Origin of the sequence: Anaerococcus faecalis, assembly GCF_013371425.1 — a bacterium.
In the GTDB taxonomy this organism is placed as follows: domain Bacteria; phylum Bacillota; class Clostridia; order Tissierellales; family Peptoniphilaceae; genus Anaerococcus; species Anaerococcus porci.
In genome coordinates this window covers 1-57,671 of sequence record NZ_JABVBA010000008.1, presented here as the reverse complement: position 1 = coordinate 57,671, position 57,671 = coordinate 1, and the positions used below count along the sequence as shown (strand labels likewise).

Here is a 57,671-nt window from a genome sequence, read left to right as displayed (position 1 = left end):
CTCATGAAGATAGTGATCATTATGGAGCTTTAGGTAAATTAAATAATGAATTTAATATAGAAAAAATCTATGTAAATAAGTATAATGTGAATTCATTTAAAAATTACAACATAGAAATATTACATGACTATGATAGACTTACTAAAAAAGATATAATAATAGATGTCCTTGAAAATTATGATGGGGAAGAAAATGAGGACTCAATGCCACTTTTACTTACAATAAAAGGAGTAAGAATACTTACTATGGGTGATTTACCTAGCAACAGGGAAGAAGTAGTTAAAAGAAAAGCCGATATTTTAAAAGTATCACACCATGGCTCTAAATCTTCTACATCAAAAGATTTTATTAATTATGTAAGGCCCGAAGTTGCTTTAATATCTGCAGGACGAAATAATGTATATAAACATCCTAGTAAGGAAGTATTAGAGAATTTAAAAGATATCAAAACTTATAATACTCAAACAGATGGATATGTAGAAATCCAATTTGTGAATGGTGGTTTTAAAGTTGAAAAATATATGAAGGGGGGATTTTTTAGATGAATTATAAGGAATTTATGAAAGCTTTCTTATCAAGTAATACAAGTGGAATATATTTGATTGATTCTGAAGAAGAATACCTAAAAGAGACAATTATAGATGCAGCAAAGGATATACTAAGATATCCTGACTTTAATTACATAGAAATTAAGGGAAAAACAAGTATAGAAGAGATTCAAACAGCTATGGACACATATCCTATTATGGAAGATAAAAAAGTGATTATATGGAGAAATGTAGACTTTTCTCAAAAAAACATTAAAGAATATGAGGAAGTTAATAATAGCCTTATAAAAACAATTAATAATGTCGGAGATTTTTTAACTCTTTTAATAATACCTGATTCAAAGATTTTTAAGGGAAAATTTTATAAAAATGTCAAAAAAAATGGTCAAATAGTAGAAGTAAAAAGGCTTACTAATAATGAATTAATATATTTTATTGGAAAAAGATTCTTAAAATTTGGTAAAAAAATCAAAAAATCTCAAATAAATGATATTATAGCTAGATTTTCATATTTAAATAAAAACTCAGAGGTAGACCTTTATGAAGTTGTAAATACTATAGATAAAATTATTTCAAACTCTGATCAGATGGAAGTAAAAGACATAGATGTATCAGAACAATTAGATCAAATTCTTGATTTAAATATTTTTAATTTTACTGATGCCTTATCTATGAAAAATAGTAAAAAAGCACTTGATACATACTTTTATATGGCAAGGGATATAGATGAAATATTTAAGATTTATCATATGCTAGTAAGACATATTAGAAATCTTATAGGTATAAAGGTTTTAAGTAATAATTCTTTTAATGATTCATATATAATGAAGACACTTTCAATTTCTTTTTATGAGTTAAATAAAGATAAATCTTTCGTGAGAAATTTTACTCTTGATGAATTATTTAATATACATGATTTTTTATATAATATGGAGAGAAAACAAAAGAGCTTAGACTTTGATATGAATTTGAATATGGAAATGTTAATAAGTTCTTTTTCAAAATAAAAAAATCGACTCATTCTATTCTTTGCGACTTGTCTTAAGTCGCAAGTTTGAATGAACCGACTAAAAATTAAGCATTTAATAAATTTAATTTTTTAGCTAATCTTGAACTAGTTCTACTAGCTTGATTTTTATGAATAATGTTTTTTGCTGCTGCTTGTTTTACTTTTTTATCAACAGTTTTGAAAAGTTCATTAGCTTTGTCAGCTTCATTATTTTCTATAGCTTGTTCAAATTTTTTAACATATGTTTTAATTTCTGATTTTACAGATTTATTTCTAGCAGTTTGTCTTCTAGCTATGTCAATCCTTTTAATTGCTGATTTGATATTTGCCATTTTTTCACCCCCAATTTACTTCGACTGATTTATTTTACCATAAACTTAAGTTTTTTACAAATATTTAAGTTTTATTATATGATTTTAAAATATTTTGAACTTTTGCAATATTCGTTTATAATATTTTAGTAAGAGAGGTGTATATATGAGTGAAGAAAATTCATTAGAATTTCTTGATTGGATTAAGACAATACTGCTTGCTTTAATTTTAGCGTTTTTTATAAAAATATTTTTGCTTGATGCTACCAAGGTAGAGGGAAATTCAATGCTTAACACATTACATAGTGGTGATATGTTATTTGTAGATAAATTATCGAAGCATTTTAAAGGTTTTGATGTAGGAGATATAGTTATAATTGAAGCTCCTGACCAAGAATCTACTCTTTATATAAAAAGAATTGTTGGACTTCCAGGGGATACTGTATCTATAAGTAATGGGAATGTATATATTAATGGAGAAATTTATTCAGAGCATTATATAAATACGGACGAAACTCTAACAACAAATAATAATAGTGAATGGACTTTAAATGAAGGAGAATACTTTGTTATGGGGGATAATAGACTTCCAAATGCAAGTAATGATTCAAGAAATTTTGGCCCTATTAGTGAGAATTCTATAGTTGGTCATGCTTTCTTAAGATTTTACCCTTTATATGATATTGGTTTTGTAGATAAGGAAAATAGATAATGAAGAAAAAAGAAAATATAAGAAATTTTTCTATTATAGCCCATATAGATCATGGCAAATCAACTTTAGCTGATAGATTAATTGAGGAAACTAATTCTGTTTCAAAAAGAGATATTGAAGAACAAATGCTTGATAGCATGGATCTTGAGCAAGAAAGAGGAATTACTATTAAATTAAAATCAGTAAAGTTAAATTATAGGGCTAAGGATGGAAAAGATTATGTTCTAAATCTCATAGATACTCCTGGTCATGTAGACTTTACTTATGAAGTTTCAAGATCTCTTAAGGCATGCGAAGGAGCAATTCTTGTTGTGGATGCATCACAAGGTGTAGAGGCTCAAACTTTGGCTAATACCTATCTAGCTTTAGAACAGAATCTTGAGATTTTACCAGTTTTAAATAAGATTGATTTGCCAAGTGCTAGGGTTGATGAGACAAAAGAAGAGATAGAAAATCAAATAGGTCTTGATACCGAAGGAATTCCTCTAGTTTCAGCTAAAACTGGATTAAATATTACTGATGTACTAGAAGATATAATCGAAAATATTCCAGCACCAGAAGATCATGATGATAAGCCTCTTAAGGCTTTAATTTTTGACTCTTATTATGATTCTTATAGGGGAGTAATATGCTATGTGAGAATCTTTGAAGGTTCAGTTAAGCCTGGTGATGAAATTTACATGATGGCAAGCGGAAAATCATACGAAGTTACAGCAGTTGGCTATACTATGAAAGATAGGATAGAGACAAAAGATTTAAGAAGTGGGGATGTTGGTTTTATAGAAGCCAGTATTAAAGACATAAGAAATGCAAGAGTTGGAGATACTATAACTTTAAAGAACAATAAAACAGATAAACCATTATCAGGATATAAGGAAGTTCTACCAATGGTGTATTCTGGTATTTATCCTGCAGAAGGAGAATCTTTTGCAAAACTTAGAGATTCTCTTGAAAAACTCCAAGTTAATGATGCATCTCTTGTATTTGAACAAGAAAACTCTCAAGCCTTGGGTGTAGGTCTAAGATGTGGATTTTTGGGACTTTTGCATATGGATATTATTACAGAAAGACTTGAAAGAGAGTATGACCTTGATATTATAGCTACTGCACCTTCTGTAATCTATAGGGTAAAGACTAAGGGTCATGATGAGAAAAAGTTGGAAAATCCTAATGATTTTCCATCAACTTCAGAAATTGAATATGTAAAAGAACCAATTACAATATCTGAAATTATGACTCCAAAGGATTATATAGGTCCTATAATGGAGCTTGCCCAATCAAGGCGTGGAGAGCTTATAGATATGTCCTATATTGATGAAAATAGGGTTTTAATCAAGTATAAGCTACCTTTAAATGAGGTTATATATAATTTCTTTGATTCACTTAAGTCAAGGTCAAAGGGTTATGCATCTCTTGATTATGAAGTAACAGACTATGTAAAAAGTGATTTAATAAAACTTGATATTAAGATAAACGAAGATAGGGTAGATGCACTTTCGACCATAGTACATAAGGATTTTGCATATGAAAGAGGAAGGTCAATTGTTGAAAAACTCAAGGAACAAATACCAAGACAACAATTCACAATTCCAATTCAAGCTACTATAGACTCTAAGGTTATAGCAAGAGAAACTGTAAAAGCACTAAGAAAAGATGTAATTGCAAAATGTTATGGTGGAGATATATCTAGAAAGAAAAAATTACTAGAAAAACAAAAAGAAGGTAAGAAGAGGATGAGACAGTTAGGAAGTGTTCAAATCCCTCAGGATGCATTCCTTGCTGTATTAAAATATGAAGATGATTAAAAAGTTAGGCTTGTCCTAGCTTTTTTTATGTAAAAGGAGGAAAAATGGAAAAAATTGGACTTTATGTACATATCCCTTTTTGCAAGAAAAAATGTTTTTATTGTGATTTCGTAGCTTATCCCAATTTGGAAAATATGATTGATTCATACTTTGATAATTTATATAAGGAAATTGATTTATATCAAAAAAATATAAGTGTAGATATAGATTCTATATATATTGGAGGAGGAACACCTTCATATGTTGATTATAAATATATAGAGAAACTTGTAGAAAAACTTAAAAATTTTAAGGTTAAAAATCTTAAGGAATTTACTATAGAGTCAAATCCAAATTCCCTAACACTTGATAAGCTAAAAAAATATAGGGAACTTGGTATAGATAGGATATCTCTAGGAGTTCAATCATTTGATGATAAGGTATTAAAAAATGTTGGTCGTGATCATAGTAAAGAAATTATATTAAATGACATTAAAAATATAAGAAAAGTTGGATTTAAAAATCTTTCCTTAGATATGATTTTAAATCTACCAGGAGGAGACTTTAATGTAGTAAAAAAAGATTTAGAACTTATAAAAGAAATTAAGCCAGAACATATATCTTATTATTCTCTAATTTTAGAGAAGGGTTCATATTTTTATACTCTTTATAAAAAAAGAAAATTAAAGTTAATGGATGATGATCTAGAAAGGGGAATTTTTTTATATATAGAAAAGCAATTAAAAGATTTAGGATTATTTAGGTATGAAATTTCTAATTTTTCAAAAAAAGGTTTCGAATCTTACCACAATAAAAAATATTGGTCTGAGGGTGGATATCTTGCCTTAGGTCTTGGTGCATCAGGATTTTTATCGAATATTAGATACAGTAATGTAAGAAATTTTATTAAATATGAAAACTTAATAAATAGTGGAAAGTTTCCCATAGAAACTAAAGAGTTTATCTCAAAAAGTGAAAGGGAGAAAGAATATATAATCTTTAAGCTAAGGGAATGTGAAGGAATTAATTTAAAAGAATTTGAAGAAATTTTTGGTTATAGTCTTTTAAACAAGTATAGTAAAATTGTTGATAAATATTATAATCTTGGCTTTTTTAATATAGGGAAAAGCCTGAGTTTTACCCATAAAGGTTTCGACTTATCTAATGAATTTTATCTTGAAATAATCTAACTTGCAAATATAAATTTACCAAGTATATTAATATTAGCAGTCAGATATTAGGAGTGCTAAATGAGGTGAAGATAATGAACGAGAGAAAGAAAATGATACTCTTTTCCATTATAAACTCATACGTTAATCTTGGAGAGCCTATTGGTTCAAATTCATTACTTAATGAATATTCTCTAGATATATCTTCTGCAACTATTAGAAATGAGATGAGCACTCTTGAGAAGATGGGACTTCTTGAAAAGGCCCATACTTCTAGTGGTAGGTACCCATCAGATAAGGGTTACAGATTATATGTCAATTATATATTAGAAAATACACTGGATTCTAATAAAGAAGATGAAGAAAAATTAGAAAAAATTCTTGATAAAAGATATGGAAATGTTTCAAAAATTATAGATACAGCAACCTTATTACTTTCTAAGATGACTAATCTTACAGCTATATCTTACACTATAAGAAATAATATCAATAAAGTTTTAAATCTCGAACTTATTAAACTTGATTCTAATATGCTCTTATTTGTCATAGTTTATGACAATGCAAGTATTATTAGTGATAGGATTTATACCAATGTTGAAGTAAGTGAAGAGGATATAAAATACTTGTCTATAGAACTTAAAAAAAATATAGAAGGAGTCAATATTAAAGATATTTCTAAGGTGTTTAAGAGACTTAAAGATAAAAATCTTAAAAAGTATGAATCCTTATTAGAAATTTTGGAGAATAAAATTAATAATGATTCTTTAACAGATCTTAGTAAGGAAGTAATTATAAAAGGAATTGGAAATATTTTTAATTTTAAAGAATTTGAGGATCCAATAAAGGCTAAAGAGTTTATTAAAATTTTAGATAGTAAAGATAGGATATGGGATTTGATTGAAAATTCCAATAGCAATCTTAAAATTACTATTGGAGATGAAAATGAGATAAATGAATTAAAAGACAATACAATAATAACTTCGCATTTTAATTATGATAAGGACATTGTAGGCCAAATTGGAATTATAGGAATTACAAGAATTGATTATAAGGAAGTTATTTCTGATATAAAGCTAATTTCAGATTTACTCAGTAAATAAAGGTAGGTGTTTAAGGTGGACAATGAAAAAAAGCATGATGAGAATGTTGAAAATACAGAAGAATTAGAAGAAATCGAAGCTGAAATTGTTGATGAAGATGGAGAAGTTAATGAAGCTTCAGGAGAAGATGAAGAAACTCCAAAAGAAGTCGAAGAAGAATTAATTGAAAATGAATATAAAGATAAGTATCAAAGATTATTAGCAGAGTTTTCAAATTATAAAAAAAGGGAAGAAAAGGCTAGAATAGAATTTAAAAAGTTTGCTTCATCAAAGTTAATTGAAGAGTTATTACCAGTTTTAGATAACTTTGATAGGGCACTTAAAGATACAGACAAAAATGATTCTTTTGTTAAAGGAATAGTAATGACAAGAGATTCATTATGGAAAGTTTTAGAAAAAGAAGGACTTGCGGAAATTGAATCAGATAATGTTGAATTTGATCCAAATTTCCACCACGCATTTCAAACAGAAGAAAACGAAAATTTCAAATCAAATTATATTATAGAGACATATCAAAAAGGATATACCCTTAATGATAAAGTTTTAAGACCAAGTATGGTAAAAGTTGCAAAATAGGAGGATTTATTTATGGCAAAAATTATAGGAATTGACTTAGGAACCACAAACTCAGCGGTTGCAGTACTTGAAGGTGGAGATTCAACAATAATCCCTAACTCAGAAGGTAATAGAACAACACCATCAGTTGTAGCATTTACAAAAGATGGAGAAAGACTTGTGGGAGAAACTGCTAAAAGACAAGCAATAACAAACCCAGATAGAACAATTTCATCAATAAAAAGACAAATGGGTACAGATTATAAGACAAATGAAATAGATGGAAAATCATATACTCCAGAAGAAGTTTCAGCTATGATTTTACAAAAACTTAAGGCTGATGCAGAAAGTTACTTAAATGATAAAGTTACAGATGCAGTAATTACAGTACCTGCATATTTCTCAGACTCACAAAGACAAGCTACAAAAGATGCTGGCAAGATTGCAGGACTTAATGTTCAAAGAATTATAAATGAACCAACTGCAGCAGCCCTAGCTTATGGTATGGATAAAGAAACAGATCAAGCTAAGATAATGGTTTATGACTTAGGTGGTGGTACATTTGATGTATCAGTGCTAGAAGTTGGTGATGGAGTATTTGAAGTATTAGCTACAAGAGGAAACAACAAACTAGGTGGAGATGATTTTGATAATAAATTAGTTGAATACCTAGCAGGTGAATTTAAAAAAGAAACTGGTGTTGATTTAACAAAAGATCTTACAGCTATGCAAAGACTAAAAGATGCAGCTGAAAAGGCTAAAAAAGAATTATCTTCAACAAAGACAACTAATGTAAACTTACCATTTATTACAGCTGTAGATGGTCAACCAGTTCACTTAGATATAACAGTAACAAGAGCTAAATTTGAAGAAATAACAAGAGACTTAGTTGAAGCTACAAGAGGACCAGTAGAAGAAGCTTTAAAGGATGCATCAGTATCTGCATCTGAAATCCAAAAGGTACTAATGGTTGGTGGTTCATCAAGAATTCCAGCAGTACAAGAATTAGTAAAAGATATTATTGGAAAAGACCCACAAAAAGATATTAATCCAGATGAATGTGTTGCTTTAGGTGCAGCTATTCAAGGTGGAGTTTTATCAGGAGATGTAAAGGATATACTATTAGTTGATGTTACACCACTTTCATTAGGAATTGAAACTTTAGGTGGAGTTACAACAAAGCTTATAGAAAGAAATACATCAATACCTACAAAGAAATCTCAAATATTTACAACTGCAGCAGATGGACAAACTGATGTAGATATCCATGTATTACAAGGTGAAAGAGAAATGGCAGCGGACAATACTACATTAGGTAGATTCCAACTTACAGGAATACCAGCTGCAAGACGTGGGGTTCCACAAATAGAAGTTACATTTGATATAGATGCCAATGGTATTGTAAATGTGTCTGCAAAAGACCAAGGAAGTGGAAAAGAACAAAAAATTACAATCACATCATCAACAAATCTTACAGATGAAGAAATTGATAAAAAGGTAAAAGAAGCAGAGAAATTTGCTGAAGAAGATAAGAAGAAAAAAGAAGCTATTGAAATTAAAAATAATGGTGAATCATTAGCTTACCAAGCTAGAAAAACCCTAGAAGACGCTAAAATTGAAGGCGAAGAAAAAGAAAGAATTGAAGGAAAAATTAAAGACCTTGAAGATAGCTTGAAAACTGATGATACAAATAATATCAAGGCTAAAACAGAAGCTCTTCAAGAAGAAATATACGCTATGAGTGAAAAAATGTACAAAAACACTCAAGGAACAAATTCTAACGAAAATTCAGGAAATGATGATAATGTAGTAGATGCTGACTATGAAGTTGTAGATGATGAAGAGTAATAAACAAAAAAATAAAGAATAGGGGATAAATGTCCCTTATTCTTTATTATTATTTTTAAGATATAATTTAATTTTTTTATCAAATAAGGTATAATAAATAAGCTTAAGATAAAAGTATAAAATTATAAATTAAAAGATTAAAAAATAAATTAGTGATAATTTATTTTTTTTGTATTGGAGGATAAATGAAAAACCCATATGAAGTATTGGAGATAGGTCAAGATGCAAGCTCGGCAGATATAAAAAAAGCATATAGAAAGCTTGCAAAAAAATACCATCCAGACTTAAATCCAGATGATGAGACTGCTACAGTAAAATTTCAAGAAATAAATGAAGCTTATGAAATTCTATCAGATCCTCAAAAGAAAAGACGCTATGATACTTATGGTTCTGCTGCATTTGAAAATGGAGCGGCGGGAAGTGGAGGATTTTCTTCGCAAGGATTTGGAGGATTCGACATATTTGGAGATTTTTTTGGAGATATATTTAATCAAGGAAGAAGCCAAAATATAAAAAGACCAAGAAAAGGTGGAGATATCCAACAAGTTTTAAACCTATCTTTCAAAGAGGCTTGTTTTGGAATAAAAAAAGAAGTTCAAGTAAGAAGAGAAGTAGAGTGTGAAACTTGTCATGGCTCTGGTGCAAAAGATTCTAGTAAAAAACACACATGTGATAAATGTCATGGTACTGGAGTTATAAATAATATAAGTCAAACCCCTTTTGGAACAGTATCAAGACAAACTACTTGTGATAAGTGTCATGGTGAAGGTGAAATAATCGAAGAAAAATGTGATGTTTGTCATGGTCAAGGAAGAGTTTATAAGAGTGAGAAAATAAAGGTAGATGTACCAAGTGGCGTTGAAAATGATTCTGTAATAAGAATAGTTGGCAAGGGTCATGCTGGTGTTAATGGTGGTCCATTTGGAGATCTTTATATTATATTAAAGGTTGAGGACCATGAAATATTTAAAAGAGACGGACTTGATATTTACTATGAGATGCCAATTTCATTCCAAACAGCTACCTTAGGTGGAAATATCGATATACCAACACTTACAACTACTCAAGAATATCATATACCTGAAGGAACTCAAACTGGCACTAGGTTTAAACTTAAAAATGAAGGAATAAAATCCAACAAAAGACAAGGTGATCTTTATTTTTATGTAAAAGTTATAACGCCAACAAATCTTTCTAAAGAACAAAAAGAAAAGCTTAAAGAATTTGCAAAAGTTTCTGGAGATGTAGTAAAAGAAGATAAGAACTTTTTCGAAAAATTAAAGGATTTATTTGACTGATGAATAAAACATTTAATATTAAAACTCTAGGTTGCAAGGTTAATCAATACGAATCAGAAGCTATAGAAGAAATATTTAAAAAACGAGGCTTTGAAAAACGTGAAGAAAACGCAGATATCTACGTTATAAACACCTGTACTGTAACCAATATGAGTGATAGAAAATCAAGACAAATAATATCAAGGGCAAGACGTGAAAATAAGGATGCTATCATTGCAGTCATTGGATGTTATTCCCAAGTTAAGGCTGATGAGGTCAAAGAAATTGAGGGAGTAGATATAATTCTTGGTTCAAGAAATAAAGAAGAAGTAGTTGATCTTTGTGTAAAATTTATAGAAGATCAGATAAAAACTGAAAATGTAGAGGATTTTACCAAGAAAGAGTCAATAGAAGATTTAGAAATTTCGAAGCAATCAGATATGACCCGTGCATATATAAAAATTCAAGATGGATGTAATATGTATTGTTCATATTGCTTAATTCCTTATGCAAGGGGAAATATAGCATCGAGAGATTTAGTTTCCATAATAAATGAAGCTAAAAGGTTAAGAGATAATGGATATAAGGAAATAGTCCTAACTGGAATACATGTTGCAAGCTATGGTAAAGATTTTGATATAAAGATTTCATTAATAGATGTTATAGAGCATATTGCAAAGATTGATGGAATAGAAAGAATTAGACTTTCATCGATGGAGCCAAGACATATTACGAAAGATTTCTTAGAAAGAATGAAGGCTTGTAAAAAAGCTTGTGATCATTTTCATCTTTCCCTACAGTCAGGATCTGATGAAATATTAAAATTAATGAATAGAAAGTATGATACAAAATTATACAAAAAAAAGGTTGACCTAATTAGAGAAGTTTTTCCAAATGCAGGCATAACAACAGATATCATAGTTGGCTTTCCTAACGAGACTGAAAAAAATCATGAAGAAACCAAAGAATTTATAAAAGATATTAAATTTTCTAAAATTCATCTTTTTAAATATTCTAAAAGAGATGGTACAAAGGCTTCAACTATGAAAAATCAAGTAAATGGAAATGTTAAAAAGAGAAGATCAAAAGAGCTTTCTGAAATTGAAAAAGAAAATACAAAAGATTTCCTTAAAAAACAAATAGGAAAAACTTTATCAGTTCTTTTTGAAACAAAAACAGAGCTTAAAGGATTTAAATCTGGTTATTCTACAAACTATTTAAGAGTCCATACAAAGGATGATGTAAAAGTAAATGATATAAGGAATGTGAAAATTATATCTTATAAGGAAGATTATCTTATAGGTGAAATTTTTTAAAAAACCTAGTCAATTTAGATTTTTTTATTCTAAATATGACTAGGTTAATTTTTTTGTCAATAATTAACGATAATTTTCTATTTGTTTGTAAAAAGATTGAAATTATCAATTAAAAGTTTTATAATAAAAATGAATTATTAGTACTAATATAGGAGGTACAATGTTATTATTTTTTATAGGACTTATAATCCTTTTTGTAGGTGGAGTTTTATATTCTAAACTAGTAGAGAATCAATTCCAACCTGATGATAGAGAAACTCCAGCCATTAAAAAGGCTGATGGAGTCGATTATGTTACGATGAGTAAGAAGAAAAATTGGCTAATCAATTTATTAAATATAGCAGGAACAGGACCAATTCTTGGACCTATTCAAGGTATATTATTTGGACCAATTGCTTTTTTAGCTATTCCTTTGGGTTGTGTATTTGCAGGTGCAGTTCATGATTATTTTACAGGAATGATTTCAATGAGAAATGGTGGAAGCCAAGTTCCAAAGCTTGTAGGAAAATATTTAGGAAGTAATATTAGAAGAGTTTATAATGTAATTATTGCGGTTTTGTTACTACTTACAGGAACAGTTTTTGTATATACACCAGGAGATCTAATAGCAAACGATATACTAGGACTTGATCCTAATTCAAATGTTATATGGATTATCTATGGTATCATTTTCTTATACTACATATTATCAACTGTTCTCCCAATAGATAAGATTATCGGTAGAATTTATCCAATATTTGGAGCTTTTTTACTAATTTCATCTATTGGAGTATTTATAGGTATACTAATAAAAGGTCTTCCTCATTTACAATTCGAAGGATATGGACTACTATATAATCATCCTCAAGGACAAAAATTCATACCTTCATTTTTTATTACTGTAGCTTGTGGTATACTCTCAGGATTTCACGGTTCTCAAGTAACTCTTGTTTCAAGAACTATATCAAGTGAGAAAGAGGGAACTAGCGTATTTTATTCAGCTATGATAACTGAAGGTTTTATAGCTATGATTTGGGCTGCGGGTGCTCTAGTATTATTTTCTACAGGTGCTGCTGCTCTTGATACAGCTGGAACACTAATGGTTGGACAAATCTCAAGAAACTTTATGGGAAATATTGGAGGTTATCTTGCTATTATAGGTGTAATAGCTCTTCCAATTACAAGTGGGGATACCGCTTTTAGATCACTAAGACTTATAATATCTGAAGAATTAAATATCAATCAAAAATCAAATTCAAAAAGAGCCATGGTTGCAGCTACACTATTTATACCAGCCATAGCTATATTATTCTTTGCAAAGTCAAATCCTAATGGATTTAATATTCTTTGGAGATATTTTGGATTTACCAATCAATTTGTTGCAATCTTTGCTTTAGGTGTGGCAACATCTTATTTAATAACTAAAAATAAAAACTACCTAATGACACTTATTCCTGGAATATTCTATACATTTATAGTATTTTCATTTATAACTAATGCAAAGGGAATTGGTTTTGGTTTAGATATTAAAATATCTTATATTATAGGTGCAGTCTTAGCCATACTTTATGCTGTATTTATAGTAAGAAATTCAAGAAAAAATAGAGATAGAATAAATAGTATAGTATTAGAATAATTCAAAAATAGAGACTGTTGCATTTGCAATAGTCTTTTTTTTATAAAAAAATGGTGCTGGAAACAGGACTTGAACCCGCAACCTTTTGTTTACGATACAATTGCTCTACCATTGAGCTATTCCAGCATAATTATATTATACGAAAATATTTAAAATATTCAATAAATATAGATTTAGACTTTTTATTTAATTTTGGTATAATTATTTCAAAGGTGGTTTTATGAATAATTTAAATTATGATGAAATATTAAATTTCTTAAATCAAAGAAATATATCTATTATTTTAATAACTGCCCTAGTTTTAATAGTGGTATTATTACTACTTACAAGGTTATTTGTTAAACTAGGTTTGTTTTTGTTGGTCTTTACTTTTGTAATTGACAATATAATAAAGCTAATTCCAATAGATATATATGAGATTTACCCTATTACTTTTATTACAATAAAGATTTTATATATTGTGGGATTTATAATATTTTTATTAAAAGTAATAAAAAATATAAGAAAAAATAAGGCTAAGAAAGAGTACTATGAGGATAAGAATTTAAAACTTACAAAAAAAGATAATCCTATAAAAAGATTTTTTAGATATACGGGATCTCTTCCATTCTTACTAATGCTAATTTTAAATATTCTTATAAATACAGAAAATAATACCTACCAAAGCATAATCACTGCTCTTACTTCACTTTCATTTCTATTTATGGTATTTACCAGTCTATTTAATACCTACAAAAGGATTGATATGAAAAAGTATAATGATAATAGAATGAGATTTGATGACTTGAAAGGTTTTTTTAAAAAAAATAAAAAATCTAATAAAAATGCTGACAGAAAAATTTTAAAAACTGATAAAGCTAATATAAATAAGGATGAAACCATAAGACTTGATAAAGAAGAAATAAGAAAAGATGTAGAAAACTCTGACAAAAGAATTAATACTTATTTAAATGATTTGGAAAAAGATTTATATGATATAGATTTGTTTTCTATGATAAATCTAGAAAACACCACTAATATTAGTCTTATAACTTTGACAAATCTTAAAACTGGGCAGAAGAAATCTTATGAGTCTAATAAGGCAAAAGTAGTTATAAAAGAAGATATAGAATATAAGGTGGACTTAGAATTTGAAAATTACAATGATTATGATTATGGAAGATTTATTGACTTACTTATAGAATATTCTCAAAATAAAAGTAAGTTTAAATTTCAACTTGACCTAATTCCACAAAATATGACAAATTCTAAAATAGTCCTATACGACCCATCAAACCTTTATGAACTAGATAAAAAATTTAATAGACAGTTTCAAGGAAAGACAATCTCTATGAATTTCCCAAAATATAAGATTAATTTCATACAAGAAAACTAGTAAGCTCCCCAAATCCTAAGATTTGGGGTATTTTAATTTAAAAAAAGGAGTATAGTAATAGTATAAATACATAATTAATTTTGAAATATAGGATTTAATTTTCCTATATTTTTGTAATTTAAGGATAAGGAGAGCTTAATGGATATTTCAAAGATTCTTTCGAAAGAATTAAATATAGACAAAAAAAGAATAGATTCTGCTATAAGACTTTTAGATGAAGGATCTACTGTAGCTTTTATAGCAAGATATAGAAAAGAGGAAACTAAATCACTAAAAGATACTGAAATAAGAGAGATAGAAAAGGGATTATTAAGACTTAGGAACTTTGAAAAAAGAAAAGAAGAGATAATACAATCTTTAAGAAACCAAGAAAAACTTAGTGATGAACTTAAAGATAAAATAGAGGATTCAAAAACTATAACTGAGCTTGAAGATATATATGCCCCATTTAAGAAAAAAAGAAAAACAAGAGCTGATAGGGCAAAAGAACTTGGTTTAAATGAACTTTTAGATAAGATTTTTACTAAGGCAAAGCAAGAACAAGATGCAATAGAGTTTGCCAAAGACTATTTAAAAGAAGGAATAGATTCTACTGAAGATGCTATAAAAATGTCTTTAGATATTTTGGCCGAAGATATAGCAAATAATATTGATGTTAAAAATATAATAAGGCGTGATGGTTTCATTAGGGCAAGGATTGAGGCTGAAAAGAAAGAAGATGACAAAGCTTTATATGAAAATTATTATAATTTTTCTGAAAAAATAAAAAATATTAAGCCTTTTCAAATTCTTGCCTTAAATAGAGCTGAAAAAAATGACAACTTATCGGTGAAATTTACTTTCACAGATACTTATAATAAGACTTTAATTAAAAATTTATATGAGGCTAAAAATCCTTATTTGGAAGGATTGTTAAGTGATACCATAGATGATTCCTATAAAAGACTATTACTACCATCTATTACAACAGAGATTAGAAATAAGTTGATAGAAGAAGCAGAAGATGAGTCTATAAAGATTTTCTCCAAGAATTTAAAACCTTACATACTTCAAAGACCCATAAAAGATAAAAATATAATAGGGCTTGATCCTGGTTTTAGGACAGGTTGCAAGGTTGCAGTTATAGATAAGAATGGAAAATATCTTGATCAGGCTGTAATTTATCCAGTAAAACCCAAAGAAGAGGTAAGAAAGTCTATAAACACATTAAAAAAACTTATTGAAAAATATAAGGTAAGTCTTATAGCATTAGGTAATGCAACAGCAAGCAGGGAAACGGAAAAGGTAGTAAATGAGCTTTTAAAAGAAGTTAACGGTGTAAGCTATGCCATAGTAAATGAGGCTGGTGCAAGTGTTTATTCTGCATCAAAACTAGGTGAAGAAGAGTTTCCTGAGCTTGATGTAACTATAAGAGGAGCAGTTTCTATGGCAAGAAGACTACAAGATCCAATGGCAGAACTTGTAAAAATTGACCCAAAGCATATTGGAGTTGGTCAATATCAACATGACATAAATCAAAAAAAACTTGATGATGAACTTGAAAAAGTAGTAGAAGATAGTGTAAATGAAGTCGGGGTCAATATGACCAATGCCTCCTATAAACTTTTATCATATGTATCTGGTCTTAATTTAAATCTAGCCAAAAGAATTGAGAAAGCATTTAAAAATGGAGAACTAAAAGAAAGACGTGATTTAAAAAATGTAAAAGGACTTGGAGAAAAGACATACAAAATGGCAGCAGGATTCTTAAGATTTCCTGACTCACCAAATTTTTTAGATAATACCGCAGTTCATCCTGAAAGTTATAAAATAGCCGAAAAAATTAAAGATATAGATTTAAATGATGTAAACTTAGAAAATTTAAGTAAAGAACTTAAAGTTGGGGTATTAACATTAAAAGATATAATAGAAGAGTTAAAAAAGCCAGGACGTGATCCTAGGGATGAACTTCCAGAAGTAATTACTAAAGGTGAAGTTTTATCAATTGATGACTTAAAAATTGGAGATGAACTTACAGGAACTGTAAGAAATATCACAGAGTTTGGATCCTTTGTAGATATAGGTGTTGGAATAGACGGCCTTGTTCATATATCAAATATGAGTGATAAGTTTATAAAAGATCCAAATGATATTGTTAAAAACTCTGATATAATTAAGGTAAGAGTAATTGAAATAGATAAGAAAAGAGAAAGAATTGGCTTATCAATGAAAAATATAAAGGAGTAAAAGATGTTTGATTTTTTAAAAAGAAAAAAAGAAAAAAAGGAATTATCTATAATAAAACCAGTAAATGGAGAAATTATAGAGTTAAAAGAAGTTCCAGATCCAGTATTTGCTGAGAAAATGGTGGGGGATGGTTTTGCAATTAAACCTGTTGATGGTGAAGTTTATGCACCGGTTACAGGTGAGGTTACGCTTCAGCCAGAAGGATACCATGCAATAGGTATAAAAACTGAAGAAGGTATAGAAGTGCTTGTTCATTTTGGTCTTGAAACAGTTGAACTTAAGGGAGAGGGATTTACTCCACATGTAAAAGTTGGTGATAAGGTAAAAGCAGGAGAGAAAGTTTTATCTGTAGATATAGAAACTATCAAAGATAAGGTTCCATCAATCATAACACCATGTATTGTAGCAAATTTAGAAGATAATAGTTTATCAGAGATTAATTTTGACGCAGGTCTTAATGAAGAGGTTCAAAAGGTTATAATAGAAGATTAATTGAAAAAACTTCTTGTATGTGATAATATTTTTAAGGAATTATAATAATAATAAATATATACTTTGGAGGATAAATGAGATTATCGAACTATTATATGCCTACATTAAGAGATGATCCTCAAGATGCAGAAACGCAAAGTCATAAACTGTTGGTAAGGGGAGCTTTTATAAGAAAAAGCTCATCAGGAGTTTATTCCTACTTGCCATTAGGTATGAAAGTTATAAATAAAATAGAAAGTATAGTAAGAAAATCTATGGAAAAATATGATTCTATAGAAGTTACTACGTCTGTACTTCAATCAAGGGATATATGGGAGAAGTCTGGTAGGTGGCAAAATTTTGGACCTGAAATGTTTAAACTTATAGACAGACATGATAGAGAGTATTGTTTAGGACCTACTGCCGAGGAGCAATTTACTACACTTGTAAAAGATGAATTAAATTCATACAAGCAATTGCCACTAAATCTTTTTCAAATAGTGTCTAAATTTAGAGATGAAAAAAGACCTAGATTTGGTATTAATAGATCAAGAGATTTTATTATGAAAGATGCCTATTCTTTTGATAAGGATATGCAAGGACTTGAAAAATCATATCAAAAAATGTGGGATGCTTATGTAGATGTATTTGATCAACTTGACCTTGACTATAAGATAGTTGAAGGTGATTCAGGTGCTATGGGTGGAAATAAGTCTCATGAGTTCATGGCTCTTGCAGAAACTGGAGAAGGTGAAATCTTCTATACAGAAAATTCAGATTATGCGGCTACAGATGAATCAGCTAAATTTTTCTTGGAAATTGATGAAAATGAAGAACTAAAGGAAATAGAATTAGTTGAAACAAAGGATGCTAAAACCATAGAAGAAGTTTCAAACTTTCTAAGTGTAAATAAAGAAAAATGTGCTAAGGCTGTTGACCTATTAGTTAGAGGAGAACCGGTTCTTGTTATAGTTCCTGGAGATAGGGAATTAAATATGGCAAAACTTATAGCCTATCTTCAAGTTCCAGAACATGAAATCGAAATGATGGATGATATAACTATCAAAAAAATCACAGAAGCAGAACCTGGATTTACAGGTCCTAAAGATTTAAAAGAAAATGTAAGAGTAATTATAGATAGATCCATAACAAGGTATAAAAACTTGGTTATAGGAGCAAATAAAACCGACCACCACTTTATAAATGCAAACTATAAAAGAGATTTTGATGGAGAAATTGCAGAAGATTTATTAACAGCCAAAGAAGGAGATTTATCACTTGACTCTAAGGAAAAGCTTAAGAAAGCTCGAGGAATAGAAGTTGGTAATATCTTTCAGCTAGGAACAAAATATTCTGAAAGTCTTGAGGCTTACTTCTTAGATGAAAATGGTAAGCAAAAGCCATTTAGTATGGGTTCTTATGGTATAGGTATAACAAGGTCTATTTCGGCAATTATTGAACAACATTATGATGAATATGGAATAATATGGCCAACTAAAGTTGCACCTTTTCATGTGTGGATTACACTTGTAAATAATAATAATGAAGAACAAAGAAATCTTGCAGAAAAAATTTATCAAAACCTTTTAAATGAGGGGATAGAGGTTATGCTAGATGATAGAAAAGAAAGAGCTGGAGTTAAGTTTAACGACAGAGACTTAGTTGGAGTTCCTTATAGAATTACTGTAGGTAAAGATAGTAAGGATGATATTGTTGAATATTCAAAAAGAAGTGATATGAAAAATAAAAAAATATCTTCAAAGGAAGCAATTTCAGAAATTATAGAAGCAGTAAGAGAAGATTTATGCAAATAATTAAAGATAAATTGTCAAACGATTTGATTTTTAGTCTTATTAAGGATAATAAGGAGGTGACAGCTTTATTTCATGCAAATTGGTCATCTTTTTCAAATAAAATTAAGGAAGAATTTTTAAAAGAAAATGAAGATCAATATAAAGATAAGGCAAAAATTATTATAGATATTGACAAAAATAGAGAATTAATGCAAAAATTGGGTATTAATCAAATACCATCCTTGGTTATATTTACCAAGGATAGTCTAAAGAAAAATGATTTCAATATAAAGACTATAAATTTATAAGGAGTTAATATGTTAGTAAATGCAAAAGAAATGTTAAACAAAGCTTATGAGGGTGGATACGGAATTGGTCAATTTAATATAAACAACCTAGAATGGACCAAGGCTATACTTGAGGCTTGTCAAGAAAAAAATACTGCTGTAATTCTTGGTGTATCTGAAGGTGCTATGAAATATATGGGTGGCTTTAATACAGTTGCAAAAATGGTAGAAGGACTCGATAAGGATTTAAATATAACAATTCCAGTGGCTCTACACTTAGATCATGGTTCATATGAAGGAGCAAAAAAAGCACTTGAAGCTGGATTTACTTCTATAATGTTTGATGGTTCACATTTTCCAATTGAAGAAAATATAGAAAAAACCAAAGAAATTGTAGAACTTGCTCATGCTAAAAATGTTTCAGTTGAAGCTGAAGTAGGTGGAATTGGAGGCGAAGAAGACGGAGTTATATCAAATGGTGAACTTGCTGATCCAAAAGAATGTAAGCAAGTTGCAGATCTTGGAGTTGATTTTTTAGCAGCAGGTATTGGTAATATTCACGGAGTTTATCCTGAAGATTGGAAAGGACTTAACTTCGAAAGACTTGAAGAAATCAAAGAAGCGGTTGGAAAACTTCCACTAGTACTTCATGGCGGTACAGGAATTCCTGAAGAACAAGTTAAAAAAGCTATTGAAAGAGGAGTTTCAAAAATCAATATAAATACAGAATGTCAAATTGTATTTACTGAGGCTACTAGAAAATACTTTGAAGAGAACAAGGATAAAGAGAAAAAAGGATTTGATCCTAGAAAAGTCTTAAAACCTGGTTTTGAAGCAATCAAAGACAAGGTACGTGAAAAAGTAGACTTCTTTGGAGGAGAAAATTCTGCAGATAAATAAAAAGTTTCGGAGCCTAAGGCTCCGGATATTTTTTATTAAGAAGGAAATATATGGAAATAGATATTAATAATTTAGAACATTTAAAACTTGATGAGCTTAAAAAGATTGGAAAGTCATTAGATATAAAAGCTATAAGCTCATTTAGAAAAAACGAACTTATAGAAAAAATTAGGGATATATACAATGAAGATGGCAAAAAGAATGGAGAAAATTCATCTGATGATAATGACTCTTCATTTGATCTTGGAGAAAAATTTAATTGTGAAGGGCTTTTAGATCTTCATGAAGATGGCTTTGGTTTTTTAAGAACAGCCCTTTATGAATCAAGCAATGATGATATATATGTTTCCCCAAAACAAGTAAAAATGTTTAGACTTAAAACTGGAGATTTCATCAAGGGAATAGCCAGAGAAAAAAGAGATAGAGATAAATTTTCACCCTTAATTTTCGTTTCAGATGTTAATGGCCTTAAGGCTGCCGACGCTTTTAATAGATCAAATTTTGAATTACTTACACCAATTTATCCAAATCAAAAACTAAAACTCGAAACAAATAAAAATAATATTTCTCAAAGAATTATTGATATAATATCACCTATAGGTAGGGGACAAAGAGGACTTATAGTTGCTCAACCTAAGGCTGGCAAAACTACCTTAATAAAGGATATTGAGTATGCTCTTGAAAAAAATTTTGATGATTTAAAAATTCTAGTTCTTCTTATAGATGAAAGACCAGAAGAGGTAACGGATTTTAAGAGATTTGTAAACCAATATAGGGATAAAAATAATGAATTAATGAGAACTGAAGTTGCTGCATCAACCTTTGATAAACCACCTCAAAACCATATTTATATGCAAGAGATGGTATTAGAAAGGGCAAAAAGATTGGTAGAAGATAATAAAGATGTGGTAATTTTACTTGATTCAATTACAAGGCTTGCGAGAGCATATAACATTATGACTCCACAATCTGGAAGAACTCTTTCAGGGGGATTAGACCCACTTGCTTTAGTAGGACCTAAAAAATTTTTCGGGGCAGCAAGAAATATAGAAAATGGAGGATCTTTAACAATAATAGCCACTGCTCTTATTGATACAGGTTCTAGGATGGATGATATGGTTTATGAAGAATTTAAAGGAACGGGTAATATGGAATTACACCTTGATAGAAAACTTGCTCAAAGGAGAATTTTCCCAGCCATTGATATAGAAAAATCATCTACTAGAAAAGACAATTTATTATTGTCTGAAAAAGAAGAAGAAGCTGCTTATAAACTTAGAAATTCTGATATGAGAGATAAAATTGAATTTACAAATGAATTCTTAAGCCTATTGTCAAAAACATCAACTAATGATGAATTTATAGAACTTATAAATAAAACTTACAAAAATTAAGCATATTTTTCTTGTATAACAAAATATAGCAGAAAGTGAAATTAAATTTTGATTAGGAGTTTTTATGAAAATAAAAACAAAAAGCATAATTAATATAATTAGTATTTTAATAATACTCATATCTATATATTTAGGGTATAGGGGATATAAGATGAATATATTTACATCTGTTGAAAGCCTACAAAAGCTTCTTAAGTCATATGGTATTTGGGCTCCTATGATTTTTATGCTTTTACAGATTATACAAATTGTTATTCCTGTTATACCAGGAGGGATTACTACAGCCTTTGGAGTAGTAATGTTTGGTCCTTTGTGGGGCTTTATCTATAATTATATTTCTATATGTATAGGTTCAATGATTGTCTTTTTTATATCAAGATTTTTCGGTAAAGAAATAGTCTTATCAATATTTGGAGAAGAAAGTTTCGAAAAGTATGGAAAATGGTTAAATCATGATAAATATGATAGGTTTTTTGCTTGGGCTATACTTTTACCTGTAGCACCTGATGATTTTCTATGCTATTTTTCAGGTTTAACTAATATGAAATTTTCGACTTTTGCAAAAATAATTCTATTTTGTAAACCACCATCAATCTTTATCTATTCTATGGGTCTTGTTTTGGGAATAAAAACTATATTTAAAAATTTTGCTTGAAAGATATAAATCCTTATGGTATAATAACTATTGCTTATTGAAAGAGACAAGAAGAGGTGTTTATATGAAAAAAGAACTACATCCAGAATACCACCAAGCAAAAGTTACTTGTACATCATGTGGTAATGAATTCACTGTTGGTTCAACAGAAGAAGAGATAAAAGTTGAAGTATGTTCACAATGTCACCCATTTTATACAGGAAAACAAAGATTTTCTGATCGTGGTGGTAATGTAGAGAAGTTCAATAGAAAATATGGAAGAAATAAATAAGGTTAGATTCTCTAACCTTATTTTTTATATACTTAAGAAAATATTAGAGAATACTTATGAAAGTAAGATGTTTTTTAGAAAAATATGGAAATGATGCAGCACTTATTCTTTCATATTTGCTAGATACAAATAAAAACAATCTATATCTTTATCCTGAAAAGGAATTAAGTAAAGAGATAGAAAATGAACTAATAAAAATATTAAAAAAGATACAAAAGGGATATCCACTCCAATATGCAATTGGTAAGTGGAATTTTTATGGTCTAGATCTTTATGTAGATAAAAGAGCTCTTATACCAAGATTTGAAACGGAAATTCTAGTTGAAGAAATTCTAAAAGAACCATTTAAAAAGGAAAAAATACTTGATATTGGTTGTGGAAGTGGGGCTATAAGTCTAGCTTTGGCAAAAAAATTAGAAAAATCAAGGATTATAGGATGTGATATTTCAAAAGATGCTCTTGAATTATCGAATTTAAATAAATCTAAACTTAAATTAAACAATGTAGAATTTATCTATAGTGACTTATTTTCAAATATAGATGAAAAGTTTGACTTAATAGTGTCAAATCCACCTTACATAAATAAAGATGATTATGAAAATTTGGAGGAGAAATTATATTATGAGCCTAAAAACGCTCTTTACGGTGGAGAAGATGGTTTATATTTTTATAGGCAGATAATTTCTAAAGCCAAGTATTTTCTCAATAAAAATGGTAAAATATACTTAGAGATAGGATATAACCAAAAAAATCCTCTTATCCAGCTTTTAAAAGATGAGGGATATAAAAATATAAAAGCAATAAAAGATTATAATGATTTTGATAGGATTTTATCATCAAATATCTAAGGAGGATATATGTTAGAAAATCTAGAACATATGAAAGAAAATTTTAAACAATTGGAGAAAAAACTTGCAGATCCAGAAGTTTTATCAGACTCTGATAAGTTTAAAAAAGTTTCAAGAGAATACAATCAATTAAAACCTATAGTAGAAAAATACAATCAAATTAGAGAAGCTGAGAATATGATTGAAGAAAACAGTGAGCTTTTAAAAGAGGCTGAAGATAAAGAAATGATTGATCTACTTAAGGCTGAGATTGATGAAAACAAGAATAAACTAGAAGTATATAAAGAAGACTTAAAAGTCTTATTAATACCGAAAGATCCTAACGACCACAAGGATGTAATTGTTGAAATTAGAGCAGGAGCTGGTGGAGATGAAGCTGGTCTTTTTGCTGGTAATCTTTATAGGATGTATCATATGTACTCTGATAAGCAAGGTTACAAAACAGAAGATATTAATGTATCAAGCCAAGGAATTGGTGGAGTTAAAGAAGCGACTTTTCTAGTTAGAGGAGAGGGCGCTTATTCAAAGCTTAAGTATGAATCTGGAGTTCATAGGGTTCAAAGGGTTCCAGAAACTGAATCTGGTGGTAGAATCCACACATCTACTGCAACTGTTGCAGTTTTGCCTGAAGCTGATGAGGTAGATGTTAAGATAGATCCTAATGATATAAGAGTTGATGTATATAGGTCTAGTGGTAATGGAGGTCAAAGTGTAAATACAACAGATTCAGCAGTAAGACTTACCCATATACCTTCAGGTCTTGTAGTAACTTGCCAAGACGAAAAATCTCAGATTAAGAACAAAGACAAGGCTATGAGAGTTTTAAGATCTAGATTATATGAGCTTGAAGAACAAAAACGTCAAAAGGAAATATCAGATAATAGAAAATCTCAAGTAGGTACTGGAGATCGTTCAGAAAGAATTAGAACCTATAATTATCCGCAAGGAAGAATTACAGATCACAGAATTAATAAGACAATCTATCAACTAGATGACTTTTTAAATGGAAATATAGAAGAGATGATAGAATCTCTGATAACTGAAGATCAAGCAAGAAAACTTGAAACAATGGGAGAAGAATAATTGTTTAAATTCCTTAGCAAAATTTATGTTAAAGACTATAAGAATTATAAGAATGGGAGTGTTAGGCTTAAACTTATATCACTTTCAGGTCTTGTAGGTGTTCTGATAAATGCTCTATTATTTATTATAAAAATTACTATAGGTATATTATCATCATCTCAAGCTATAATTGGTGATGCCTTTAATAATATGTCTGATTCGCTTACTAGCTTTATAACCTTAATAGGTGCAAAGGCAAGTAATAAGCCAGCAGATAGTGGACATCCTTATGGTCATGGTAGGAGTGAATATATAGCAAGTTTTCTTGTATCAATTTTTATAATGTTTATAGGATTTGTTCTTTTTATAAATTCTATAAAGAGTTTCTATAAAGGAGATATACCTAGGCTTAGTTTTATAGCACTTATAATATTAATTTTTTCTTTAACTTTTAAAATCTATATATACTTATTAAATAAAAAATTAAATAAAATGCTTGATTCACAACTCAATTATGCTGTAATGATAGATGCAAGGAATGATATTTTATCTACTATATCTATTATTATTTCAGTAATTGTACAAAGATATATAGATTTCAACTTAGATTCAATAATTGGTATTATACTTGCTGTAATTGTATTTAAGCCGGGTTTAGATCTTTCCTTAGAAACTATGGATAAGCTATTAGGAAGGGGAGTAAGCCCTGAACTTCATAAAAAAATAGAAACAATAATTTTAGAAGGCGATTTAATAGAAGGATATCATGATTTAAATATTCACGAATATGGTAGGGGTAAACTAACTGGCTCATGTGATGTAGAAGTTCCATCTAATATAAGTGTAGGTATTATGCATCAGGCTGTTACAGACGTTGAGGTAAGGCTAAAAAATGAGTTAAATATATCTATAACCATACACATGGATCCAACTTATTGTTTAACAGAAAACGAAGAAAATAAAAAGATAATTGAAAGATTAAGAAAGTCAGTGGAAAATGGAAACAAAGATATTGAAGATAGATAGGAATAATGTTGACTATTCCTATCTTAAAAAAGCAGGAAATTTAATAAAAATGGGAGAATTGGTTGCCTTTCCTACAGAAACAGTATATGGTTTAGGAGCTGATGGACTAAATGAAAAGGCCGCAGCTAAAATATTTAAGGCAAAAAATAGACCGGCTGATAATCCTTTAATTTTACATATATCAGAAAACGAAGAACTTATTGACTTGGTTGAGAAAGTTGATGATAAGACTAAATATCTTATTAACAATCTTTGGCCAGGGCCACTGACTGTTATACTCAAAAAGAGTTCAAAAATACCTGCTATAATAACAGGTGGAGGCGATACTGTTGCTGTAAGAAGGCCAAAAGATGAGCTTGCGAGATTATTTATAAAAGAGTGCAATACACCTATAGCAGCTCCTTCGGCAAATATATCAGGAAGACCATCACCAACAAATGCAAGTGATGTATACTATGATATGAATGGAAGAATTTCTTTGATACTCGATGGAGGAGAAAGTGATATAGGTATAGAATCTACAGTAATAGACATGAGTTTAGATAAGCCTTGTATACTAAGGCCTGGTTTTTATACTTATGAATATATAAAAGAATTTATACCTGAAGTTTGCTTGGATGATTCTTTAGTTGATGATTCGAAAGTTCCTAGATCTCCTGGTCAAAAATATAAACACTATGCCCCAAAAGCTAGGATGGAAGTTTATGTTGGAGATAAGAGTATAAGTTTAATAAAAGATTTAGCGAAAAAAGAAAGTGAGAAGGGGAACAAGGTAGGAATTTTAGTATTTAATGATTATCTAGATGAGTTTTCAGATTATTATACCTTATCATTAGGGAATAAGGATAGGCTTATCGAGATGAGCCATGTATTATTTCAGGCACTAAGAGATCTTGATAGAAATTCTTGTGATATAATATTAGCCCAAGGTGTTGAAGATATAGGTTTGGGTAAAAGTATAATGAATAGAATGAAAAAATCAGCGTCAGGAAATGTGAATTATTTATAAAGGAGAAATGATGGGCAAAGTTACAGTACTAGATCATCCAGTGATCAAACATAAAATTTCGATACTAAGAGATAAAAATACAGGGAGTAATGAATTTAGGTCTATTATTAGGGAAATTACAATCCTTCTTGCATATGAGGCAAGTAAGGACTTTACAGTTGAAGAATATGACTTAAATACACCAATCTGCGCTACTAAAGGATATAGGCTTTCAGGCAAAAAACTTGGCATTATACCAATACTTCGTGCTGGACTTGGAATGGTTGATGGACTTATTGAAGTCTTTCCAGCTGCAAGAATTGGACATATTGGTATGTATAGAGACGAAGAGAGTTTGAAACCTGTAGAATACTATTTAAAAATACCTAAAGATTCCAATAAAAGGGATATGTTAGTTATAGATCCTATGCTTGCAACAGGAGGCTCTGCTTGTGATGCTATTCAAAGATTAAAAGAAAAGGGGTGCACATCATTAAAATTACTTAATATTATTGCTGCACCTGAAGGAATTAAAAAAGTTCAAAAGGAACATCCAGATGTAGATATTTATATAGCACAATTAGATGAGAAATTAAATAAGGATGGTTATATAGTGCCAGGACTAGGTGATGCTGGAGATAGGCTTTTTGGAACAAAGTAGGGGTATTATATGGTGAACAAAGAAATATTATTAGTTAGGGATAATGGACCTTTAAGGGGAGAGGTCTCAATTTCAGGAGCGAAAAACTCAGCTCTACCAATACTTGCTGCAAGTATCTTGGCTACAGAAGAAGTCATTTTGGATGAAGTTCCAAAGCTTAAAGATATTGAAGTAATGGTAGAAATATTAAGGAGTTTAAATGCAAAAGTTGAATATATATCAGATACTTCCTTAAAAATCGATGCTTCAAAGGTAGATAAATATGAAACACCATTTGAATTAATGGATAAGATGAGGGCATCTTTTATAGTAATGGGTCCACTACTTGCAAGATTTGGACATGCTATTACAAAGGCACCAGGCGGATGCAATATTGGAAAAAGACCAATAGATCTTCACCTTAAAGGTTTTGAATCTTTAGGAGCCAATACAACAATGAATCATGAAGAAATATCTTCATTGGCAAAATGTGGGCTAAAAGGAGATGTGATTTATCTAGATTTTCCATCAGTTGGAGCTACAGAAAACATAATGATGGCAGCATGTCTTGCTGAAGGTGAAACTGTAATAGAAAATGCAGCGAAAGAGCCTGAAATAGTAGATTTGGCTTCATTTTTATCAAAAATGGGGGCTGATATTATTGGAGCAGGTACATCTAATATTATTATTAAAGGTGTAGAAAAACTTAAAGGAACAAGACATACCATAGTTCCTGATAGGATAGAAGCGGCAACTTATATGTTAGCAGCAGCTATTACTAAGGGTGATATCCTAGTTAAGAATGTCATAGGGAGCCATATCAGGCCAGTTATAGCAAAGCTTATAGAGATGGGAACTCATGTAGAAGAGATTGATGATGAAGATATGATTAGGGTAAGAACTGATAAAAGGCTTAAACCAACTACAATCAAAACTTTACCATATCCTGGATTTCCTACAGATGTCCAATCACAATTTATGGCATTAATGACAGTGTGTAATGGAGAATCATCAGTAGTTGAAACTGTTTTTGAAAATAGGTTTATGCATGTAGATGAACTTAAAAAAATGGGAGCAGTAATAGTAACTGAAGGTAATAGAGCAGCAATAGTTGGTGTAGATAAGCTTCACGGAGCAGAAGTAAAGGCAACAGACCTAAGAGCAGGAGCAGCTTTAATTTTAGCAGGACTTGTAGCAGAAGGTGAAACAATGATATCTGATATTTATCATATAGATAGAGGATATAGCGACTTAATTAAAAAATTCACTAATCTTGGAGCTAAAATTGAAAGAAAACAGGTAATATAAAATGAAATTTGAAGGCATAGTTAAAAGTATTATTTATAGAAATGAAGAAAACGGATACACAGTATTATCTTTAGAAACTTTTGATTCTCCTATAATATGTACTGGAACTATGCCTTTTTTTAATGAAGAAGACAATATAGAGATTATTGGTGATATTATTTATCATGAAAAATATGGCGAGCAAATTAATGTAAAAGAAGCAAGGTTAAAAAAGCCCTCAGGTAAAAAAGCTATAATTAATTTCCTATCAAATGGTAGTATTGAATCTATAGGTAAAAAAACAGCCGAGCTTATCTATGATAAGTTTAAGGATGAGTCCATAGATATAGTTTTTAATAATCCTGATAAACTCTTATCTATTAATGGTATAGGTAAAAAAAAGCTTCAAAAGATAAAAGATTCAAGTGAAGCGGCAAGAGAGAGTAGAGAGGTACTTTTATATCTACAGTCCTTAGATATATCATATAATCTTTCAAATAAAATTTATAAAAACTATGGTGATGATACCATTAGCCTTATAAAAACTAATCCTTATAAGCTAAGTGAAGATATAAGAGGGATAGGTTTTCTTATGGCTGATAAGATTGCTTTAAATATGAAAATGGAAAGGGACTCTGATTTTAGGATATCTGCTGCTATTAACTATATACTTAAAAATGATGCTGATATGAGTGGTAATTGTACCATGCTTTTAGAAAAACTTATAGATGACGTATATGAATTAATAAAGGTAGATAAAGATATCATTAAAAAACAAATTTTATCGGATCAGCTAAATTCTAAAATTTTAATAATGGAATTTCAAGGAAATAAATATGTATATGAAAAAGAACTTTATAAGGCAGAAAAATCTTGTGCCATTCACCTATCAAGACTTAAAAATGAAGATTTTATATTTGATATTGATATAGATGAAAACTTTGAAGGCTTTTCGAAAGAACAAGAAGATGCCATAGATCAAGCCTTTAGAAATATGCTTTTAGTAGTAACTGGAGGACCAGGTACTGGAAAAACCACAATAATAAGAGCAATTACAAGGATACTTGAAAAAAATAATCTTAAATTTTTACTTGCAGCTCCTACAGGAAGAGCTGCAAAAAGAATGCAAGAATCAACTGATAAAAAAGCTCTTACAATTCATAGACTCGTGGGCATAAAACCTGATAGCCCAATTCCAGAATATAACGAAGAAAACCCTCTAATAACAGACTATATTATCTTAGACGAGGTATCTATGATTGATATAAGATTAATGGACACCTTACTAAGGGCAGTAAGTGATAAAACAGCCTTAATCCTTGTTGGAGATCATAATCAGCTTCCTAGTGTTGGACCTGGAAATGTCTTAAAAGATATACTAGAAACAAATATAAAAAATGTAAAACTTAAAAAAATCTTTAGACAGGCTAAGCAAAGTAATATTGTAGTAAATGCACATAGGATAAATGAAGGAAAATATCCTTATTTAAATCAAAAAAACAAGGATTTCTTTTTTATAGATTCAGATAAAAAAAACTTTATTAATGATATATTAAACTTGGTCAAATTAAGGCTGCCAAGCTATTATAAATTTGATCCAATAAATGATATCCAAGTTCTTGCTCCTAGTAAAAAGTCTGATTGGGGTACAGTCAATTTAAACCTTATTTTCCAAAAAGAGCTTAATAAGTCTAATTCACAGATTAAGGTCAATAATAAATTATATAGGATAAATGACAAAGTCATGCAAGTTAGAAATAATTATGACCTTGAAAGTGATGATCCATCGAATTTCGATGATGGGGTATACAATGGGGATATAGGTAGGATTATTGATATTGATGTAAAAAGAGAAAAGCTAAAGGTTGAATTTTATGATGGAAATATTGTAACTTATAAAAAAGATGATATAAAAGATTTAGACCTATCATATGCTATAACTATACACAAGTCGCAAGGTTCAGAATTTGACTGTGTAATTATACCAATGATGAGTACATCCTATATGCTTTTAAATAGAAATCTTCTATATACAGCTATAACAAGAGCAAAAAAGCTCGTTATACTTTTAGGGGAGAAGAGGATTTTAAAACAAATGGTGAATAATGATAGCCAGTCTAAAAGATTAACTAATCTTAGTTTTTGGATAAATGAGCTTGATAAGGTATTGAAATGATTTTAGATTTTTTATTTTTAGATGAAAATTTATGTTTATCATGTAAAAGGGAAACACATGAAATACATTTCTTATGTGAAGAATGTCTAGATAAGTTAGATTTTGTAGATAATGAATTTAAGATACTAGATTATAATACAAGAGTCTTATATTTTTACAATGATTTTATGGCAAATCTTATAGCTGATTATAAGTTTAATAGAAATACCTCACTTTATAAGGTATTTGGGTCTATGATTTATTCCTATTTAAAAGAAAAAAAACTATTTAATTTTGATTATATACTTGCAACACCTTCGTCAAAGTCAGTTTTAAATAAGAGAGGATTTGACCATATAAGATTAATTTGTGATTATTTTATAAAAGATTTAGGTATTAGTTATCTTGATTCTTTCAAAAAAATAAAAAATACCAAGGTCCAACATATTTTATCTAGAGAAGATAGGGAAGTGAACCTTAAGAATTCATTTTTTATAGATGAAGACTTAACTGGAAAATCGATATTGGTATTTGATGATATTATAACAAGTTCAAATACTATGAAGGAGATAATAAGAACTTTGGAAAAAAATAACCCAGATAGTATTGAAATAATTGCTCTTGCGTCAAGTCACAGAGTAAAAAAATAGTAGCTATTGCAAATTTAATTGCAACGGCTACTATTTTTAACTTATATCTTCTTCTTTTTCATTTTCTCTTAAGAATTCATGAATTTTTACAGCAAGAGCCATTTCTATTCTTTTCTTAAATACTTTGCATCCATAATCATAAATTTTATTGATATCGCCACCTGCATTAAAATTATTTGCAGCACAACCACCAGAACAATACATCTGTGCCCAGCAATCCCTACATTTTTTTTGGCTATAAAGGTTATTTTTCTTAAAATTAGAAATCAAGTCTTCTCTTTTTATACCATCATAAACATCTCCGATTTTGAAATTTTCGTTTCCGACAAATTGATGGCAAGGATATAAATCCCCTGTTGGAGTTACAGCCATATATTCAGAACCTGACCCACAACCAGATATTCTTTTATAAACACAAGGACCATTGTTTAAATCTATCATATAATGATAGAAGATAAACTTATTGTCCTTATCTACAGCTTCAATTAGCATATCAGCAAGTTTTTCATATTCATTATATATCTTTGGAAGATGTTCTTCCTTAAGTGCATAGTCCTCTTCACTGTTTCCAACAACTGGTTCAAGGGAGGTTCTCTTAAAACCTAGATTAAGATAAGTTTTTATATCTTCTGTAAAATCAAGGTTATTGGCTGTAAAGGTGCCCCTCATGTAATATTCTTTATCACCACGTTTTTCTACAAGTTTTTGAAATTTTGGAACAATCCTATCAAATGAGCCTCTACCATCTATAGTCTTCCTAAATTCATCATGTTTCTCCTTTCTTCCATCAAGAGAAAGAACAACATTTTTCATATTTTCATTTAGATAATCAATTTTTTCATCATCTAAAAGTACTCCATTGGTAGTAAGAGTAAAATTAAAGTGTTTATTATATTCTTCTTCCTTACTCCTTGCATAGTCAATAGTTTTTTTAACCAAGTCCCAATTTAAAAGTGGTTCACCACCGAAAAAATCAATATCAAGGTTAAAATGTTCTCCAGAATTTTTTAAAAGAAAATCTATAGCACTCTTTGCTACATCCCATGTCATTATTGCTTCAGGGCCATGGTATCTTCCGCCTTTAGCAAAGCAATACTCACAAGATAGGTTACAAGTATGGCTTACATTAAGGCACATAGCTTTAAGATAAGTTTTCTTATTATCTATATCAATAGTAATATCTTTAAAATCATCCTTTGAAAATAAAAGATTTTGATTTTTAAGGCTTTCTACTTCAGACAAGGTCTCTTCAAATTCCTCGTTTGATATATTATGTAGTTTTTGAATTTCTTTTTTTATGTATTTTTTATCCTTATCAAAAAGTTCTATAATATCATAAGTTATATCATCTACTAGATGAACAGAACCTGAATAGACATCTAGAACTATATTATAGCCCTTTGCTCTATATTGATGAATCATAATTTCTCCTTAAATTATAGTGAAATAGTCTAGATTAAGACCATAAAAAAATAAGGGTCATGCCCTTATTTATTTTTTGAGTTTACACATTCTTGATTTGCAACACCACAAGATGTTTTACAAGCTGATTGGCAAGATGTTTGACATTCTCCACATCCACCATCTTTTTTGCTTTTGTGAAGATTTCTTGTATTTAAAGTAATAATTCTTTTCATTTTTATCTCCTTAAATTATGTAGTATTATTATCTATATTCTAACAAAATAGTCTACACTTGTCAATCTAGTATAATAAAACCACCCTTTTCTATATTAAGCTGTACAGATTGTTCTAGTAGATTTTTAATATTTGAAATTATATCTATATCAAAAATTTCTCCAGGAACTATTAGAGGTATCCCTGGGGGATAGGCATAGATAAAAGATCCAGAAATCTTCTTATCAGCATTATTAAAATCAACAATCTTTTTCTTTCTTCTTAAGGCATCATTTATAGATAAGGCCCTTTTAGGTATCTTATAAGAAAAATCAAAATTATCTTTCTTATAGGAAAGATTCTTATCCATATTTATTATTGTTTGTTTAAGCTTGTTAAAGTCTTTCTTTTGATTAAAAATAGAGCTTAATAATAAAACATAGGAATAAGATACCATTTCTACTTCTATTTTTTTCTTATATAAAAAATTCGAAAAATCATTTCCATTTATATTAGTATTTTTACAAGATATTAGAATCTTTGACTTATCTTTATTTTTATTATTAATGAATTTAAGATTTGAAAGTTTAATATTATATAAGTCATCTAAATTCTCATTTAAGCTATTATACAGCATATAAAACTTTTGAAAATTATCTATCATATCATCTATGGATTGACAAATTATATATGATGGAGAAGATGTTTGAAAAATAGCCATATTTCGTCTTACTTCTTTTTTGTCTATAGATTTATTATTTATTATAACTCCACCAGCAGGAGTTAGAGCAGATAGATTCTTATGAAAAGAAGTAATTGCAATATCAAAATCTAATTCATCATATAATTTATCAAGAATTAGGTGAGATCCATGTGCCATATCTAATATAATCTTGGTATTTTTTGAGATTTTTCTTATTCTTTTTAAATTAAGCATAAATCCTTCATAAGAGGGTGATGTCAAAACTATGGCACTATAATCCTTATTTTTCAACTTGTTTTCTAAATCATCATAATCTATATCATAAGCTATATCACAATCTATAAGTAAATCTATAAAATCTGCATCTAAATTAAAAATTTCTATGGCATTATAGACTGACTTGTGGGAATTTCTTTGGACAAGTATATTTTTATTTTTTCTTGTTAGTGTCCTAATGGATGAAAGTATTCCACAAGTAGATCCATTTGTAGAAATGATAAAGTCAAAGGACTTATATATTTCTTTAAGCTTATCTTCCATATCCTTAAATATAGTTTTGGGGTCATTTAGGTTATCAAATCCTCTAATTTCTGTTATATCCCTATCATAAGGTAATGCTTTATTTAATATATTCTTATTTCTCTTATGTCCTGGCATAGCAAATGAATAATAATTATCTTCTATATATTGGTCTAATTTATCTATTAACATATAACTCCTTTATGTCACTAAATCCATATAGATAGGATTTCTTATTATAAAAACATTATATTTACATAATTTGTCATATAATATATAATTATATCACGAAGTTTACACAAAATTTATAATTAACATATATTTATTTAACAGACAAGAAAAGAGGGGATTAATATTAGTAGAGAAAGAAAGATAAAAATTTTTTCATTTATAATTTCATTAATTGTAATTCTATTTTTGCAATCTTTTATTAAAGATTTTTCCTTTAAAGCGTTTACAAATGAAGAAATCATAATTGAACAAACTTCAAATATTACAAAAGATTCGGATAATTTTAAAATCTATTCGATTTATATAGGAGATAAATTACTTAACCTTGATAATATGGATATTAAGGGGTGGGAAAAGTCAAATACTGAAACAGGTTATCCAATAAAAACAAATGGATATAGTGAAGGAAACCATATTAAATTTAAACCACCATTAAAGCTTTTATTTGATGACTTAACAGTAAACTTTGCTACAAATCCAGCTTATTCCCAAGCTGTTATGACTTATCTCACAGACCATACAATGACCATGTATGCAAACTCATCAGATAATCAATCATATGTAGATATCTCTTATACAGGTCTTGTATCTGTATTGATACAAACTTTAATTGCAATACTTGCTATAGGATTTTTCTATATATTCTTATATAGTTTAATAAATAAGTTAATAGCATCCAAAAATCCAATTAAAAAATTAGCTTATGGATTAAAAGATTATATTATAGATTTTGTGATTTTAGCTATATCTATATTTGGAATGTATAAGATAAAAGATCATATATCAAATACTGGCACATTTACAGTCTTTAGTACACCTTATACATTCAATGACATGATTGCTCTTATACTCATGGTATTTTTATTAAGTCTTGGGATAAGAAGTGTATATAAGAATAGGAAGGATGATAAAAAATATTCCATAGTTAATTGGATACTTTTTGTTATAAATCCATTTGTATCTTTTTATATATTAGAGTCAGCCTATAATCCAGAATTTATGTCTATGGAGATAGTTTATATACTTATAAATGCTCTTATACTTTTCTTAATTCAAGTACTACTTTATATAGTATCTAGAAAGAAAAGACTATCCATGGTACTTGTACTCTTAATTTCTATTGCATTTGGTATAGCCAATGATGCCTTATTTATATTAAGAGACTCACCACTCATACCTGCTTTTTTAAGCTCGCTAGGGGTTGCAGCCGATGTTGCTAAAGAAACTACAATTGCTCTAAATCCTATGTCTTTAATGGCGTATCTTTTAGCTTCAATGTGGCTTTTGATTATAATTTCAATAAAAGAAGCTAAGATTAATATAAGTAAGCTTTCATACTTAAAGCAATTTATCGCATATTCTACAGTATTTTCCATAATACTTGTTACAAGCATAAATTATTTTATAAAACAAAATGGAGTAGGAGTAAATTTATGGAGACCATCCATAACTTATTATGTTGAAGGTTCACCTTATAGTTTCTATAGGATTTTTGCTAATCAAATAATAACTGCTCCTAAAGGATATGATGAAAAAGAAGTTAAAAATACCTTAGAAGAATATTACAACAAGGATATAGGAGAAAAAGATAATAAAAAACCTAATATAATAATAATTCAATCGGAAGCTCTTGCTGACTACTATGGGAAAGGGAATTTAGAAATTAGTGAAAACCCTATAGGATTTCAGAGGTCTTTAGATGAAAATGCTATACAAGGAAATGTTTATGTATCGGTTTTAGGCGGGGGTACTGTTAACTCAGAATATGAAGCTTTGACTTCTATTCCTTTAACTTTTTTCCCTTTAGGTGCTTATCCGTTCCAACAATATGTGAAAGATGGTCATACATCCGTTGCAAGAGTTCTTGAAGACCAAGGATATGAAACCTTTATAACTCACCCAAATAAGCCGACAAACTATTCTAGACAAGAAGTTTGGCCAAACCTAGGCTTTAAAAATATAGCTTTTATAGACGATTATAATAATGAATCTGATAGTTTTATGCCATTAAGTGGTTTTATGAAAGATTCTGTTGCCTATGATATGATAATTGATAAGTATGAAAATAAGTCAGAAAAGCCACTTTTTTATTATTTGGTGTCCATGCAAAACCATGGTGGCTATGTATCAAACTATGAAGGAGATGTAAAAGTTGAAAATCCAACAGGTATAGATGATCAAGGTGTTAACCAATATGTGAATTTAGTTAAAGAGTCAGATAAGGATTTAGAAAGGTTAGTAGAATATTTTAAAAATTATGATGAGCCTACAATCATAGCCATATTTGGAGATCACCAACCACAAAACTATGACGCTTTCATGAATTTGATTAAAGATGGTGGAGATTATACAAATGCAGATGTTTTCGATACACCTTTAACTATATGGGCAAATTATGATATAGAAGAAGAAAAGGATGTAAATATATCACTTAACTACCTTACACCATATCTATTAGAAAAAGCAGGTGGTATCAAGCTTTCAGCCTACCAAAAATATATGCTTGATATGAAAGATGATTATCCAATAATTAGTACAAAGCAAATATATGATAAAAATGGTCAAGAGGTTAATGATGATAGTGAATTTGAAGAAAGAAATAATAAGCTCAATTCATTAATTTACTATGAGATGAAACAAGATACTAAATCATCTAAATACTTTAATGAAGCTTCAAAATAAAAATAACCCGAAATCATTTCTAGATTTCGGGGTTTTTTCTTGATAAATGCTATATTCTTATAAATTATGATATAATAAGATTGTTAAAATATGATATTAAAATAAAAAAGGAGAATATATGCAGAGTATAATAGATTTAATTAGAACATCATTTTCTAATGAAATAGCTCTATTAATTATATCTATGCTTCCTTTAATTGAACTTAAAGGCTCTATTCCTATAGGTCTTGCCATGGATTTTACTCCATTTGAAGCATATGGATTATCATTAATGGGTTCAACTATACCTGCAATTTTTATACTATTGTGGATTAAGCCAGTCTTTGATTGGATGAAAGAAAGAAAAGAGTTAAAAAAAATTGCAGATTGGGCTGAAGGAAAAGCCTTTAAGAGAAAGGATAATATAGAAAAATATGAGTATCTAGGTTTGTTCTTATTTGTAGCCATACCACTTCCAGGTACAGGAGTTTGGATGGGCTCTCTAATTGCATCACTTCTTGGACTAAGAAGAATTAAATCTTTTCTTGTAATAGCTTGTGGAAATACTATAGCTGGCTTAATTATATATATTTTTTCAAGTTTTTTCTTTTAAGGGGATTTTATGAAAAACATTAAAAAAACTATTATAAAATTAATCCTTATTATATTAATGGCTATTACTCTATTTTTAGCTATTTTTGTAATAAAGGGTCTTATATCATCAAGTATTGTAAAAAATGAAAATAATTTTATAGGCGATGATTTATCTGATGGTAATACAATTGAACAAAGACATAAGGATGAACTCTTCTTCTTATTTGCAGGAGTAGACTCTACAGGCGAGAAGACTAATACTAGAACTGATACCCTAATGCTTGTATTGATGAATAAGTCTACAAAAACTATTGATATAATTTCTATACCAAGAGATACAAGGGTATATATTGAAGGAGAATTAGACAAAATAAATGCAGCACATTCTTATGGTGGTATGGATATGACAATAAAAACCATAAGAGATTTTCTTGGAATAGATCTCGATTATTATTGTGAAGTAAATTTTCAAGCTGTTGTAGATGGAGTAGATGCTTTAGGTGGCATTGATATAGATGTAAAAGAACCTATAGCAAATGCTCAAGATATAGAACCTGGTTTGCATAGATTTAATGGACAAGAAGCCCTTAACTATGTAAGATTTAGGAAGGGATATTCAAATGCAGATCTAGGAAGGATTGCAACCCAACAAGATTTTCTAGTTCAATTTATAAGCGAACTATCAAAACCTAGCAAGCTTTTAAGAATACCAATGGTATTTTCGAAACTTAGCTCAAATATGGATACAAATATAAATTATAAAAATCTCTTATCATTTGGATGGGCTTTTAAAAATATATCTCAAGCCCAAATCACTACATATACAATACCTGGCTATCCAGATACTATAGACGGAATTTCTTATTATATTCCAGATTCAGAAGCTACTATAGATATTCGAAACCAAGTATTGTATAATTACCTATTAGAAGAGTAAAAGGAGAAAAAATGGATATTAAAGCAACTATTAGAGTAATTGAAGACTACCCAAAAGAAGGAATATCATTTAAGGATATAACAACACTACTTAAGAATAAAAAGGCTTATAAAGAAACGCTTGACCTTATGGAAGATGCCTTAAAGGATTTAGAATTTGACTATATAGTAGGAATTGAATCTAGAGGATTTGTTTTTGGAGCACCACTAGCTGATAGACTAGGTGTTGGATTTGTACCAATAAGAAAACCAGGTAAACTCCCAGGAGATATAGAATCTATTTCATATGATTTAGAATATGGAAAAAGTGAAATAGAAATTCACAAGGATGCTATCAATAAGAAAGATAAGGTTGTTATTATTGATGATCTTATAGCAACAGGTGGATCAGCAATGGCTTCAGCTAAACTTATAGAATCCCTAGGAGGAGAGATAGTAGCTTTTGAGTTTTTAATAGAACTAACAGAACTTGGAGGTAGAGAAATTTTAAAAGATTATAAGGTAATATCGCTTATAGAATATGATTATTAATAAGCTTTCATCAATTTGAAAGTTTTAATTTTTTGGAGGAATTATGGAAGATAAACTTACTGTAATAATACCACTATATAATAGGGAAGATAAGGTTAAAGATACAATTCTATCTATTGAAAATCAAACCTGTAAAGATTTTGAGATTCTGGTAATTGATGATGGTTCAACTGATAATTCCAAAAAAGTTATAGAATCTTTAATGAAAGACTATGATAATATAAGATATATATATAAGGAAAATGGTGGAGTATCATCAGCTAGAAACCTTGGGATTAAGAAATCTACAACAAAGTATATTTCATTTTTAGATTCTGATGATTTATACGAGGTGGATTTTGTAGAAAAAATGCTTTGCATTATAAGAGAAAATGATGGTGATATAGCTATATGCGGATATTATATTGAAGATGATTATGAAAAAAGAGAAAGTAAGACTAAATTTATTAGTAAGGATATCCTTTATAACTACATACTAGGAAAAAATAATTTTCATACTTCTACTTTTGTATTTAAAAAAGAGTTTATTAGAAAAAACAATATTTACTTTTATGAAGATCTTTCATGGGGAGAAGACATTTCTTTTTTTATAAAAGCTATGTCAAAGACAAAAAATATAAATCTTGTTCAATATTTTCTTACTACTTACATAAATAAGATTGATGAAAAAGCCTTATCTAATTTTGAAATAGAAAAAATTGACAAGGACTTTAATTTCGTTAATAGAATAATAAATGATAAAGATATAAACTTAAGTAAAAAACATAGAGAGGTCTTGGTAAATTATAAGCTTATAGGCTTAATTGTATATAGATTGCTTGAGTGCCTCGATAGAGGATATGATATTAATTTAGTTAAAAAATATTATAATAAATACAAAAAATATATAGAAAATATTTCAATGAAACAAGGGTTAAGAAGTTTAAAACTTTTTGTTAATAAACAAAAACTAGAAAGACTTCTTAAATAACTAGATTATGAATTTTAGTCAAAGAAAAGTAGGAGCTGTTTTATCTTATCTTTCAATAATTATAAATACACTATTAACACTTGCCTATACACCAATCATTCTTAATTATTTAGGAGATGCTGAATATGGAGTCTATGAACTTACAGCATCTCTTGTAGCATATCTAGGACTACTATCATTAGGATTCGGTGGAGCTTATATTAGGTTTTATTATGGGTATAAGGTGAAAAATGATGATTCTGGAATAAGAAAACTTAATGGCTTATTTATAATAGTTTTTATGTTTATGGCCTTTATAGCTCTTTTTTTAGGTATTATATTAATATTAAATTTAGATACTATATTAAGTGGTAAATTAAGCATAGGTGAAATTTCTCTTTCTAAAAAACTTATGTCAATACTAGTTGTTAACATATTTTTAACTTTCCCGACTAGTGTTTTTGAAGCTTATATAACAGCAAATGAAAAATTTATATTTCAAAAAATCATAATGCTTATAAGACTAATACTATCGCCAGTGTTAGGAATACCATTACTTATGATTGGCTTTAAGTCTGTAGGGTTAGTTATTGTTACAACCCTTATAAGTTTTTTCGCTCTTATTTCTAATTCTTATTTTGCAATAAAAAAGTTAGGTATGAGATTTGATTTTACAAGTATAGATAAAAAACTATTAAAGGCTATAAGTGTTTTTTCAAGCTTTATCTTTTTAACTATGATAACGGAACAAATAAATTGGTCTGTAGATAAGTTTGTTTTGGGGAAATTTGTAGGAAGTCTTGCAGTTACAAGTTATGCTATGGGATCTATCATATATAGGGCCTATCAGCAACTAGCAGCATCTATTGTAAACGTATTTGTTCCACAAATAAATAGAATGGTATCAAACGATGAAAGTGATATGGAGATTACAAAACTATTTGCAAAGATTTCAAGAATCCAAATGTATGTTTTAATGTTATTTCTTTTAGGTTTCTTTGCTTTTGGAAAATTCTTTATTTCTAATATTTGGCTAAATAAATCCTATATAGAATCTTATTATGTAGCATTAATTCTAATGTCAGCATCATTTTTATCTCTTATTCAATCCATAGGTATAGATATACAAAGGGCTAAAAATTTACATAGATTTGCAGCAATAGTGTTTTTTATAGTTGCTATAACAAACTTTTTTATTTCAATACCCTTAGCTATCAAATTTGGTCCTATAGGATCGGCCTTGGGTACAGCAATAACAGTAACAATAGGAAATGGAATAATAATGAATATCTATTACTATAAAAGGATAGGTATTGATATATTTTATTATTTTAAAGAAATTCTATTAGTATTAAGAGGTATGATACCAGCTATATTAATCTCCTTAATCATATATAAAATAAATATAAAATCTATATATGAATTTATAGGATATATTATAGCTTTTGTAATATTTTATTGCCTTACTTCTTGGTACTTATCTATGAATAAATTTGAAAAAGACCTAGTAAGAAAACCGATAAAGTCCTTAATTAATATTATAAAGAATAAATATCATTCTTTATAAATAAGTTTTTTATATAAGGTTTTAAGTCATAATTACATCTAGCATTTACTTATATTATATTGTGATATTTCTATATCTTATAGATAATTTAAAAGATGATAATATTTATTAAAAGCTAACAATTAATTATAAATAATAGAAATATTTATAATTAAAACTTGAATATTTACATAAACTTAGTATAGTAAGATTAAGGTCAAAGATGGTCAGAGAATGATGGAGGTAAATATGAAATATCAAGATTATTATAAAATATTAGGTGTAAAAAAAGATGCAAGCAAGGATGAGATTAAGAAAGCTTATAGGAAGCTTGCCAAAAAGTACCACCCTGACCTTCATCCTGATGACAAGGAAGCCACAGTGAAATTTTCTGAAATAAATGAGGCTTATGAGGTATTATCTGATGATAAGAAAAGAGAGCAATATGATATGTTTGGGCAAAGTGGAAACTTTAGCCAAGGTCAAAATTTTGACCCTTCTCAATTTGATTTCTCAGATATATTCTCAAACTTTGGATCATCTAATAGGTCCTATACTTACACTAAAGGTGGAGGATCAAGTTCTGGATTTTCAGACTTTTTTGATACATTTTTTGGAGGTGGAGGATTCTCTCAAAAAACACATCAAGGATCTTCATTTTCAAATTTTGGAACAGGTTTTAAAGCAAAGAAAAAACAAAAATTAAATACTACAGTAAGTATATCACTAGATGAAGCTATTAAGGGAAGTAAAAGAACATTAAAAATAAATGATAAAAATAACTCTATTAAAGAGGTTAACATAAATATACCAAAAGGATTAACATCTGGTAAAAAACTTAAGATAGATGGACTGAAATATGGAATAAGTGCTGATATATATGTCAAGGTTAATATAAAAGAAGATTCAAAATATAAACTAGATGGCCTCGATATTATACAAAAAGAATCCATTTATCCATGGGATGCCTACTTTGGAGAAAAAATTACAATAGATAGTCCAAATGGAAAGTTTAAGGTAAATATTCCAGAAAAGATAGAATCTGGAAATAAGATAAGAATTAAAAATAAGGGATATGTTGATATGAATAATAATCAAGGTGATTTGTATATAGAAATTCAAATCAATAATCCAAAAACATTAAGTAAAGATCAAATTGACCTATATAAGAAATTAAAAGAAAAAAATTAGGAGGCAATTATGGATTTTAATAAATTTACTCAAAAGTCAACAGAGGCTATAAATGAAGCTTCACAAATAGCAATAAAAAATGCCAATCCTGAAGTTGGTATAGTTCACTTAGCTTATGCACTTTTAGAAGATAGTGACTCAATGGTAAGTCAAGTATTATCAAATATGAAAATATACAAACCATTACTTAAAAAAATTGAAGATAAATTAAATAAGCTACCATCCCAATCTGGATCAGGAAATATTTATCCCAACACAATTTTTCAAAGAGTTCTACTTAAAAGTGAGGACATAGCAAAAAATATGGGTGATTCTTTTATATCCACTGAGCATATATTTCTATCTCTATTAAAAGAAGAAACAGAACTCAGTGACTTATTTAAGGTATCTGGCTTAACTTATAAAAATTTTAATAATGAGCTTTTAAAGGTTAGGAATGGTCAAAAAGTTACTAACGATAATCCAGAAGAAACTAATAATCCACTTGAAAAATATGGTAGAAATCTTACAAAAGAAGCAAGAGAAGGTAAAATCGATCCAGTTATAGGAAGAGATCAAGAAATAAGAAATTGTCAAAGAATCCTATCTCGTAGAAAGAAAAATAATCCAGTACTTATAGGACATCCTGGTGTTGGTAAGACTGCCATAGTTGAAGGACTTGCACAAAGGATTGTTAATAAAGATGTTCCAGAACCACTTCAAGGAAGAGAAATCTTTGCTCTAGATATGTCAAGCCTTGTTGCTGGTGCAAAATATAGAGGTCAATTTGAAGAAAGACTAAAATCAGTTATAGATGAAGTCAAAAAATCTGAAGGTCAAATTATTATGTTTATAGATGAGCTTCATACAATAGTTGGAGCAGGTAAATCAGAAGGTTCTATGGATGCATCAAATATAATGAAACCTATGCTTGCACGTGGAGAAATAAAAGTGATAGGGGCTACAACTCTAAATGAATATAGAGAATATATAGAAAAAGATGGAGCCCTAGAAAGAAGATTCCAAAAAGTTTTAGTAAATGAACCAAGTGTAGAAGATACTATATCAATACTTAGGGGCATAAAAGATAAATATGAAATCTATCATGGTATAAGAATCCAAGATCAAGCGGTAATAGCAGCTGCTGAACTTTCAAATAGGTATATAACTGATAGATTTCTTCCGGATAAAGCAATAGATTTAATGGATGAAGCATGTGCAACTGTAAGAACAGAAATAGATACTATGCCAGAATACCTAGATGAGGAAAAAAGGAGAATTCTTCAAGTTCAAATTGAAATAGCAGCCCTTAAAAAAGAGGATGATGAAAAGAGTAAGAAAAGACTTGAAATACTTGAAAAAGAGCTAGCAGATGCTAATGAAAAATATAATGCTGACTTTAATAAATGGAAAAGCCAAAAAGATTCTATAAATTCAGTAAAAGATATAAAAGAAGAAATTGATAAGGTAAAAGTTGAGATAGACAAGGCTGAAAGAAATTATGATTTTGAAAAGCTTTCAGAGCTTAAATATGGAAAACTTAATGAGCTTGAACAAAAGCTAAAAGAGAAAGAAAAGGACCAAGAAAATGATTCATCTATAAAAGAAGAAGTTACAGATGAGGATATAGCAGATGTTGTATCAAATTGGACTAATATTCCAGTATCTAAGCTTGTAGAAAGTGAAAGAAATAAAATTTTAGCTCTTCCAGAAAAACTTCACCAAAGAGTTATAGGACAAGATGAAGCAGTAATAGGTGTTTCAGATGCTATAATTAGGGCAAGATCAGGACTTAAAGATCTCAGCAAGCCTATAGGATCATTTATATTTCTAGGACCTACAGGTGTTGGTAAAACTGAGTTAGCAAAGTCACTTGCAGAAGCAATGTTTGATAGTGAAAATAATATGATTAGAATTGATATGAGTGAGTACATGGAAAAATACTCAGTATCAAGATTAATCGGTGCTGCACCTGGATATGTAGGTTATGAAGAAGGTGGTCAACTTACAGAGGCAGTAAGACGTAATCCTTATTCAGTAATACTTTTTGATGAGATAGAAAAAGCTCATCCAGATGTATTTAATATACTTCTCCAAGTTTTAGATGATGGAAGACTTACAGACAGCCAAGGTAGGACTGTAAACTTTAAAAACACAATAATCATAATGACATCAAATATAGGATCCAATTTCCTTATAGAAGGACTTAAAGAAGATGCAACTATAAGTGAAGATACTAAAGACTTAGTAGATAAAGCTTTGAGAAATTCATTTAAACCTGAGTTTTTAAATAGAATCGATGATATAATAATGTTTAAACCACTTACAAGTGATCAAATATATAAAATCATTGATCTTCAAATAGAAGATATTTCAAAAAGGCTTGAAGACAAGGATATTTCTATAAAATTATCAGATAAGGCTCATAAATATATTTTAGAAAGATCTTATAATGTAGAATATGGTGCAAGACCAATAAAAAGATTCATACAAAGCAATATAGAAACAAGTCTTGGTAGAAAAATTATTGAAGGAAATATAATGGAAGGAGACCATGTTCTAATTGATTTAGATGAAAATAATGAACTTTCCTACAATATAGAAAACTAAGGTATAAATATTATTAGCAGAAAGGATGTAAAAATTCTTTCTGCTATTTTTTTGCTTAATATAAAGATTTGTAGAGAATTAATTAAAAATCTTATTTAGCATATTTATTCACCAAGTATCATGGAATGGCTTATCTTCTTGTTAATTATTCAAAACAAAAGAGAGAAAAGCACAATATATAGTGGTTATTGATTTTTTATATCTATATATGGTATACTTAAAAAGAAAAGAAAAGGAGTATTGTATATGTTAAAAGTTGTAAAAAGAAATGGTCAAAAAGTGAATTTTGATAAAGATAAGATAATAATTGCTATAGAAAAAGCTATGAATTCTTCAAACGGAGTATTTGTAGATGGTCAAGCCCAAACCATTGCAGACGAAATAGAAGAAAGATCGAAAAATAAAAAAGAGATTTCAATATATGAAATAGAAGATCAAGTTTATTACAAACTTATTGATAAGAATAATCCTGCTACAGCAAAATCATACGAATCTTACAGATCTGTTCAAGCTTATAAGAGAAGTGCAAATACTACAGACGATGATATAATTGGTCTATTAGAAAGAACAAATATAGATGTTATGGACGAAAACTCAAACAAGAATCCTTTAATAGCATCAACCCAAAGAGACCTTATAGCAGGAGAAGTATCAAAAGACTTGGCTAAAAGAAAGTTAATAGATGCAGAGCTTGTAGAAGCTCATGAAGATGGAGCCATACATATTCACGACTTAGATTATTTGATTCAACCAATATTTAATTGCTGTTTAGTAAATATGAAAGATATGCTAGATAATGGAACAGTTATTAATGGAAAAACAATTGAAACACCAAAGTCATTTCAAGTAGCTTGTAATGTTATGACCCAAATAATAGCACAAATTGCATCAAACCAATATGGTGGTCAATCTATAAATATAGCTTGTCTTAGTAAGTATCTGAAAAGATCCTACAATAAAAATTTTAAGCTAGCTTCAGAAATTCTTTCAAATCAAAAAGAAATAGAAGTAATGGCCCAAAAGCTCACACAAAGAGACTTAGAATCTGGTATACAAACAATTCAATACCAAATTAATACCTTAATGACATCAAATGGTCAAGCACCTTTTGTAACATTGTTTATGCATACAGATGAAGATGATCCATATCTTGATCAAACAGTTAAAATAATAGAAGAAATTTTAAAACAAAGAATTCAAGGCATTAAAAATGAAGCGGGAGTATATGTAACTCCAGCCTTTCCTAAGCTTATATATGTTCTAGATGAAAACAATGTTAAAAAGAATAGTAAATATCATTTCCTAACAGAGCTTTCTATAAAATGCACAGCAAAAAGAATGTATCCAGACTATATATCAGCTAAGATTATGAGGAAAAACTATGAGGGAAATGTATTCTCCCCAATGGGATGTAGGGCTTTCTTACCACCATATAAGGATGAAAATGGAGAATATAAATTTGATGGAAGGTTTAATATAGGAGTATGTACTATAAATCTTCCACAAATAGGAATTCTTGCGAGAGGTGATGAAGAAAAATTCTTTAAAATCTTAAATAAGAGAATGGAGCTTGTAAAAAGAGTAGGAATCTTAAGATATAAGCACCTTAAGGATGTAACAAGTGATTCATCTCCAATCCACTTCCAACATGGGGCTATTGCAAGACTTAAACCTCATGAAAAAATAGAACACCTTTTAAAAAATGGTTATGCAACAGTAACAATTGGGTATATTGGAATATATGAAGCAAGTAAGCTTGTAACAGGTGAAAGTCATACAAGTAAAAAAGGTCATGATTTTGCTATAAAAATAATGCAACTTTTAAATAGAAAGAAAGAAGAATGGACAGAAGAAACAGGACTTCAATTTGCAGTTTATGGAACTCCTGCAGAAAATTTGACTAATAGATTTGCATCTATAGACAAGAAAAGATTTGGAGAAATTGAAGATGTAACTGATAAAGGTTACTATACAAATTCATTTCATGTTGATGTAAGAGAAAAAATATCTGCATTTGAGAAGTTTGATTTTGAATCAGAATTTCAAAATATGTCATCAGGTGGCTGTATTTCCTATGTAGAAATACCGAATATGACCAATAATTTAAAAGCTTTAGGAACAATTGTAGAATATATATATGATCATATTCAATATGCTGAATTTAACACAAAATCAGACTATTGTTCAGAGTGTAACTACGATGGGGAGATGCTTTTAGATGATGACAATCAATGGTATTGTCCTCAATGTGGAAATAAAGACAGGTCTAAACTTACGGTCGTAAGAAGAACTTGTGGCTATCTTGGAGAAAATTTCTGGAATGAAGGTAGAACAAAAGAAATAAAAGCAAGGGTATTGCATATATAAAAATAAAGGCCTGCTTTTGCGGGCTTTTTAAGTGAGGATTTATGAGATACGGACAAATTAGAAAATATGATGTAGCAAATGGGCCGGGGATAAGAACATCTTTCTTTGTAACAGGATGTTCAGCTAATTGTAAAAATTGTTTCAATACAGAATATATGAATCCAAACTATGGTAAACTTTGGACTGAAAAAGAAACAAATCTTATCATTGATTATCTAAAAAAAGATGAAATAGAGGGTCTTACCATTCTTGGTGGAGAGCCTTTCGAGTCAGTAAGAGATTTAATAGAGATTGTAAGAAAGATAAGAGATAAGTCAGATAAGTCCATATGGATATTTTCAGGATTTAAATATGAAGTATTGATAAATAATAAAGAAAGTAAAAAGCTTCTTTCCATGTGTGACGTATTAGTAGATGGTCTTTTTGTAGAAGAGTTGAAAAATTTAAAATTAAAATTTAAGGGTTCATCTAACCAAAGAACCATAGATATCCAAAAGTCATTAGAAAAAAATAAAATATGTATTTTAGATGGGTATAAATAAAATAGTTAAAAATTTAGGAGGATTTTATGGAAATTAAAAGACAAAGAAAGGGAGCTATTGGTATAGTTGTTGCAATAGTTGCAGTAATTGTGATAGCCTTACTTGTTTTAGTTCCTTCATATAATGGACTTGTTAAGCAGAAAGAACAACTTGACCAATCTTATGCCCAAGTTCAAAATGTGGTTCAAAGAAGGGCAGACCTTATACCAAATCTTGTAAATACAGTTAAGGGCTACTCAGAGCATGAAAAAGAAACCCTTACAGAAATAACTAAGGCAAGAGCAGGTATAGAAGAAGCCAAAGGACCAAAGGAATTAGCAGAAGCTAATGAACAAATGTCTCAGGCTATAAGAAATGTAAATGTAGTTGCAGAAGCTTATCCAGAACTTAAGGCAGATACCCAATTCACGCAACTTATGGATGAGCTTGCTGGGACTGAAAATAGAATTTCAGTTGAAAGAAAAAATTATAACCAGGAGGTTCAAAACTACAATACCAAAGTTAAATCATTTCCTACAAGTATATTTGCATCATTAATGGGTTTTAAGCAAGCTGAGTATTTTCAAGCGGATGCATCAGCACAAGATGCTCCTAAAGTAGACTTTGGAAATTAGGTAGATTATGAGAAAAAGTAAGAATGCCTTAGTTTTAAAAATATTTGCTTTTATTCTTCTTTTTCTACCAATAAGAGCCTATGCGGATAAAATACCAGACGCACCTAAAACCTACTACCTAGATGAGCTTAACCTAATAGATCAACCAACTAAAGATTATCTTACTAAGGTCAACAAAGAACTTGAACAAAAAACAGGAGCACAAGTTATCTATGTTTCAGTTAAAGATATTGAAAATGATCCAATGGCTTATGGAACTGATTTATTTCGTAAATGGCAAATAGGAGATAAAGATAAGGAAAATGGAGTTTTAATCCTTATATCACAAAAGATTGGTACTGAAAAAAAAGACATATCCATCATAACAGGCTACGGAATAGAGGGAAGACTAAATGATGGAAAGGTGGGAAGAATTATAGATACCTATATGCTTGATTATATGAAAAAAGGAGATTTTTCTACAGGCATAAAAGAAGGGTTTAATGCAGTAGTTGGAGAGATTGCTGATGAGTATCAAGTAGATATGAATGGTGACTATGAGAGCTATAAAGATAATCTTGAAGATGATGATGACTTTGATTTAAGAACAATAATTATAATGTTTGTTGTATTTATGATTTTATCTAGTCTTTTTTCAGGAAGAAGTGGCTATAGAGGCGGAGGAGGATTTGGTGGCTTTGGAGGTTTCTCTGGCGGTGGATTTTCAGGCGGATCATCAGGTGGCTTTTCTGGAGGAGGATTCTCTGGAGGTGGAGGCTCATCTGGTGGTGGAGGAGCTAGTAGAGGAATTTAGAAAAAATTTAAGCTATTGTAAAGTTTTATCCTTTCAATAGCTTTTTTCTTTGTTTTTATTTTTTTATAACAAAACCTTGTTCTTCTAAGGTATCAAACATTTTTTCTCTATTTTTTATAATTGAACCCTGTTTTTTAAGAATTTGTGTAGAGAAGGCATCAGACCTCTTATTAGAATCTCTTAAGTCATAATAATCTCTCATTTCTTTATCATAATCTTTTATGGAGTCAAGATATGAGTCTTTAAACTCATATGAGTTTGTATAAAGCTTATTAGATAAAGACATTCTTGGTTTAAGTTGTGGTTTTTGGTTAGGATATCCTATACCGACACCTACTATGGGATAAGTAAGTTTCGGCATCTTTAATAGCTCAATTACTTTTTTAGTATCATTGTGAATATTTCCATAAAAGTTTGCGCCAAGTCCTAAAGATTCGGCAGCTATTGTAAAGTTTTGGCTTTGTAGAACTCCATCAGTAAAACCTTGAATAAATTTATCGAAGTTTATCATAATGCTATTTTCATTTCCCATTTCCTTGGCTATATTATAGTTTCTATATAAGTCTACTATAAATATAAATAGCTCAGGACATCTTCTCATGTATTCTTGATTTCCAATTTTAGCAAGTTCATCTTTTATATTTTGATCAGTTATTCTAATAATAGATGAGTTTTGCATACCATTGCTTGATGCAGTTTGATTTGCAACATCAAGTAGGATTTTTAAAATATCATTACTAATTTTTTTATCTGTGAATTCTCTAATTGTCCTATGCTCAAGTTGTGTTTTAATTGTTTCATTCATATTCTCACCTCAATAATTTTATACCTTAAAGAAGATTTATTAAACAATTAAATATGTTATAATTAAAAAAAGAAGGGTGGTTTTATGTACATAAAAACTTCAGTAAGAAAGCTGATAGAATTTGTTATGAGAAGTGGAGATATAGATAATAGCTTTCGTGATTCTAATAGGATGGTTCAAGGAATAAAGGCACATCAACAAATTCAAAAATCTTATTCTGATGACTATAAGGCTGAATACTACCTAAGAAATGTTACAGAAATTGATGATATGGAATTTCATGTTGAGGGCAGGGCAGATGGTCTTTTTAAAGTTGGAGATACCTACACAATTGATGAAATTAAGTCAACTACTAGAGACTTAGATAAATTAGATGCTTCAAATAAGCTACACTGGGCTCAGGCTTTTTGCTATGGGTACTTTTTTGCTGTAAAAAAAGGCCTTAAAAAGGTGAGAATAAGACTAACCTATGTTTCCTTAGATGATTATAGAACAAAGGAATTTTATAAGGAAAAGAGCCTTGATGAGCTTAATGAATTTTATATTAATCTTCTAAAAGAATATATAAGTTTCTCGAAAATTCTTTCTATAAACCTTGAAAAAAGAAATAAAACGGCCATAGAACTAACTTTTCCTTATAAGGGTTATAGGAGGGGGCAAAGAAAGATGTCAGTTGCTGTCTATAGGGCAATACTTGATAAGAGAAAACTTTTTGTAGATGCACCAACAGGAACTGGAAAAACTATATCAACTATATTTCCTTCAGTTAAGGCACTAGGAGAAGGTCTATTAGATAAGATTTTTTATCTTACAGCTAAGAACACTACAGCAAAAGAAGCTATTAAATCCTTATTCTTATTAAAAGAAAAAAACTTATCCATAAAAGCAGTATCAATAACTAGCAAAGAGAAAATTTGTCTAAATGATGAAATCGAGTGTAATCCAAACGACTGCCCTTTTGCAAAGGGACACTTTGACAGGATAAATAATGCCCTTAAAGATATTTTAGAAAACGAAGATATAATGGACTACGATGTAATAACTTCTTACTCAGAAAAGCACAAGGTCTGTCCATTGGAATTTGAACTTGACATAGCACTTTACTCTGATATAATTATTTGTGATTATAATTATGTTTTTGATCCAAATGTTTATCTTAGGAGATTTTTTGATGAAAGCTTAGAAGACTTTATATTTCTTATAGATGAATCTCACAATCTGTTGGAAAGGTCAAGAAAAATGCTTAGTCATGAGTTTTTAGAATCTTCCTTTAAAGACCTAAGAGAGTCAATGGATATAAAAAAAGATAAAACTATAATAAAGTCTCTAGACTCTATACTTAATGAATTTGAACAAATGTATAAAAACTATGGCAAAAAACTTTTTTATTATAGTGAAAAATACAATGATGATTTTGATAAAAAACTTATTATACTTTCAAAAAAATTAGAAAAAGTTCTAATCGATAATAAAAAAAGAGAAGACTATGATAAAATAAAAGATATGTTTTTTGAAATAAATCATCATATAAAGGTTTCAGATAACTTTATGGAAGGTTTTTATATGACCTTAACTTTTGATGATAATTCTTTAGATAAGATTTTTGAAATAAAGTGCATAGATCCATCAAAAGTTTTAAAGGAAAAATACAAACAAGCTGTATCTTGCATATTTTTCTCAGCAACTCTTTCACCGATGGAATTTTATAGGAAGATGCTTGGTGCAGAAGATAGCTTAAAACTTCACTTGAACCTTCCATTTGATAATAGAAATTTTAAGCTTTTAGCTACACCTATATCAACAAGATATAAGGATAGAAATAAAAATCTTATGGATATAGGAGATCTTATCCATGAGTTTATAAGCTCAAAAAAGGGAAATTATTTTATATTCTTCCCATCATTTTCCTATCTTGAAGATATTTATGAATATTATAAGGATAGATATGATGATGAAATACTTGTCCAAGAGAGATTTATGTCTCAAACAGATAGGTATAAATTTTTACAAAATTTCACCTATGATAGTGAAAAAACCGCATTTCTTGTTTTAGGTGGTATATTTTCAGAAGGTGTAGATCTAAAAGGTGATAGGCTTATAGGTGTCATGGTCATATCTGTTGGTATGCCTGGGGTCAGTGATGAAAGAAATCTTATAAAAAACCACTTTGATAAAATCAACCACAATGGCTTTGATTATTCCTACACCTACCCAGGACTTAATAAAATTTTTCAAGCAGCAGGAAGACTTATAAGAGATGAAAAGGACAGGGGGATAATCTATCTAATAGATGATAGGTTTTTGTGGGATAAATATAGAAGACTTTACCCTAGACATTGGGCAAATATAAAAGAAGTAAGAGATAAGGATGAACTTAGATTTTTAATAGATGAATTTTGGAATAAAGGAGATTGAATGAAACAAAAACCTATAAAGGAAGTAGAGATAATTGATGTAGCATATCCAAATATTTCCATAGGAAAATTTGATGAAGATAAACTTGTTGAATTTAAAGGAGGAGTCCTCGGAGAAAAGTGTAGAGTCAAGATTACAAGATCTCGTGGAAATAAGAAAAGGGGTAAATACATAGAAAAAATTGAAGATTCAAAACTTGAAAATTCCAAAGAATTTTGCCCTAATACAGGTATATGTGGAGGTTGTTCTTATCAGAAGATGGGATATGAAACAGAGCTTTTATTAAAACATAATATGATAAGAAAACTTTTAAAAAAATCTGATATAAAAGTAAAGGACCTATCTATAGTAAGAAGTGCAAAAATTAAGGGATATAGAAACAAGATGGAATATTCCTTTGGAGATGCTTATAAAGGAGGTCCATTAATATTGGGACTTCATAAAATAAATAGGTTTTATGAGATAGTAGATACTAATGGTTGCAATATTGTAGATTCTGACTTTGAAAGTATAAGAAAACATGTTCAATCTTATTTTAGGGAAAAAAATACAAATTTCTACCACAAAAAAACCCATGAAGGTCTTTTAAGAAACTTAATAATAAGAAAGGGGATGTATACAGGAGATATTATGGTAATCCTTGTAACAAGTTCAGATGAGTCATTTGACCCGATGAGAAAAGAACTATTCACCCACAATCTATTAAATGCAAAGACCAATGGCATTATTAAATCAATATACCATGTTGTAAATGACTCTTTGGCAGATGCTGTAAAGGTTGACTCAATTGAACTTTTATTTGGAAAAGAATATATAGAAGAGAGAATGAATGACCTAGTGTTTAAGATATCTCCATTTTCATTCTTTCAACCAAATGTGTATACAGCAGAAAAAATCTATAAAAATGCTATAGAACTTTCAAGTGTTAGTAAAAGCAAAAATGTCTTAGATCTTTATTCCGGTACTGGAACCATAACTCAATTTTTTGCAAAAGTGTCCAACAAAGCTTTAGGTATAGAAATAGTAGAAGAAGCAGTAGAAAAGGCCTTTGACAATGCAAGAGAAAATAAAATTGAAAATATTGACTTTATAGCTGGAGATGTTTTAGAAAAAATCAATCTTGTAAAGGGTGAATATGATATACTTGTCATAGATCCACCAAGAGAGGGGATTCACCCTAAGGCTATAGGAAAGATAATAGATATAAATCCAGAAGAATTTGTTTATATATCTTGTAACCCTAAAACCCAAATTAGGGACATTGAAATTTTCATGGAAAAAGGGTACAAAGTCGTAAAATACCAAGTTTTTGACCAATTTCCAAGATCAAGACACGTGGAGACGATATTATTGATATCAAGGATAGAAGATTAATAACAGAACAATGGCGAAGTCAAGGGGTTGGAGATTTTATGCTAAATCTAAAAACTCATAAATATTAAAACAAGTTCTATGGAAAAATATAGAAAGAGAAAATGTAGCGTAAAAATTTTCTACAACTGGGTAATAAAGAACAAAAAGACCAGAGAAAATATTATACTCACTCTGGTATTATTACAACTTTGTGGGTCAAATTATAACCACGTTTTTAAGATTAAAAGTTAATTTTATAAATCAAGGTCAGGAACAATTTGAATTTTATAATCCGGATAAAGGTCTTTGACTTCTTTATTTATTATTTTAAGGGCATCTTCTATTTTAATGTCAAAGCTCAAAACAACATCAAATCTTAAAGAAATTTTATCGATATCGCAGTAAAATCCATGGACTTGTAGAGCCCAATCATGAGATAAAATTTTCTTTTCGACAGTTTTTCTAATTTCTGTAGCTTTTTTGTCTTTAGTATTAAAAGAATATACACCGAGAGCAATTAAAATTACTCCAGTTTTTTTATAAATCTTGTGTTGTAATTTTCTTGTCAACATGTCAACCTCATCGACTTGCATTTTGTCTGGAAGTTCAACATGAAGGGAAGAATAGTATTTATTAGGACCGTAATTAAAAAGCGCTAAGTCGTATACTCCAAGAACTTGTTCTTCTTCACTAACTAACTCTTTTATTCTCTCTACCATTTCATGATCAGCTCTGTGACCAATTAAATCATCAACAGTTGATAGCATTATTTCAATTCCAGCCTTAATCATGAAAATTGAAATAATTATACCAATATAAGCTTCAAGAGAAATTCCCCAAATTGTAAAAATAATTGCAGACAAAAATACAGAAAAAGAGAGAATTGCGTCAAATAAAGCATCAAAACCCGATGCAATTAATGCAGTAGAATTAATTTTTTTGCTTTGTTCTTTCACATAATTTCCCAAAATAAATTTTACGACAACTGCCAAACCAATAACTACAATAGAAAGTATTGTATAGGATGCAGGACTTGGATTTAAAATTTTCTTCACAGATTCAACCAAAGAAGTAATTCCAGCGTAAAGAACAAGAGCAGCAATAATCATCGAAGATATGTATTCAATCCTTCCATAACCCATTGGATGCTTTTTGTCTGGAGCCTTGCTGGCAATTTTTTCGCTTATGATAGTTACAACAGAAGAAAGAGCATCAGATAAATTGTTCACAGCATCTAAAATCAGTGCAATAGAATTAACAAACAAACCTAAAATTGCATTAAATATTGCGAGAAACACATTGATTAAAATAGCAATTATACTTGTCTTTATAATTGCCTTTCCACGATTTTTTAAGATATTGAAATATCATAACTCTCTTGTGACATAATAACCCCTTTTTAATACCCATAAGTTTATTGTTTAAACAAAGAATAGAGAAATGGATAAGAATGAAAAGTATATAGTATAAACAAAATAGTAAACGACATGCCACTTATAATTTAAGCGAACCAAGTCCTGTTTTTTGATTTTAAAATAGTTTTAACTTATAGTATCAATATATTTGGGATAATATTGATTTGCCAAAATTCAAAGCTCAGGATGATTCAGGAATTTTTTCAATCATGGAGCAAATAAAAAAAGAATAAAAATCGCTTTTTAGAAATCGAAGAGTTTATAAGTGCAAACTCAGTTTTAAATTATGTAATTTATTACAATGTATTAAAATCATTATAATGGAAAAGATAAGGATAAAAAAATACTGTTATTCATCTTTCAAGTTAAAGAATTATAGAAATATCTAATTATTTTTGGAAAAGTGATATTTAGCGGTAAGTTAAATAATAAATTTTAGTATTTGACTAGTCCCTTAGGGACGGTGATATCCTTTAAATAGAGGAGGGATATTATGATTATAAGTGAAGTTCAAAACAGGACGGGTCTTACAAGAAAGGCTATTAAATATTATGAAGAAAGAGGACTAATTAATCCCAAAAGACTTGAGAATGGGTATAGAGATTACAGTGATAAAGATATTAAAATTTTAAAAAAAATTTCTGTACTTTCTAAAGTTGGATTAAGTGTAGCTGAAATTAAAGGAATACTACATTCACAAGATTCTTCATTATCTACGATTTTAAGGAATAAGGAATTTGAATTAAATATTGAAGAAAAAAAGAAAGAAATTCTTGAACTTATAATCAAAGGAGAAGAGCAAGCTACGATAAATAAAAAACTTGATTTGTTAGAAACTAATAAAACTATCTATGAAAGATTAATGGATAAATTTCCGGGTTATTTTGGACAGTTTTTATTTTCAGCATACAAAATATTTTTAAATGAAAATCTAGAAGAAGAAGGGAAAAAAGCCTTTGAAAAATATATAGAGTACTTAGATAATTTACCAGAATTTCAATTGTCTAATGACGAAGGTAAATACATTGAAGAATTAACTAAATCTTTTTCTATGGCAGATTTAGAAAAAATTAATGAATCAAAGATTGAAGCAGTGAATAATATAAAAAAATGGTTTAAAGATAATGAAAAATTTATTTTTGATTATGAAAAATATAAAAAAAGTGATGAGTATTTGAATAGTGAGGTTAAGAAAATACAAGATAGATTTCAAAAATACATGGTGGACAATGGATATTATGAGATTGCAATTCCACTCATTAGAAAATTTAGTAAATCCTATGATGAATATTATAAGAAATTAATACAAGCCAATAAAAAATATTTAAAAGAAAAAAGTTCTTATTCTAGATAAAAATGTATTTTGGGAATAGGGTTGTGGACTATAGGTATGATTTAATTAATATACAATTAAGAAATCGAAATGTCTTAAATTATGAGGAATATAGAAGCTTATGTAAGAATTCTAATTAACATAATGTTATAATAAAAGTTGTGCCTTTTTTGACACAACTTTTTATTACATATTTATTATATTTCCAAGAATAGATGCCGCAGCTGGGATTGAGCGAGACTTGCTGCCTATTATTGTGAGATCGCAAAGGGCATCTGTTTTATATTTAACAGCTTTGTTTTTACTATTTACGAAGTATAGACTGTCATTTTCTGAAACTAGGTACATTTATATAGCTTCAATTGAATTTATTTCAGCTCCTGCGAGGTCATATAACCACCTATAGTACACACTATTCAAAGATGTAAATTTTTTCCTTTGCAAGATTATTTAGTTTTTTATATATTGGATTAAATCTGAAAATCTTTTAGGAATTTAATAAATTTTTTTTCTTTATTGGAAAGAGCTTTATTTTTAAGAAAAAATAAATTTACATTTCTTTTAGAATAAGTCAAGTCCATAATATTGTGTAAATTATCCTAGTCCAATATTTACTATTTCATTCTAATATACAATTTAGAAGAAGTTATCCAATCCTCATTGATATCAATGAGGATTGCGCCTATTAGTCTAATA

The 57,671-nt window shown here is 29.1% G+C and carries 49 protein-coding genes and 1 tRNA gene (1 of these 50 running past the window's edge); 43 read left to right on the top strand and 7 right to left on the bottom strand.

Annotated features, from left to right (window positions below; genetic code table 11):
• Together HV819_RS08265 and holA are read left to right on the top strand one after the other, a co-directional pair.
• Positions 1-545, top strand: partial view of a DNA internalization-related competence protein ComEC/Rec2 gene (locus HV819_RS08265; protein ID WP_154541112.1) — the 3' portion only. 1,624 nt of this gene lie to the left of the window's left edge; the window shows 545 of its 2,169 coding nt (coding positions 1,625-2,169); the start codon falls outside the window, past its left edge; its stop codon occupies positions 543-545.
• Complete coding sequence (holA, locus tag HV819_RS08260; RefSeq protein ID WP_154541111.1) at positions 542-1,555, top strand: DNA polymerase III subunit delta; 1,014 nt, start codon at positions 542-544, stop codon at positions 1,553-1,555. Before HV819_RS08265 ends, holA begins: the two co-directional genes overlap by 4 nt.
• A 67-nt stretch (positions 1,556-1,622) precedes the next feature.
• Here the strand turns inward: holA and rpsT are convergent, their stop codons facing one another.
• On the bottom strand, positions 1,623-1,889 hold the full coding sequence (rpsT, locus tag HV819_RS08255) for a 30S ribosomal protein S20 (RefSeq protein WP_154541110.1): 267 nt from the start codon (positions 1,887-1,889) through the stop codon (positions 1,623-1,625).
• A 145-nt stretch (positions 1,890-2,034) separates the two neighbouring features.
• Between rpsT and lepB the strand changes: the two genes are divergently transcribed.
• The 9 genes from lepB to HV819_RS08210 all read left to right on the top strand — a co-directional run bounded on the left by lepB (position 2,035) and on the right by HV819_RS08210 (position 13,244).
• A complete protein-coding gene (lepB, locus tag HV819_RS08250) occupies positions 2,035-2,580 on the top strand; it encodes a signal peptidase I (RefSeq protein ID WP_154541109.1) in 546 nt (181 codons plus the stop codon).
• The gene (lepA, locus tag HV819_RS08245; RefSeq protein ID WP_176269987.1) at positions 2,580-4,385 is read left to right on the top strand and encodes a translation elongation factor 4; all 1,806 of its coding nucleotides are present in this window, start codon (positions 2,580-2,582) and stop codon (positions 4,383-4,385) included. The genes lepB and lepA overlap by 1 nt, the downstream gene beginning before the upstream one ends.
• 44 nt (positions 4,386-4,429) lie before the next feature.
• Positions 4,430-5,554 carry a radical SAM family heme chaperone HemW gene (gene hemW, locus HV819_RS08240; RefSeq protein ID WP_176269986.1) on the top strand — a complete coding sequence of 375 codons (1,125 nt, stop codon included), beginning with the start codon at positions 4,430-4,432 and terminating at the stop codon, positions 5,552-5,554.
• A 74-nt stretch (positions 5,555-5,628) separates the two neighbouring features.
• Entirely contained in the window at positions 5,629-6,633 is a 1,005-nt protein-coding gene (gene hrcA, locus HV819_RS08235; RefSeq protein WP_154541106.1) for a heat-inducible transcriptional repressor HrcA, read from the top strand.
• 15 nt (positions 6,634-6,648) lie between these two features.
• Positions 6,649-7,209 carry a nucleotide exchange factor GrpE gene (grpE, locus tag HV819_RS08230; protein WP_176269985.1) on the top strand — a complete coding sequence of 187 codons (561 nt, stop codon included), beginning with the start codon at positions 6,649-6,651 and terminating at the stop codon, positions 7,207-7,209.
• A 12-nt stretch (positions 7,210-7,221) separates the two neighbouring features.
• Positions 7,222-9,036 carry a molecular chaperone DnaK gene (gene dnaK, locus HV819_RS08225; protein WP_154541105.1) on the top strand — a complete coding sequence of 605 codons (1,815 nt, stop codon included), beginning with the start codon at positions 7,222-7,224 and terminating at the stop codon, positions 9,034-9,036.
• A 185-nt stretch (positions 9,037-9,221) separates the two neighbouring features.
• The gene (dnaJ, locus tag HV819_RS08220) at positions 9,222-10,334 is read left to right on the top strand and encodes a molecular chaperone DnaJ (protein ID WP_176269984.1); all 1,113 of its coding nucleotides are present in this window, start codon (positions 9,222-9,224) and stop codon (positions 10,332-10,334) included.
• Positions 10,334-11,629, top strand: coding sequence for a tRNA (N(6)-L-threonylcarbamoyladenosine(37)-C(2))-methylthiotransferase MtaB (mtaB, locus tag HV819_RS08215; protein WP_176269983.1), 1,296 nt, complete (start codon positions 10,334-10,336; stop codon positions 11,627-11,629). Before dnaJ ends, mtaB begins: the two co-directional genes overlap by 1 nt.
• A gap of 160 nt (positions 11,630-11,789) precedes the next feature.
• Complete coding sequence (locus HV819_RS08210; protein WP_154541102.1) at positions 11,790-13,244, top strand: carbon starvation CstA family protein; 1,455 nt, start codon at positions 11,790-11,792, stop codon at positions 13,242-13,244.
• A 51-nt stretch (positions 13,245-13,295) separates the two neighbouring features.
• Here the strand turns inward: HV819_RS08210 and HV819_RS08205 are convergent.
• A tRNA-Thr gene (locus tag HV819_RS08205) sits at positions 13,296-13,370 on the bottom strand.
• Between the two features lie 94 nt (positions 13,371-13,464).
• Here HV819_RS08205 and HV819_RS08200 point away from each other — a divergent pair.
• The 17 genes from HV819_RS08200 to HV819_RS08120 all read left to right on the top strand — a co-directional run bounded on the left by HV819_RS08200 (position 13,465) and on the right by HV819_RS08120 (position 31,272).
• Positions 13,465-14,619 carry a hypothetical protein gene (locus tag HV819_RS08200; RefSeq protein ID WP_154541101.1) on the top strand — a complete coding sequence of 385 codons (1,155 nt, stop codon included), beginning with the start codon at positions 13,465-13,467 and terminating at the stop codon, positions 14,617-14,619.
• A 138-nt stretch (positions 14,620-14,757) separates the two neighbouring features.
• Positions 14,758-16,845, top strand: a complete 2,088-nt coding sequence (locus tag HV819_RS08195) for a Tex-like N-terminal domain-containing protein (RefSeq protein WP_176269982.1) — start codon at positions 14,758-14,760, stop codon at positions 16,843-16,845.
• 3 nt (positions 16,846-16,848) lie between these two features.
• Positions 16,849-17,337, top strand: coding sequence for a PTS sugar transporter subunit IIA (locus tag HV819_RS08190; RefSeq protein ID WP_154541099.1), 489 nt, complete (start codon positions 16,849-16,851; stop codon positions 17,335-17,337).
• A 74-nt stretch (positions 17,338-17,411) separates the two neighbouring features.
• Positions 17,412-19,130, top strand: a complete 1,719-nt coding sequence (locus HV819_RS08185; RefSeq protein ID WP_176269981.1) for a proline--tRNA ligase — start codon at positions 17,412-17,414, stop codon at positions 19,128-19,130.
• A complete protein-coding gene (locus HV819_RS08180) occupies positions 19,121-19,417 on the top strand; it encodes a thioredoxin domain-containing protein (protein ID WP_154541097.1) in 297 nt (98 codons plus the stop codon). The genes HV819_RS08185 and HV819_RS08180 overlap by 10 nt, the downstream gene beginning before the upstream one ends.
• A 9-nt stretch (positions 19,418-19,426) precedes the next feature.
• Positions 19,427-20,296, top strand: a complete 870-nt coding sequence (fba, locus tag HV819_RS08175) for a class II fructose-1,6-bisphosphate aldolase (RefSeq protein WP_154541095.1) — start codon at positions 19,427-19,429, stop codon at positions 20,294-20,296.
• A gap of 50 nt (positions 20,297-20,346) precedes the next feature.
• Positions 20,347-21,690 (top strand): transcription termination factor Rho, encoded by a 1,344-nt coding sequence (rho, locus tag HV819_RS08170; protein ID WP_154541093.1) that lies wholly within the window; start codon positions 20,347-20,349, stop codon positions 21,688-21,690.
• Between the two features lie 64 nt (positions 21,691-21,754).
• The gene (locus HV819_RS08165) at positions 21,755-22,345 is read left to right on the top strand and encodes a TVP38/TMEM64 family protein (RefSeq protein WP_154541091.1); all 591 of its coding nucleotides are present in this window, start codon (positions 21,755-21,757) and stop codon (positions 22,343-22,345) included.
• A 64-nt stretch (positions 22,346-22,409) separates the two neighbouring features.
• The gene (gene rpmE / locus HV819_RS08160) at positions 22,410-22,616 is read left to right on the top strand and encodes a 50S ribosomal protein L31 (RefSeq protein WP_154541089.1); all 207 of its coding nucleotides are present in this window, start codon (positions 22,410-22,412) and stop codon (positions 22,614-22,616) included.
• 56 nt (positions 22,617-22,672) lie between these two features.
• Positions 22,673-23,464, top strand: a complete 792-nt coding sequence (gene prmC, locus HV819_RS08155) for a peptide chain release factor N(5)-glutamine methyltransferase (RefSeq protein ID WP_154541087.1) — start codon at positions 22,673-22,675, stop codon at positions 23,462-23,464.
• A gap of 9 nt (positions 23,465-23,473) precedes the next feature.
• On the top strand, positions 23,474-24,547 hold the full coding sequence (prfA, locus tag HV819_RS08150; RefSeq protein WP_154541085.1) for a peptide chain release factor 1: 1,074 nt from the start codon (positions 23,474-23,476) through the stop codon (positions 24,545-24,547).
• Positions 24,548-25,552, top strand: coding sequence for a cation diffusion facilitator family transporter (locus tag HV819_RS08145; protein WP_154541083.1), 1,005 nt, complete (start codon positions 24,548-24,550; stop codon positions 25,550-25,552). It abuts the gene before it with no gap.
• Complete coding sequence (locus HV819_RS08140) at positions 25,524-26,561, top strand: L-threonylcarbamoyladenylate synthase (RefSeq protein ID WP_154541081.1); 1,038 nt, start codon at positions 25,524-25,526, stop codon at positions 26,559-26,561. Before HV819_RS08145 ends, HV819_RS08140 begins: the two co-directional genes overlap by 29 nt.
• A gap of 10 nt (positions 26,562-26,571) precedes the next feature.
• Entirely contained in the window at positions 26,572-27,201 is a 630-nt protein-coding gene (upp, locus tag HV819_RS08135) for a uracil phosphoribosyltransferase (protein ID WP_154541079.1), read from the top strand.
• Positions 27,202-27,210: 9 nt separating this feature from the next.
• Entirely contained in the window at positions 27,211-28,488 is a 1,278-nt protein-coding gene (gene murA / locus HV819_RS08130; protein WP_154541077.1) for a UDP-N-acetylglucosamine 1-carboxyvinyltransferase, read from the top strand.
• 1 nt (position 28,489) lies between these two features.
• A complete protein-coding gene (recD2, locus tag HV819_RS08125) occupies positions 28,490-30,643 on the top strand; it encodes an SF1B family DNA helicase RecD2 (protein ID WP_176269980.1) in 2,154 nt (717 codons plus the stop codon).
• The gene (locus HV819_RS08120) at positions 30,640-31,272 is read left to right on the top strand and encodes a ComF family protein (RefSeq protein WP_154541073.1); all 633 of its coding nucleotides are present in this window, start codon (positions 30,640-30,642) and stop codon (positions 31,270-31,272) included. Before recD2 ends, HV819_RS08120 begins: the two co-directional genes overlap by 4 nt.
• Before the next feature lie 36 nt (positions 31,273-31,308).
• Here HV819_RS08120 and scfB read toward each other — a convergent pair whose 3' ends face one another.
• From scfB to HV819_RS08105, 3 genes are all read right to left on the bottom strand, one after another.
• Positions 31,309-32,694, bottom strand: a complete 1,386-nt coding sequence (gene scfB, locus HV819_RS08115; protein WP_176269979.1) for a thioether cross-link-forming SCIFF peptide maturase — start codon at positions 32,692-32,694, stop codon at positions 31,309-31,311.
• 65 nt (positions 32,695-32,759) lie between these two features.
• Positions 32,760-32,909 (bottom strand): six-cysteine ranthipeptide SCIFF, encoded by a 150-nt coding sequence (scfA, locus tag HV819_RS08110; RefSeq protein WP_154541069.1) that lies wholly within the window; start codon positions 32,907-32,909, stop codon positions 32,760-32,762.
• A 61-nt stretch (positions 32,910-32,970) separates the two neighbouring features.
• The gene (locus HV819_RS08105) at positions 32,971-34,302 is read right to left on the bottom strand and encodes an Orn/Lys/Arg family decarboxylase (protein WP_176269978.1); all 1,332 of its coding nucleotides are present in this window, start codon (positions 34,300-34,302) and stop codon (positions 32,971-32,973) included.
• A gap of 225 nt (positions 34,303-34,527) precedes the next feature.
• On the opposite strand from HV819_RS08105, the gene HV819_RS08100 reads away from it, so the two are divergent.
• From HV819_RS08100 to HV819_RS08045, 12 genes are all read left to right on the top strand, one after another.
• Positions 34,528-37,023: an alkaline phosphatase family protein gene (locus HV819_RS08100; protein WP_216629238.1), complete on the top strand. Its 2,496-nt coding sequence runs from the start codon at positions 34,528-34,530 to the stop codon at positions 37,021-37,023.
• A gap of 118 nt (positions 37,024-37,141) precedes the next feature.
• Positions 37,142-37,615 carry a COG2426 family protein gene (locus HV819_RS08095; protein ID WP_154541063.1) on the top strand — a complete coding sequence of 158 codons (474 nt, stop codon included), beginning with the start codon at positions 37,142-37,144 and terminating at the stop codon, positions 37,613-37,615.
• A 9-nt stretch (positions 37,616-37,624) separates the two neighbouring features.
• On the top strand, positions 37,625-38,533 hold the full coding sequence (locus tag HV819_RS08090) for an LCP family protein (RefSeq protein WP_154541061.1): 909 nt from the start codon (positions 37,625-37,627) through the stop codon (positions 38,531-38,533).
• Positions 38,534-38,544: 11 nt separating this feature from the next.
• Complete coding sequence (locus tag HV819_RS08085; RefSeq protein WP_154541059.1) at positions 38,545-39,063, top strand: adenine phosphoribosyltransferase; 519 nt, start codon at positions 38,545-38,547, stop codon at positions 39,061-39,063.
• A 43-nt stretch (positions 39,064-39,106) separates the two neighbouring features.
• Positions 39,107-40,033, top strand: coding sequence for a glycosyltransferase family 2 protein (locus HV819_RS08080; protein ID WP_154541057.1), 927 nt, complete (start codon positions 39,107-39,109; stop codon positions 40,031-40,033).
• Between the two features lie 7 nt (positions 40,034-40,040).
• Positions 40,041-41,579: an oligosaccharide flippase family protein gene (locus tag HV819_RS08075; protein WP_176269977.1), complete on the top strand. Its 1,539-nt coding sequence runs from the start codon at positions 40,041-40,043 to the stop codon at positions 41,577-41,579.
• Positions 41,580-41,807: 228 nt separating this feature from the next.
• A complete protein-coding gene (locus HV819_RS08070; protein ID WP_176269976.1) occupies positions 41,808-42,749 on the top strand; it encodes a DnaJ C-terminal domain-containing protein in 942 nt (313 codons plus the stop codon).
• Between the two features lie 9 nt (positions 42,750-42,758).
• Positions 42,759-45,338 carry an ATP-dependent chaperone ClpB gene (clpB, locus tag HV819_RS08065; protein ID WP_176269975.1) on the top strand — a complete coding sequence of 860 codons (2,580 nt, stop codon included), beginning with the start codon at positions 42,759-42,761 and terminating at the stop codon, positions 45,336-45,338.
• 246 nt (positions 45,339-45,584) lie between these two features.
• A complete protein-coding gene (gene nrdD / locus HV819_RS08060) occupies positions 45,585-47,705 on the top strand; it encodes an anaerobic ribonucleoside-triphosphate reductase (RefSeq protein ID WP_176269974.1) in 2,121 nt (706 codons plus the stop codon).
• Between the two features lie 41 nt (positions 47,706-47,746).
• Positions 47,747-48,247 carry an anaerobic ribonucleoside-triphosphate reductase activating protein gene (gene nrdG, locus HV819_RS08055; RefSeq protein ID WP_176269973.1) on the top strand — a complete coding sequence of 167 codons (501 nt, stop codon included), beginning with the start codon at positions 47,747-47,749 and terminating at the stop codon, positions 48,245-48,247.
• A gap of 26 nt (positions 48,248-48,273) precedes the next feature.
• Positions 48,274-48,861 carry a LemA family protein gene (locus HV819_RS08050; protein WP_176269972.1) on the top strand — a complete coding sequence of 196 codons (588 nt, stop codon included), beginning with the start codon at positions 48,274-48,276 and terminating at the stop codon, positions 48,859-48,861.
• Positions 48,862-48,868: 7 nt separating this feature from the next.
• Positions 48,869-49,654: a TPM domain-containing protein gene (locus HV819_RS08045; RefSeq protein ID WP_176269971.1), complete on the top strand. Its 786-nt coding sequence runs from the start codon at positions 48,869-48,871 to the stop codon at positions 49,652-49,654.
• 55 nt (positions 49,655-49,709) lie between these two features.
• On the opposite strand, the gene HV819_RS08040 is transcribed toward HV819_RS08045, so the two are convergent.
• Complete coding sequence (locus HV819_RS08040; RefSeq protein WP_176269970.1) at positions 49,710-50,459, bottom strand: NADPH-dependent oxidoreductase; 750 nt, start codon at positions 50,457-50,459, stop codon at positions 49,710-49,712.
• An 84-nt stretch (positions 50,460-50,543) separates the two neighbouring features.
• Between HV819_RS08040 and HV819_RS08035 the strand changes: the two genes are divergently transcribed.
• Both HV819_RS08035 and rlmD read left to right on the top strand, forming a co-directional pair.
• Complete coding sequence (locus HV819_RS08035) at positions 50,544-52,874, top strand: ATP-dependent DNA helicase (protein ID WP_176269969.1); 2,331 nt, start codon at positions 50,544-50,546, stop codon at positions 52,872-52,874.
• The gene (gene rlmD / locus HV819_RS08030; RefSeq protein ID WP_176269968.1) at positions 52,875-54,248 is read left to right on the top strand and encodes a 23S rRNA (uracil(1939)-C(5))-methyltransferase RlmD; all 1,374 of its coding nucleotides are present in this window, start codon (positions 52,875-52,877) and stop codon (positions 54,246-54,248) included.
• 233 nt (positions 54,249-54,481) lie between these two features.
• Here rlmD and HV819_RS08025 read toward each other — a convergent pair whose 3' ends face one another.
• A complete protein-coding gene (locus HV819_RS08025) occupies positions 54,482-55,525 on the bottom strand; it encodes a cation diffusion facilitator family transporter (RefSeq protein WP_407926330.1) in 1,044 nt (347 codons plus the stop codon).
• 610 nt (positions 55,526-56,135) lie between these two features.
• Between HV819_RS08025 and HV819_RS08020 the strand changes: the two genes are divergently transcribed.
• Positions 56,136-56,996, top strand: a complete 861-nt coding sequence (locus tag HV819_RS08020) for a MerR family transcriptional regulator (RefSeq protein ID WP_176269967.1) — start codon at positions 56,136-56,138, stop codon at positions 56,994-56,996.
• Positions 56,997-57,671 lie beyond the last annotated feature (675 nt).

Excerpts from the sequence above, each read along its gene's own strand:
- murA (WP_154541077.1), top strand. The coding sequence starts at position 27,211 with ATGGTGAACAAAGAAATATTATTAGTTAGGGATAATGGACCTTTAAGG.
- prmC (WP_154541087.1), top strand. The coding sequence starts at position 22,673 with ATGAAAGTAAGATGTTTTTTAGAAAAATATGGAAATGATGCAGCACTT.
- lepB (WP_154541109.1), top strand. The coding sequence starts at position 2,035 with ATGAGTGAAGAAAATTCATTAGAATTTCTTGATTGGATTAAGACAATA.
- HV819_RS08140 (WP_154541081.1), top strand. The coding sequence starts at position 25,524 with ATGGAAACAAAGATATTGAAGATAGATAGGAATAATGTTGACTATTCC.
- HV819_RS08180 (WP_154541097.1), top strand. The coding sequence starts at position 19,121 with ATGCAAATAATTAAAGATAAATTGTCAAACGATTTGATTTTTAGTCTT.
- HV819_RS08085 (WP_154541059.1), top strand. The coding sequence starts at position 38,545 with ATGGATATTAAAGCAACTATTAGAGTAATTGAAGACTACCCAAAAGAA.
- nrdG (WP_176269973.1), top strand. The coding sequence starts at position 47,747 with ATGAGATACGGACAAATTAGAAAATATGATGTAGCAAATGGGCCGGGG.
- upp (WP_154541079.1), top strand. The coding sequence starts at position 26,572 with ATGGGCAAAGTTACAGTACTAGATCATCCAGTGATCAAACATAAAATT.
- HV819_RS08195 (WP_176269982.1), top strand. The coding sequence starts at position 14,758 with ATGGATATTTCAAAGATTCTTTCGAAAGAATTAAATATAGACAAAAAA.
- HV819_RS08050 (WP_176269972.1), top strand. The coding sequence starts at position 48,274 with ATGGAAATTAAAAGACAAAGAAAGGGAGCTATTGGTATAGTTGTTGCA.
- prfA (WP_154541085.1), top strand. The coding sequence starts at position 23,474 with ATGTTAGAAAATCTAGAACATATGAAAGAAAATTTTAAACAATTGGAG.
- HV819_RS08095 (WP_154541063.1), top strand. The coding sequence starts at position 37,142 with ATGCAGAGTATAATAGATTTAATTAGAACATCATTTTCTAATGAAATA.
- holA (WP_154541111.1), top strand. The coding sequence starts at position 542 with ATGAATTATAAGGAATTTATGAAAGCTTTCTTATCAAGTAATACAAGT.
- fba (WP_154541095.1), top strand. The coding sequence starts at position 19,427 with ATGTTAGTAAATGCAAAAGAAATGTTAAACAAAGCTTATGAGGGTGGA.
- HV819_RS08120 (WP_154541073.1), top strand. The coding sequence starts at position 30,640 with ATGATTTTAGATTTTTTATTTTTAGATGAAAATTTATGTTTATCATGT.
- HV819_RS08020 (WP_176269967.1), top strand. The coding sequence starts at position 56,136 with ATGATTATAAGTGAAGTTCAAAACAGGACGGGTCTTACAAGAAAGGCT.
- rho (WP_154541093.1), top strand. The coding sequence starts at position 20,347 with ATGGAAATAGATATTAATAATTTAGAACATTTAAAACTTGATGAGCTT.
- HV819_RS08045 (WP_176269971.1), top strand. The coding sequence starts at position 48,869 with ATGAGAAAAAGTAAGAATGCCTTAGTTTTAAAAATATTTGCTTTTATT.
- clpB (WP_176269975.1), top strand. The coding sequence starts at position 42,759 with ATGGATTTTAATAAATTTACTCAAAAGTCAACAGAGGCTATAAATGAA.
- HV819_RS08105 (WP_176269978.1), bottom strand. The coding sequence starts at position 34,302 with ATGTTAATAGATAAATTAGACCAATATATAGAAGATAATTATTATTCA.
- dnaJ (WP_176269984.1), top strand. The coding sequence starts at position 9,222 with ATGAAAAACCCATATGAAGTATTGGAGATAGGTCAAGATGCAAGCTCG.
- dnaK (WP_154541105.1), top strand. The coding sequence starts at position 7,222 with ATGGCAAAAATTATAGGAATTGACTTAGGAACCACAAACTCAGCGGTT.
- HV819_RS08210 (WP_154541102.1), top strand. The coding sequence starts at position 11,790 with ATGTTATTATTTTTTATAGGACTTATAATCCTTTTTGTAGGTGGAGTT.
- HV819_RS08035 (WP_176269969.1), top strand. The coding sequence starts at position 50,544 with ATGTACATAAAAACTTCAGTAAGAAAGCTGATAGAATTTGTTATGAGA.
- HV819_RS08070 (WP_176269976.1), top strand. The coding sequence starts at position 41,808 with ATGAAATATCAAGATTATTATAAAATATTAGGTGTAAAAAAAGATGCA.
- scfB (WP_176269979.1), bottom strand. The coding sequence starts at position 32,694 with ATGATTCATCAATATAGAGCAAAGGGCTATAATATAGTTCTAGATGTC.
- HV819_RS08080 (WP_154541057.1), top strand. The coding sequence starts at position 39,107 with ATGGAAGATAAACTTACTGTAATAATACCACTATATAATAGGGAAGAT.
- hrcA (WP_154541106.1), top strand. The coding sequence starts at position 5,629 with ATGAACGAGAGAAAGAAAATGATACTCTTTTCCATTATAAACTCATAC.
- HV819_RS08190 (WP_154541099.1), top strand. The coding sequence starts at position 16,849 with ATGTTTGATTTTTTAAAAAGAAAAAAAGAAAAAAAGGAATTATCTATA.
- HV819_RS08075 (WP_176269977.1), top strand. The coding sequence starts at position 40,041 with ATGAATTTTAGTCAAAGAAAAGTAGGAGCTGTTTTATCTTATCTTTCA.
- HV819_RS08090 (WP_154541061.1), top strand. The coding sequence starts at position 37,625 with ATGAAAAACATTAAAAAAACTATTATAAAATTAATCCTTATTATATTA.
- HV819_RS08165 (WP_154541091.1), top strand. The coding sequence starts at position 21,755 with ATGAAAATAAAAACAAAAAGCATAATTAATATAATTAGTATTTTAATA.
- rpmE (WP_154541089.1), top strand. The coding sequence starts at position 22,410 with ATGAAAAAAGAACTACATCCAGAATACCACCAAGCAAAAGTTACTTGT.
- nrdD (WP_176269974.1), top strand. The coding sequence starts at position 45,585 with ATGTTAAAAGTTGTAAAAAGAAATGGTCAAAAAGTGAATTTTGATAAA.
- lepA (WP_176269987.1), top strand. The coding sequence starts at position 2,580 with ATGAAGAAAAAAGAAAATATAAGAAATTTTTCTATTATAGCCCATATA.
- HV819_RS08200 (WP_154541101.1), top strand. The coding sequence starts at position 13,465 with ATGAATAATTTAAATTATGATGAAATATTAAATTTCTTAAATCAAAGA.
- hemW (WP_176269986.1), top strand. The coding sequence starts at position 4,430 with ATGGAAAAAATTGGACTTTATGTACATATCCCTTTTTGCAAGAAAAAA.
- scfA (WP_154541069.1), bottom strand. The coding sequence starts at position 32,909 with ATGAAAAGAATTATTACTTTAAATACAAGAAATCTTCACAAAAGCAAA.
- HV819_RS08185 (WP_176269981.1), top strand. The coding sequence starts at position 17,412 with ATGAGATTATCGAACTATTATATGCCTACATTAAGAGATGATCCTCAA.
- HV819_RS08040 (WP_176269970.1), bottom strand. The coding sequence starts at position 50,459 with ATGAATGAAACAATTAAAACACAACTTGAGCATAGGACAATTAGAGAA.
- rlmD (WP_176269968.1), top strand. The coding sequence starts at position 52,875 with ATGAAACAAAAACCTATAAAGGAAGTAGAGATAATTGATGTAGCATAT.
- rpsT (WP_154541110.1), bottom strand. The coding sequence starts at position 1,889 with ATGGCAAATATCAAATCAGCAATTAAAAGGATTGACATAGCTAGAAGA.
- recD2 (WP_176269980.1), top strand. The coding sequence starts at position 28,490 with ATGAAATTTGAAGGCATAGTTAAAAGTATTATTTATAGAAATGAAGAA.
- mtaB (WP_176269983.1), top strand. The coding sequence starts at position 10,334 with ATGAATAAAACATTTAATATTAAAACTCTAGGTTGCAAGGTTAATCAA.